Origin of the sequence: Acinetobacter sp. YH16053 (genome assembly GCF_013417035.1) — a bacterium.
GTDB classification, from domain to species: Bacteria; Pseudomonadota; Gammaproteobacteria; order Pseudomonadales; family Moraxellaceae; genus Acinetobacter; species Acinetobacter towneri.
The window spans coordinates 1-57671 of the sequence record NZ_VPEP01000002.1; the positions used below are offsets into that span (position 1 = coordinate 1).

Genomic DNA, 57671 nt, shown 5'->3' on the forward strand with positions numbered 1-57671 from the left:
GACTGGCAGTACTTTTATAATCATGAACGACCTCATATGTCAGTAAATGGTTGTCCACCTATTTTTAAACAATAACAAGGCTTTAGATTTTCTACCCATTAATTCAATTAAAAATGGGGGTATTACCCCTCAACTTTATTTGAAGCATTTCCCATTGATACCATGAAACATAAGTTTCTAGAAATTTGTGCTGAAAGCTGTGAAAATTTTAGCCAAACAAATCAAACATCATGTGCAGAAAACACGAATCAACTTCAAGCAAAAACATTAGCACCCAAAACCCCTGCATTGGATCAATACACCATCGACCTGACCCAAAAGGCACAAAATGGTGAGATTGATCCTGTCATTGGGCGTGAGTTTGAAATCCGTTTGCTGCTTGACATCTTAATGCGACGTCGTCAAAACAACCCAATTTTGACAGGTGAGCCAGGTGTTGGAAAAACAGCTGTTGTAGAAGGTTTGGCATTAAAAATTGCCCAAGGTTTGGTACCTGATGCCTTAAAAAATGTGCATCTGCATGCCTTAGATTTAGGTCTGTTACAGGCTGGTGCCAGTGTCAAAGGTGAGTTTGAAAGTCGCCTAAAGCAAGTGATTCAAGAAGTTCAATCTTCCTCTCATCCGATTATTTTATTTATTGACGAAGCACATACTTTAATTGGGGCAGGTGGTCAAGCAGGACAAAATGATGCCGCAAATTTACTGAAACCTGCCTTAGCACGCGGAGAATTAAGAACGATTGCCGCAACAACTTGGAGCGAATATAAGCAATATTTTGAAAAAGATGCTGCGCTTAGCCGTCGGTTTCAAGTTCTCAAAGTTGCTGAACCTACAGAAGCTGTCGCAATTGACATGCTACGTGCCATGATTCCAGTCATGCAAACACATTTTAATTTACAAATTGATGATCAAGCCATTATCAGCGCAGTACAAGCATCTAATCGCTACATCAGTGGTCGTCAACTTCCAGACAAAGCCATTAGTGTTTTAGATACTGCTGCGGCACGAGTGGCTTTAACCCAAAATGCACAACCTGTTGTTTTGGATCACCTCAAAGCACAGTTACACAATCTACAATTAGAACAGCAGCTTATCACGCAAGAACATCAACAACTCCCGATTTATCAGGAACGATTATCACAACTCAAACAACAGCTCGTTCAGCTAGAACAAGAAATTGCCGATACTGAAAAACGGTGGCAACAAGAGTTGAATTTGGTTCAGCAGATTCAGCAGCTCAATACGCAAAACGCCTCAGATGTTCTGGATAAAGTTACGCAATTAAGAATCCATTTAGCTGAATTACAAGGTCAAAATCCTCTAGTTTTTGAACGTGTTAATGCACAGATCATCCATGAAATTATTTCTGATTGGACGGGTATTCCTGTTGGCGAAATGCTCAATGATGAAATCCAGAAAATTCTAAAGTTAAAGGTCAAACTGAGCCAACGTGTGATGGGACAGGAGTATGCCTTAACTCAATTGGTGCATGGGATTCAAACTGCCAAAGCAAAATTAGAAGACCCACAAAAGCCTCAAGGTGTTTTCTTATTAATTGGTCCAAGCGGTGTCGGTAAAACTGAAACAGCGCTCGCCCTCGCCCATGAACTCTATGGCGGTGAGCAACATCTCATCACTATTAATATGTCTGAATATCAGGAAGCACATACCGTTTCTACCTTAAAAGGCGCGCCACCGGGTTATGTCAGTTATGGGCAAGGCGGTGTCTTAACCGAAGCCGTGCGCCGCAACCCTTATAGTGTCGTGTTATTGGATGAAATTGAAAAAGCGCATCCCGATGTTCAAGAATTATTTTATCAAGTCTTTGATAAAGGCATGCTGGAAGATGGTGAAGGTCGCAGCATTGACTTTAAAAACACCACGATTTTACTGACCTCAAATACAGGTTCGAGTGCAATTATGCAAGCCTGTTTAAATCAACCTGTAGAAAATTGGCCTACTGCAGAAAAGTTAATTGAGCATTTAAAAACAAGTCTATCTCAACAATTTAAACCTGCATTTATTGGGCGAATGCGCATCGTACCTTATTTTCCGCTGCACGATGATCTTTTGGTTCGTATTATTCAGCACAAACTCGAAAAAATTATTACGCGTATCGAACAACAGTATGCAATACAGGTTCAATATTCTGATGATGTGATTGAATTAATTTTGCAGCGTTGTACTGAAGTAGATAGTGGCGCACGCAATGTCGACCACATCTTGAACGCTACCATTCTACCTACTTTAGCCACGCATATTTTAGTTGCTTTGGCAGAACAGCGCCTACCGAAGTTGATTTTGATGCATGTCGTCAATGATGAAATTCACTATCAACTAGATCCAGCAGAACCAACAACCAAACAAGCCTCCAATCCAGAACCTCAAGCTGCGGTTTAAAACTTTAAAATTGAGTTAATTTAGCTATATGGATATTTTATCTTTACTTGCACCTATTCAAGCACAATTGCCTTGTGGCGAAGATTATTGTTTTTCAAATGAATTTCATGCAATCAAACTCGCTAGAACTCAAGATGATACTTTACTGGAACAAGGGGATTGGGTCATTGCCCCCAAACAGGCAGATTGGGACTTTGTTGCAAATACAGTAATACATTTACTGCAAACGAAGACTAAAGATATTCGTTTGCTGACTTGGCTTGCTGAAGCATGGGCGAACTTATCTGGTTTTGAAGGGATCAGTAAAAGTCTGGAACTCAGCCATCGCCTCATCGCGCAATATTGGATAACGCTCCATCCTGAAATTGAAGATGAAGATTTAGACCAACGAATTGGACTATTACAAGGACAGATCAATCAATTGCCCGTCTTGATTAAAAAAGTTCCCTTGGTCAATCAGGCGCCTTTTTATTGCCTACTCGACTATGACAATTTTCTTTATCAGGAAAACATGCTTCGTAAGCAAGGTGATGATAGCAGCGTGGATCATTCCGCGGAATTGGCTCATTTAGAACAAGCCGTATTGGAGCTAAATCCAGACATTCAGCGCCAAAACTATCAATATTTTACAGAGATTTTACAGCACTGGACGACCTTAAAGCAGGTGCTAGATCATGTGCTGGGTTTAGATGCGCCAAGTTTTGCTGCAATTGATTCAAGCTTCAATAGCATTCATCTTAGTCTGAAGAAAATTTATAAAGTAGCATCACTTGAACAAAGCCCAGTCACTGCACTTACAGAAGTGACAGCTTTATCGCCCTCTATTTCACCTCCAGTCAGCATTCAATCGTCTACTGCACAACAGCTGTCATTTCAACCACAGCAACAGTCACACCTAGAAAATCGTGAACACGCCATGCAAGTTCTGCAGGAAATTTCAGCATATTTTCAAAAAAATGAACCGCATAGTCCTGTCAGCTATTTACTGGAAAAAACCATTAAGTGGAGCCAAATGCCCTTGCATGAATGGCTAGCGCAGGTGATTAAGGATGAACATCCATTGAACATGCTACAAGACACGCTTGGCGTTCAATCCAACAATCAATACCAATCAGAATAAGTGAATCACCATGTTTAAAGCAGAAAAAATCCTTTGGGGTGAAGGCTTATTTTTACGTCCTCAGCATTTTCAAGTTCAAGATCGCTACCATGAACAGCGTTTGAATCACACCATCCGTGCCATGATTCCTCATGCCTATGGCATACAAAAATTAAAATTTGATGAAGCACAACTTGCAACGCATATTCTTGCACTGCAAGAGGTACAAATGATTTGGCAAGATGGTGAAATTTACCATGCACCTGCACAAGACTTGCTACCTGCACCGTTGTTATTGGATGACCTGAATTTAAACACAGAGATGATGCTGTATCTAACTCTTCCGATTTTGCAGGCCAAGCAAAAAAATATAGCAAATGAAACACAGGCAATACCGAGTCGCTATCATAATTTTTTGCAGGAAACCCATGATTTATTTACCGATGCCAGCCCTGCTGAACTCAATTTTTTACATCGCCGCGCAGCATTTAAGTTATTAGAGTTGCATGTTCAGCCCAGTCAAAATCTGGATGGTTTTCTATACCTACCGATTGCGAAACTCAAACGCCATAGTTCAGGCAGTTTTGAGCTAGATTACCAATTTATTCCACCACTTTTGCATATTTCAGCTTCAGAAGTCTTAATCAATCACTTAAAACGTAGCCTAAACATCATTAAGGCGAAGATAAAAACCATTCAGGGCAATAATCGTGAAAATGAACAAAAACTGATTGAGTTCCGTTCAGGAGATATTGTTTCCTTTTGGCTAATCAATGTCTTAAATACAGCCTATGCCGAATTAAACCACCTATTACACTATCCACAGATTCATCCAGAACGCTTATTTTCAGAATTATTACGTCTAACTGGCTCATTACTGACGTTTTCAACTGCTTATAGTGTGGAGCATCTTCCACAATACCGACATTGCCAATTACAAGAGAGTTTTCAGCAGCTTGATCTCATCTTAAGAGATTTACTCGACACAATTATTTCCAATCGTTACTTCAGCATTGCACTGAAAGAAACCCGCCCATCATATTGGGTCGGTAGCCTTGAATCTGACAAGATTGACCGTGATACGCGACTGTATCTTGCAGTTTCTAGCAGCTCAATGCAAACCCATGAATTAATTCAAGTCGTGCCTTTACGTTTTAAAGTGGGCAGTACCTTTGATGTAGAGCAACGTGTCATTGCCGCACTACCCGCAGTTCCATTGCAGCATTTAGTCCAAGTGCCAAGTGCAATTCCAGTACGTTCTGGGGTCAGTTATTTTGAAATTGAATCACATCATGAGCTTTATCAACCAATGCTGGAATCCACAACAATTTGTGTGTATATGCCCGCAGGCTTCCAAGATATCAGCATCGAACTGATTGCAGTACTTAATCATTAAGAGAAAAATTATGACTCAACCCATCGGCATGCCCTCTTTATTTGATGATGAAGAAATTGGTTCAGACTTATCTCACCTGTCCTTACCAACAGCTCAAACCACCAGTTTAATTGACCTCTTACATGATGGCTTTTATTTAGTTTTTCTGCTGCGTAATCATTATATCCCTACCCATCCGAGTGAGTTTCGTGAAAAGATTCTGGATGTACTCAGTCATTTTGAGCAACAGGCAAAACGCTTACAATTTTCTGCCGATGATATTCACAACGCCAAATATGCCTTTTGCGCTCTGATGGATGAAACCATTGCCACACAACAAGATAATGCCTATTTTGACTTGCAAAATACATGGCTCATCATTCCTTTACAATTGAGTCTGTTTGGTTCGCAATTGGCAGGCTATCGTTTTTTTGAAATTTTGGAACAGTTGCGTAGTCGCGGTAAAGAACATTTAGCAGCATTAGAAGTATTGCATTACTGCCTGTTACTGGGTTTTCAAGGGAAATATCGACTGGAATCGGTGGAAAATTTAAATCATCTTGTTGCCCGTGTTGGCGATGAAATTGATTATCTCAAAGGGAAAAAAGCGGCATTTTCTCCATTTGCTGCCATTCCAGATCAAATTATGCATCTGATTCATCATGAATTACCTTTTTTCTGGATTTTAATTTGCCTCTGCATGTTTACGGTACTGACTTTCGCTGGCTTAACATTCATGCTTTCTCAACAGAGCCAGAATGCCTTAAGTCCCTATCAAAATGTGATTTCGATACCTGTAGAAGAAGCACATATCACAATTCATTTACCCTAGTGGATGATGTATGGCACAGGAAAAAAAGACTTCTTTACGCATCTTACAACATAAGAAAAAGACCTTAGCTTCTCGCTTTTATGTACTGATCGGTTTTATTGCAGGTTTGATTGTTTCTACCCTGATTTTCTTATTATGGGTGAACAACTTTAATGGCTCTAATCTACAGACCTCGCCAATATTAGATGAATCAGAAAAGAAACAAATGCATCCATCAATCACGGTTCATGCTCCATGGGTTGATGAGGTTGTAACAGATGATCATGAAACTTCTTTATTAAGTGAAGATCATCATTTCATTCAGCCGAAGGACAAGGATTTAAATAAATTCTTTGAGCGCCCGACATCCAACAACACACCATCAAACGGCGCTCCAACGCCGCCTGCACAGCAAGTTGCTCCCTTTGAAAATACCGCACAGCATCCAGTAAAGCGCATCACGAAAGTTGAGAAAATTAATCCAGCAACAACGAAATCCACAACATCGACACAATCAGAAGCTGAAACAGCAACGCCTGAAGCAACACTAAAAATTACGGTGACACAAAGACCATTGGCTATAGATGAAGATCAATAACCTATGATTTTTGTGATTTTTTTTTGCTTTGTTGCTATTGCACTCGGATTAATGCTGCTCATGTCTTATGAGATACAGCATACATGCAGGCAGCGTTTACGGTCTTTATTGCCACAAAGTAAAACTAAAATAATCAATTTTTTGCACGTTATTCATCATTTATATCAGGCTGCTTCACCCAACAAACTACAATCACATTGGTATGTGCAGCAATGGTGGATTTTAATTGCGGGGCTAATTTTATTGACCAGTGTTCTGACTTTTGCTTTTACCCAACCCATTCATTCCACACGAATTGAAGCTGAATATTTAAAAGAAACTGACCCACAAATTTATGCCTTACTTCAGGGAGAAATGCTCAGTCCTCCCCCAGAAGAAGATGCTATTTTGATTCAAGATGCAATCATAGAAACGACTCAGCTTGAACAAAGCTATCAAGCACAACATTCCGCCGAGGGCAGCGTGGATGCTGCTCGTATTGAAACGCCCGTTTTTCATAGCCATGCACATTTAGATTCTGCTTTACTGGATCGTAAATGGGACAAAATCAACCCACGCTATAAGCAACGTCTGCTGATGGTATTTAAAATTATGCGAGAACAACACGGTTATGAACTGGTCTTACTTGAAGGTTATCGTAGTCCAAGTCGTCAGAATATGTTGTCGACTAATCCAAATACTACACGCGCCAAAGGCTATCAGAGTTATCATCAGTTTGGTTTAGCTGCCGATATTGCTTTTAAACGTAATGGTAAAATTGTTATTTCGGAACGTGATCCTTGGGCAATGCGTGGCTATCAACTGTATGGTGAGGTGGCTGAATCGGTAGGTTTGACTTGGGGTGGGAGCTGGAAATCAATCCAAGATTATGGTCATACTGAATACCGTATGCCTGGTTTAAAAAAGACCAAAGAAATGGCTGAACAGTTAATTGCAGAGGGTCAATTGCGATAGTTGAGGGGTTGTAAAAACAAAAGCAACTCAATTTTCAGCCTCTATACCAAGTTAATCATATTTAACTTTTTCAGATATAGGTCATAAGTGAAATAACAAGACATAAAAAAGACCCTTGAAAATCAAGGGTCTTTTAAAAATTTGGCGGAAGCGGTGACAGTCAAATTAAGAAAACAATTAATTGATATTAAATAATAAAATATTTAAAATTTAATTTTTTACTGCTATTTTTACTACAAAAAATTCAACCAACTATTTGTTTAAATTTTCTTCAACCAATCGTATTTCTATTAAACACCCTGTCTATTCACTCATATAAAAATCTCATATTTCACTCATCTTTATTGAGGTAATTGTTCAATTATAAACTGTACAAAACTATCGATATCTTCTAACTCATTTTCTGGTTTTCCACTTCCAGATAAATCTCTAACAATTTTTCCAAGGCTTCCACTTTTTCCTAAAGAAATTTTTTCAGCTGATACATAATTTGCTAACTCTTTATTGTCATACGTCATCGTAGATGTATATTGCAAAGTGCTATGTGCATACTTTCCAACAGCTTTGGAACCTAAAAATTTTAAATCTTCTCCAGCAAAAACTCTTTTCTGTTTTATTTCAAATGACAAGGAGATAGGCTGTGTTGTTAGTTCATCGGCCAATAAGCCTTTTGACTTTAATTCATTTTTCAGATTCTGCAAATACCGCTCTTCTATTTGATCTTGGGTTAAAAATGATGGAGCGTTAACCTTGTTAGATAAATTTACACTTACAGATTCTATAAGATATTTTTTAGGCTGTATATTCTCAACAGTATTCGTATTCTTATAAGGTTTATAAAATTGTGTAGGTTTTGCATTTGCCGTAAAGGTGATTACAGCCATTACAGTTAGAATTAAGTATTGATTGAACTTCATAGAGGTAGACTCAACATGTTTATATAATAAAATACCCAAAATTTAAGGTAAATAAAAAAAATAATCAGAAATAAAAACTAAAATACATTTCACTAATTCATTGGGAATAAAATTGAGTGCAATAGGTTTCAAAGTTAGGTTAATGAAATTCAAGCACGTGCATAAAAATTCAATTAATTAAGCAAACCTCATACCCTAGTTGCGCCTTGAATTATGAAGGAAAGAGTTGATCAGTTTTTCTTACATAGTAATCAATCCAATTCTGCAAATAAGAATACGGATACGAGAGTTTGTATGGCTTCATAAAGTCGACAATATCTTGATATTCTTCTTGAGGAAGCGGCTCGTACTGAATTAATTCTTTAGGGGCAATTTCATGATTTATGCCTAAATCAAAACCATGCATCGAAGCTAATTTTGCGTATATGACAATTTGTGGCTGTAAATAAAAATCATAATAGGCAAGTGTATTTTTCGCTGCATCTTGAGCTATTTTCTTAATAAAAAATGGCTCTAATGCTTTTTTCATTCCTTCTACATCCTGTTCTGTAAATGCAATGTAAAATTGAAAATCATATTTTCTCAGTTCAAGTTCTTTAGCAAATTGCTTAATTTTAGGCGTTGGGGCATCAAGCACTTTCTGACTGCGTTGTTTTAAGCGTTCTAATTGTTTGCCTTCCAACATCAGTAAAGTGTTGTAAATCATTTGACGGTTTAAGTCGTACTCATCTTCTAAATCTTCTGTATCATTCGCAACTTCTTCAATGTTTCGAATTAAAAAATTTCTGATTTCAGTACTATCACTCATCAGCATATGAAACATCGGTTCTTTGACATTCGTATAACCCGAACGAAAAAAGAACGGCATAGGATCATCACGAGTCACACTATTCAATACGCTTAACTTAGAATAAACATAAGCTAATTTTTTAAATTTTTTAATATCTTGATCAAATAACCACGCACCTGCCATATGCGCATCAATCTCTCTTGAAAAATAATACATTACTGCAAATGGATTAGCTTTTCGTTCATTTAAATAACTTAAGTCCTCCGCAGATAAAGATAACTGCTCTTTATTTTTGTAATGACTTCCGATCACCATTGTCATATGATCAAAACGTTCTTGTGCATTTTTAAATTCACGCCGTGCACACATCATATTCATTTTCATAAATCCCCCCTTATTTTTTAACAGTTGATTTAGATTTAGCAGGTACATTAACAGGAATAATTACAGCTTGCCCTGTAGCTCGATCTACTCCTGTCACTGCTGTTTTAAGCTTTCCTGCTTTATCCGCATTAATTAAAATTTGCCTAGTTGGATCATTTGGAGCTAGATTATCTATAACAGCATCAATCCATGCTTTAGATAATTGTGTATTTCCACCTGCGGCCTTTGGATCTAACTTTACAGTGCCATTGGTAATTTGTTTACTATCTGAAAGTATCGTCACGCTACCATCTTTCGCAACCCAAACATGGTCAAATCCATTATTTGAACCATATTTTCCGCCTTTAATGACAGTAAATCCGTTTTGTTTTGCTAATGAATTACCTAAGGTTTGAAGTTGTTGCTGTTTCTTGTCAAACTCAGCTTGACTTAGTGTTCCTGCTTCCTTATCTTTTTTACATCGTCTAAATTTTTATTAATTTAGCTCTAACTGCCAATAGATTTACGTTCAAATGAGTCACACTAAGCACAAATCATAAAGATCATTCCGTAATTTGGAAAATTTGTCATTTTCATAAATTGGATATTCTCCATTTTTTTCTAAAACAATGTCGTTAAATGAGCCCATTCCAGCATAATTCCTTAAAATATCGTGCTTTACTTGAGAAAAATTTGAATCAATTTCCGTCAAAAAACGTTTAAATGCTGTTGACCAATATGTTAAGTCAAATTCTTCAAGCAAATTGATCATTTCACTTATGATTAATTTTATAGATTGAACTTCATTCATTTTAGAGGCTTCTCACTGATTACTTTTACTCCAGGAATTTTCCAAGGTTCAACTACAACTATCTGCTGAGTTCCACCAAGATAAAAACCATTTTGTGAACCTACTTCCCCTGAATAAACTTTCGTTCCTTTGGGAATTAATATACCGTATGTTGTATCTAATGGTGATTTAGCACCTCCCGGCCAAACAGGTAAAACAGCTTTATCAATACGAGTTTGAATTACACTTTCAGGTATTTCTCTAGTGAAAAATTGACCTAAACTGGTACCCTTAACACCAGCTCTATACAAAATAGTGTCTTGCTGCAACTCAAATTCAGTGTACTTACCACCTGCGAATGTTCCAGCTAAATTGTTGGATAACGGGCCTGTATTTACTGCATTATAGGTACCTAAATTTTCCCCTAAGGGACTTTTTATTTCAACGGAATTATAAGCAGGTTTATTAACTTTCGTTGACAGTTTTCCTCCAACTTTAGCTAATAACACAGATTCTGCAACTGTTACTGCTCCGTTTAAAGCATCTTGAGTTAATGGACTTAGTTGATCTTTACGATTCGGACTAAATGAGTTAAGTACATTTTGCCCTACTTTAGATTCATATGATCCAAATAAAGCATCCTTACCCTCATTTGCAGCGCTAACTCCACCGTATATACTTAATCCAGCTAAAGGTGCTCCGATAGCACAACCAACACCCGTTGTACACAAACCCACTCCTGCAGCTCCACCACCAATTGCAGTTAAGCCCCCTCCTACTATTTTTCCAGCTCCACCCGCTCTTGTGAAAATTTCATCATTTCTTGTTCTAAGATCATTTGCATTATCCCAGTTAGTGTAGGTATATAACCCTGTCGCTTCAAGTGCTTCGATTTCTTTTTCATTCTTCGCTCCTAAATCTTGTAATTTTAATAATATAGAATAATTTGGATCATCTTCTGGCACACCTTCTGCACACTTTACAAGATAACAAGCAGCCTGATAAAGTTTATTCTTTTCAGTTTGAGTCTTGTTTTTAATTAATGCTTGTAGAACTTGTGCTTCGCGTACATTAAGCATCCGATTATTTTCCACCGCATTCTGAGCACTTTGCCCACTTTGCACTGTAGAACCTATATCACCATTACTTGTACCTACACCAGATGCAACTAAACCAGTGATTGAACTAATAGTAGATTTTTCATCTGCAGTTAAATCTTTTGTCTCTTTGCCATACAAATAGCTTGATAGTAACGGTGCCGATGCTTCCGCTCCACCTGCTGCTAAACCTGCCGTTAAAGCATCATTTCCACCTGCTGCTGCAACCGCTGCACCCAATAGCGTATGTGCTAAAATATGCGCTGTACTTCCTTCTGCATCATTAGATTTAAAGTATTGACCAATCTCGTAACTTGCTGCAGGGCTTAATGTAGCTGCTACTATGCCTAGACCTGAACTCGTTGGTGCTGACAATCCTGTTGAAATTGTATCGAGCAGGACACCAAGCTTTTGATAGTTATCAACCTTTTCATTGTATGTGTTAAGTTGATCTTTCTCTTGTGTACTATTTCAGCACACATCATGTCACCGTCGTTCTTGACTATATTTTGTCCAAATCAAATTTGGTGTGCCATCGTATAAACAAAAACATAAATCTGGCCACTTATGATTATTAGTGACCATTACCCCCCACCCTTTTAAATTTGGAAAATCTGCATAATAAGTTGAATGTATATACCAACCTTCAGCATCAGGAGTCCAAAAACCTTCTTCAGGTAATAATAATTGATGTTTTAAAGTTCCATCAGAATTATAAATCGCAGCATTGTTTGGACACAAAAATTTCTTGTTATTCTTATCAAATATAAGAATTAAATTTTTATGGTTAGGTAACACTGAGACAGTACCCGATTCGTCTATGATTTTTTTCCCCGTATCAGTAACGATGCAAGTACCCACATTAATTAATGGTTTTTTTAAAGAATCAATTTTTTTCCAATCCCCGATTGAGTCAAATTTTTCCTGACTAAAAACTAAAACTTCTACTTGTTGCGCATTAATTGAAGACTTAAAAACGTAATATATTTCTTTTATATTTTCTTTACTCATTACTTTATTTCCTTAACATTATTCAAATCTAATTTGAATAACTCTGGATTACTCCTAGCTGTATTGGACATAAAATTTACTTGATGTGCGTTACCAGATAAAACTTTACTAGTTTTATAATCATACATTTTACTAGCTTGTGCTAGCTGTTCATAAGCTATCTTTTCTGCTTGTTTTAACCATTCCTCTCTTTCTTTTTTACACTTGTAGAATGAATTACGGTTGACATTAATACCATCAAAATCACTAATTAAATTATATGAAAAGGTCTAAGCACTTTATATTTATGATAAGCACTTGGTACATTAGTACATAGTGGTAATTATCGTTTATCAAACGAATAATCTAGGCTGACCAAATATATACCTACCTCTGGTCCATATTGATCTAAAAACTCAACGTCGTATTTGTTGTCCAGTTTTCAACAATACTCCTGTATTAATATCAACAGCATATAAGTCATAAAAACTACTATCATGTGGATTATCCTCATGATCTAAAATAACACTTGGTAGATTAGGATATTTCATTGATGATTGTGCAAATGAGAAGATATATCCATCCTTCCAAGGACTTTTTATTTGTCGACGTAAGCTACCGTCAGCATTATAAATCGCACCATTACTAGGCTGATCAAAAAACCAAGGATATTTTTTCTCTTTGCTTAATCCACTCGGCTCTTTCCCATAAATCACCATAAATCCTGTCTGATCTGGTAATACTTCAACACTTTCTGAAATAGGTAATACAAATTCACTACCATCTTCATAAATTATTTTTTTTTCACTTTTGATTACTTTTGCATATCGAGAATGAATCAACTTTGCCTTTGATGTTTCGAAATCAAGCTCAGGATATTCAATATATTCAAATGTTTTATTATCATCATACTGTGTGGTTTGTACAACATGTTTTATCATCATTACTTAATTTCCTTGATGGAAAGTTCATCAATTTCAAACAATTGAGGATTACTACCTGGATGTGTTTTAAATTCAACCTGATGTCCACCACCTGGTAATCGTTCCTTAGTATTTGTACTCCACATATCACCAACAATCCCTTCCCTAACTTGTACACCTGGCTTTGCAGTAAACTCAATAGTATACAATTTACCCGATTTCCATTCTTGAGGAACAGCCAGTAGATTACGCATATCAGAAAATGGTCAGGCTATCATCGTCGAAGTTTGGTTGAAACTAAGATGCATTGCATAAAGTTATTATGGGGATAAACTCAGTTCGAGAAACTTTCAAAGCCAAGTCAATGAGATTCATGCACGTGTAGTAGTCTTCAACAGATTTACAAAATTAGGTCGTCCTCATACTCAAGCGATCACTTGAGTTCTGTTCAAATGAGCAGAGTGCTGTCTTTTAAATCTTTGTGCAACAAAGCCGTTTATGAGTGATCTCTCGTTGTACTTTTGTACTCAAAATCAAACTCCTGTGGCATTGGATAAAATTTACCAAAATGTCAGCAGAAGTTTTATTTTTCACAATTTATATTACTTATAAATCTTCAAAGTAAAGGCTAATTCTATCGACTGTCCATTTAACTGTTTTATTATCTAAATATCCAAAATCACTTTTCAAAATTTCATCTTCAAAAATTATTTCATTCACATAAATCTTCCCATTACGTAATACTCCTATTATTTCATACCCCAAACTATTATCAATTTTCCGAAGCGTGGATATTTCATCTGATTGCTCTAGAATATATTCATCTAAAACTGTTGCTTCTAATTCAACCAAATACTCATTTTTGTAATTAATATCTTCTGGAACATATGAAGCAAAAACATCTAATACTTCATCACAAGTCCGGATTGTTAAAATATTATCAAGTTCAATATCAGGTTCAATAATTTTTACTAAGTATTTCATTTTACTACCCTTATAACCTTATCTTGTGCATTACCATTGATTGTTCTCCAAAAATCCTTACCAGTCTGAGTATGAATTGTTGTAATATGTCCTTTAGAATTAGTACCAACAAGTGCAAACTTTGCTTCCCCGCGAGAGTTATTTCCTAAAAAGTCAACATAACCTGTTCGTTTTTCTCCCTTATAAATATACTCAACCTTCTTCCCATCACGAATTATCTTCTGTCCAAAGTTTAAGTAATCATCGACGTTCTTAACACCATATTGTTTAAACTCTTTACCATGTTTATCAAAATGTGACTGTAATAACTTATTATCTCCAAATCTAGTAGTAAATGCTTTCTCATTTGAAACATAAGAGTTAAAATTTGAAGAATTTCTAGCCTTTTGACTTGCTGTAATATTATCTAAAACTTTTTGAACTTGCTTAGAATCTTTAACAGTTGCAATAATCTTTTTAGAACCTTTTGCAATAATTCCATATCCTTTTCCAACAGGAATAACCTCATAAACTTCTGTTGGGACAATAATCATAGCTAATTCTTTAGCATTTCCTAAAATCCTTTGCCCTGTCCATTCACTACAATGCCCAGCAGCTATACCACTTTGTGCACACAGATCATTGTACTGTTCTGTTTTTTTCTTAGCATATGCACCTGCAATGGAAGCATTTTCATCCACCGCATTCTGAGCAACACCGCCGCTCTGAACGGTACTTGCAACATCTTCTGTTGTAGCACCTAATGCACTGCCCGCTAAACCTACAATCGAACTAATAGTAGATTTTTCATCTGCAGTTAAATCTTTTGTCTCTTTGCCATACAAATAGCTTGATAGTAACGGTGCCGATGCTTCCGCTCCACCTGCTGCTAAACCTGCCGTTAAAGCATCATTTCCACCTGCTGCTGCAACCGCTGCACCCAATAGCGTATGTGCTAAAATATGCGCTGTACTTCCTTCTGCATCATTAGATTTAAAGTATTGACCAATCTCGTAACTTGCTACAGGGCTTAATGTAGCTGCCGCTATGCCTAAACCTGAACTCGTTGGTGCTGACAATCCTGTTGAAATTGTATCGAGCAGGACACCAAGCTTTTGATAGTTATCAACCTTTTCATTGTATGTGTTAAGTTGATCTTTCTCTTGTGATGTTAAGAATTGTCCATTTTTTTCTTTATCTAAAATAGATTGATTTTCTTTCTTCGCTTCATCAATTTTTTTATTAATCTCAGCCTTAGCTTCCTGACGATTGGCATCAAACTTTTTCGTCACATCCATCTGCAAATTAATTTCACTTTGAACTTTTTCTTTATCAAAGTTGTTCTTCAGCGCACCACTATTTTCTCGTGCTGTATCAGTTGTTACATCCGTTAAAATTTCAGATTTGATTTGCTCTGCTGTTTTACCTGTCAGCTCTTCCTGACGAATTGTTTCTCGTATCGTAATATTTGAAGTATTGACTCCACTTCGAGTCACACTACTGTCTTTATCACTGTCTAGGCCAAAACCAATCGACTTACTTACACCTGTAATACTTGATGCATGTTGATCGATTTCACTTGCCGATGAAGGCACTGTATTCGGCTGTTTTTGCCCTGTTGAATCAGTTCTTCCTGCGTTAAATCCTGCACTTAAACTGATACCTTTCGCATCATATTCACTTTCATTTTGAATATTTGAATAAGTCAAAGTTCCAGTATCGAGACTATTTTTCTTCAGATTTTCAGCAGTTTGTGTCGATGTAATAATGGCTCCTTTTAAATCCGTGTTGTTTTTAACATTGATTTGGTAGCCATCATCACCAGCAAAAATGCCAGACTGCTCGTTAACTGATGCATAATTGGCATCAACATTCGATTTACTAAAGCTTCCTGATACATTACCGCCATTTGTCCCTACACTGATTTGGCCTGAAATATCTTGCTGTTTGCTCTTATAGGTCGCTTTATCTTGTAAGCTTTCAATATTCAGTTCATTGGCATCTATCTGGATGCCCTTACCTTGGACTTGCCCACCAATAATATTGGCAGCATTGCCACTACTGATTGTCGTTAGACTGTCTTTTGAACCAACATGACTATTTACATAGCTTGTATCAGCTCCATTGCCTTTGCCTTTTCCAAGATTGCCGCCTGCTGTAACCCCCAGTCCTGTTTGGTTGCTGATGGTGACACCTGCATTCCAACCTGAACTCTTATTGTTTGACTCTTCAATCACTTTTTGTTCTGCAGCTTTAATATTGACATCGTTGTCTGCTGCTAAATGGGTACCTTGTAGACCCACAACATCAGAACCAATAATATTGATGTTGGAATCTTTGCCTGCACCAGTCGCTACAATATTGGTTTTGCCAGCTGCGTAAATTTGGCTTTGACTCGCAGTATTACTTTCTGTATGGCGCGTTTCCTTGCTCTTCTGTTCGCCATATGTGAGGCTCACCCCAACCTCTACCGATTGGTTCAATGTGGCAGCACCAGTTAAAGCATCTTTTAATTTCCCTATCGACTGTCCTGCTTTGTAGGTATCAAAGCCTGCATTGGCTGCTGCCATTGCATTGACTCGGTCATTTTTACTTTGACCAACTTGCTTCGTCGATTCAACCACAGACTGTACTGCTGTAATCACTGGAACATTGACTGCTAAAGTGAGTCCCTTTTGTTCCATCTCATGTTTATAGTCACTGGTGCTTTGTTCTTTGGCTGCTTCTATATTGACTTGTTGTGCCAATATATTCACATCACCATTTTGAGAAGAAATTGTACTGCCTGTTTGTTGATAGTTATTACCAGCAATGATATTGGTATTACCATTTAAGCTTCCCACCATTGACCCTGTATTTGTTTTTTGAGTGTTTTGTTGCTCTGTTAATTCACTCTTTTTACCTATACTAAATCCAATACCGCCGCTCGACATCAAGCCTGACTTTTTAACACTCGATTCCGAATAGTTTAGATATTGATTTTGTGCACCTGTTATCGTCACATTTTCTTTGGCTTGGATTTGCGTCAATTCATCTGACACCACATTACTGCCTCGGATATCAATATCTTGGGCATCTAAAATGACATTTTTACCATCAATAGTACTGGCGATCGCCTCATCACTCATGTTGCGTACATGACCTTGGCGTACCGTCGTACTTAATGTGCTTTTTTCTTTAACTTTAAATGCTTGCTCTGTATCTGATAACGCTCTACCTTCTGAAATATCAATATTTTGCTGGGCTGATAGTATGGCCGATCCTTGTTCACTGGAAATTTGTGAACCTTTCACCGTGATGTTTTCAGCTTGTAGGCGTGTATCTCCAACACTCTGAATCACTGAACCAATATCTTCCTGCTTTTTCTCGTAATTGAAATTATCTTTATTTGCGTAGCCACGATTGTTAACCGAGGTGTTTACACCACCAATATTTAAGTTACCCTCGGTTTTAATAGTACTCGAACCATTGCTGTTTACAATTTCTGAACCTTTCAGAGTCGTATCACCACCTACCCGGATAGTCAGTGTAGTACTTAAATTTTCTGTGTTATTACTCATCTGAGTGAGTGGTACACCTGTAATGTAAATACCTGCTTTACGATCAAATCCTTCGCGAGTAAATTCACTTTCTCCAACTTGGTTTGCTGTCTTTTGTGTTGTGCTGCGCTGGTTTAAATTACCAGCAATATTTAAACTCGCAGAATTAACAGCAGTGATCGTTCCACCAATATTGTTTAAATCTTTTGTCGTCTTTAAATCAATCTGGTTTGCCTGCATACGACCACTCAACTGAGTGATGTTATCCGCTGAGATTTGTATCACTTCACGCCCAGCAATAGTTGCATTATTAAGAACATCACCTTCTACTTGGATTTTGACTTGATCTGCACTGATCAGTGTACCATCACCATTTAAATCCCCTGCTCTTGCCTTCACATAGACTTGAGGAACAAGAGCTGTCGTCGTTGTACCATCAGCAAGCTTGACGGTTTTTTCTTCTAACCAAACTATATCTGTCGTCAATTGTGCAATCTGTGCTGCAGTCAATGTAACCCCAGGTCTTAAGTTATAAAGTTTGGCAAAGCTTAAGGCATTGTTCATCAATGCCTTATATTGTTCTTCATCATTACCATAGCCTTGTAAGAAACGGTGCCCTGTCAGTTGAGCAATTTGATCTTGAACCAAGCGTTGTTCATAGTAACCATCACCCAGACGTTTTTGCTTCATCGCTGGATCAATATTCATGGCATCCAACATATAGTCCGAAGATAACCATTTTTTATAGTTGCTAAATGCTGGGTCTGTTTCGACTAAATATTGTGCCTGACTGTCTTGGGTTGTACTAAATAATGCATTGCTTGGTAAATCAATGAAATCCATCGACACAGAACGAATTTTGATTTCATCCTGGCCTTTGGTCGCTGAAGTATTTGCATCTCCTGCTTGTAGATTTTTTGCCGCATCAACAGATTGAGCCTGTTGTTGCTCAGCTTCTATTTCTTGATCATTTTTAGACTTCACATCTAATTGATTCAGCGAATTCGGTACATTCGCCATTTGACCATTTACCGAAGTGCTTTGACCACCATCAACGGTCACTTGATTAGATTGACCTTGTTGCTGACGATCCACTTGCTGCTCTGGTCCCACCACTGCAATTGTATCGGTCGTCACTGTCCCAGCTGTGACATTTGAAATATTCTGATTAGACGTATGATTTTTGACATTTCCCAGCCACTGATTCACAGGTAAATCAATTTCTGTTACTTCATCAGCTGGATTGTAAGCAATTTTATCTCCCCATTTACGCTGATGATATCGTTTAAATCCACCACGCCATTTGGAATAGGTATATTGGCTCGTCCCCGCTTGCTGAGTGATTTCAACACCCTTGCCATCAATTTGCTCTACCCCTTGATTAAGCTGTACATTCAATGTACCACCAGCTAGTACAACGCTCTTATCGTTTTTAAAGACATCACCATAGAGATGAATATCCCCACCAGCAACGATTTCTGCCGGTGCCGAATGGCTAACCTCACTTTTTAGGTGGGTTTCCTTAACTTCGTATTGCGTCCATTTCTTTACTTGTGTATTACTAAATTGTTCATTATAAGCATCAATGGCATCACTTAGGGCTTGATAAGCCGATTCGTCTACCTCACCCCATGCGTCTAAATCCTTTTTATATTGTGCTAAGCCAAGGACATACGCTTCTTTATCTTTTTCATATTGTGTATAGGCCGTTTGATAGGCTGCACATGCAGCGGCATCATATCCAGCACCTACCTCACAACTTGCTTGCCCAGTTGGCGCCACAGGCTCAACCATCGTTGGTGCTTCAGGTGCATCTTTCGGTGGTGCTGTAATATTAAAATATGCCCAGACAGCATCATCTTTCTTGTAATTTACATTACAGCTTTCATCTTCCCCCTCTCCAACACAATTGATTGACTCCACCTCAGGTATTGGTGTCTCACCCAACACTACATCTTCAGGTAAAATATTCGGTGTTGTATCGTATTTATATAAGCCAGCCCTACTCCAACTTTTCCAAATTAAGTTTTCTTTAGGAATCTTTGTCGTTTTACCTTCAGGTTGAATATAAACTTTATTTTCAACATCACCGATCTGTACAATTTCAGTCTGGAAATTCTGATTAATATTATTGATCGTATTTGCGGTCAACGTCATATCAGCGAGGGACTCAATACGTGCACTTAAGTTATTCAACGTATTAGCACTGCCTTGCGCTTTTAAATTCCCGTCCAGACTCCCGCCAATATTTAAATCACCAGAACTAAAAATCCAGGCATTATCACGCGCGCTTTCCTTAACTACACCACCTGATTGGTTATTGAGCGTTCCAATGCCTAGATCTATATCCCCACGAGATGCAATCACTGCACCTGTACCTGCTGTATTGGATTTATTGTCTAAGGTGTTGGCCTGAATTGAAACTTGTGTACCATAAATACGTGCACCATCATTCCATACTCTATCCGCTTGAATATGCGTCAACTCACCATTGATTAAACCTTGGTTATGTACGGTATCTTGCGCTGTCAAATGTGTTTCAATGGATGAAATGCTTGCTCCTGCTTCATTCTTAATATTTTTGGCACTTAATTCTATTTTTTGACCCGCGGTTAATTCTGACTGATTCACTAAATCATTGTCAGTATTCAGCTTCAATGTACCGTTAGCAGAGATTTGATCATCTTTGGTATGGGTATAGCTTTGTTTTAGGTCAATATCAATATTGCCTTCACTAATAATTTTCCCCTTATTGATCAATTCATTGGCTTTAACATTCAATTGTTTTTGAGCCAATAGTTCACCACCAGTATTATTTATGTTCAGTGTTTTATTCGGCGTACCAATGCTTAGAGTATCTAAACTGCTGATCGAACCTGCTTGGTTATTCAGTTGATTTTGAATATTCAGTGTTGCATTTTCACTAGCACGAATTGCACCTGATTGGTTATCGAGTACAGTTGCATTGACCTCAATATTTTTTGCATCTAATCCACCCAGCACAGTTGCGTCTTTATTTTGTGAGTTGATGACGTTGTTCGCTGTTGCAGTCAGTTTTTCACCTGCAATAATATGGCTACCCACCCCAGTATTATTAATCGTGTCTGCATTCAAGTTCACATTTTGCTGTGCCTGAATTTGCCCAGCCACGTTATCAATACGACCACCTGAACTTTGCTGTTGAATGTTTAAATCTGTTTGACTGTTGATTTGGCCTTTATTGTTATTCAGATTTTGTGTAGCGATATTGGCTGAGCCGACTGCTGCGATATAGCCGCTGATATTATCCAGCTGTGAAACATTTGCAATCTCAAGGCTTCCTTGGCTGAGAATACCTGCCTGATCGCCTGAGTTACTATTCAGCAAGGCATGATTTTGGGTATCAACTTTAACGGATTGTTCACCTTGGACTAAACCTGTTTGGTTGTCCAATGTTCCTGTTTTCAAATCTACAGTTTTGGCAATGATTTTACCGCTTTGATTACTGAGTTGTTGTTGATTGGTGTCAACATTCAATTGATTTTGTGAAGCAATTTGTCCAGCAGTATTCACTAAGCCATTGCTATTTATGCCGAGATTCTGCGCAGCATAAATATCACCTTGTTGGTTGATCAATTGCCCTTGTGCATTGACGGTTAAATCTGCTTGTTCAGAACGTAAAGTACCTTCGGTATTGTCCAAGGTACTACTTTGCACATTCAGGCTTTGCCCTGCAACCAATACGCCTTTTTGGTTTTGAATATCACCTTGTACCATGACATTTGCAGCACCTGCTGCATAGACTTGTCCTTGTTGGTTATTCAGTTGCCCTGCTGTTAAATCAAGCTGATTTTTAGCGTAAATGCGCCCTTGTTGGTTGTTCAGTGTTGTCGCATTCAGTTTGGCATTGCTGCCTGCAAAGATTTCACCAGACTGATTATCTAGGGTTTGCTGTACTGTTAAATCCAGTTGATTTTGTTCTGAACGGATTTTGCCAACATTATTATTTAAATTCTTCGCTTGAATCTGTACTTGTTGATTGGCAGCTAGAGTACCTGACTGGTTATTCAGACGATCTGCAACATTCAGATTGAGTTGGCCTTGGGCGTAAATTGTCCCTGACGTATTGTCAATCTGCTGAGCTGTTGTATTGAGCGATGTCCCCGCAATCACTTTACCTGATTGGTTGTTGATCGTATTGGCAGTGATTTCAATATTTTTAGCAGCAGATATTTCTCCCGCCAAATTACTTAATTCATTTTCAACATTCAGCTTTAATTGATCTTGTTGTGAACGGATTTGTCCTGCGTCGTTAATCACTGAACCCGTGTTTAAATCAACCAGCTGTTCTGCAGCCACTACACCTTTGCTATTGTTCAACTGACCAGTAGCATTCAGTTGTAATTGTTCCGCTGCGTAAACGACACCTCCAGTATTGTCTAAATGATTCACTTGGACGATAGCATTGGCGCCTGCTTGCAGCTGACCTTTTTGTGAATCAACGTCTTGAGCTGTCAGATTCAAATCTTTTGCCGCTGCAATCAAACCTGTATTGTTGGCAATGCCTTGCGCTACATTCAGCGTGGTATTGGCATTTTCTGAACGGATTTGTCCTGCATTATTCAATAATTGTTGTGCATTTAGATTGAGGTTTTGCTCAGCAGCAAACGTGCCTGCACGATTATCCGCTGTTCCTGAGACTGTTACATCTAATTGTTTTTTAGAATAAATCGTACCTGCTTGGTTATTTAGTTCTGCCACGTTAAGTTGGCTATCTGCACCCGAAATCAATTGCCCAGACTGGTTGTCTAAATGTGGACTTTGTATATTCAAGACTTGTGCAGATTGAATACTGCCTGACTGATTATTAATACTTTGAGTGAGCTTTAAAGTAACATCGCTTTGTTCGGATTGGATTTGCCCCTTTTGGTTATTGAGATTTTGTCCAGTTAAGGTCAATGCTTGTTGTGATGCAATTAAGCCTTGTTGGTTTGCGATGTTTTGTGTTGCAACAATATCCAATTTGCCATCGGCATAAACTGTCCCCGTATCGTTGTTCAGTTCACTCACTTGTAAATTGGCATCACGTCCTGCAATGATCTTACCTGACTGGTTGTCGAGTTTTTGACTGCTGATCTTTAGGTCTTTGCCCGTCAGTGTTTGAATCACACCTTGTTGGTTGTTTAAATCAGCCGTGTTGAGGGTAGCGTTCCCTGCTGCACTGATTACACCTGCAGTGTTATTAAGGTTCTGTGCAACATTGAGATTCAACTGTCCATTGGCATCACTTTGAATCAATTGTCCTTGTTGATGGCTCAGTGTTGTTGCATTAAGGTTAATATTCTGAGCAGCAGTCGTGGCATTGTCTAAATTAGCAATGCCCAATTCGAGTTGTAAATTGCTGTTACTTTGGATTTTACCTTGTTGCCCTTGTAGGTTTTGTGCAGTGATTTTAAGTTGTTGATCACCTGCATGGAGGATTTCACCCGCAACAGAATTTAAATTTGTAGTTTTGATCTCAGTTGTATGGGCATTACTGATGATCTTGCCCGCATTGTTATCAATCCGATCTGCAACATTCAAAATAAAATCATTCTGCCCTGTATGCTGAATCAAACCTTGATCATTGTTCAGTTGTGCAGTAGCAATATTGATTTGCGAAGCACTGTATTGACCTTGTTGATTATTGATACTTTGTTGCGCTGTTAAATCAAGTTCTTGATCAGCAATGATTTTTGCATTCGATGTATTCAGTATTTGGGTATTGGCCTGAATATTTTTGGCTTGTGTGGCACTTTGGCTCAAATCAGCACTTTTTGTTGCATTGATTGTAAGCGATTCACCCGACAAAATCGTGCCCGCGATTTGTACTTGTTGTGCATCGATATTCAGGGTTGCAGTACTATTGCTCAGTTGACCGTCTTGCTCCAGTCCCGATGCCCAAATTGCATCTTTGTTGCTCGTAATATTGTCAGACTGTACCTTGATTTTATTCAGTGCTGCCAATTGTCCATCTTGTTGCAATTGTTGAACTGTTAAATCTACGGTATCCCCTGCGTAGATTTGTCCAGTACTGTTCAGCAGTTGTGCTGTGATATTCACGTTTTTAGCTGCAATTAAGTTACCAGCCGTATCTTGCACAAGACCATTGTTAATTTGGCCTACTTTTAGGGTCAAATCACCCGCTTTGGCTTGAAGTGAACCTTGTTGGTTATTTAATGTTTGCCCAGTAAGCTGCACATTTTGCGCTGAAATTTCGCCATTATTGTTATTTAAACTGGTGAGGTTTAATGTTGCATCGCCATTGACTGAAGCAATGACACCTTCAGTATTATTGGTATTGTCAGAATTCAAGATCAAAGCATCAGTTGCAAGTATTTGACCTTGGCTATTGTCAATTTGCTTCGATGTTAAATTCAGTGCTTTGGCACTTTGTATTCGCCCTTGATTGTTATTGAGTTGTTGTGCAGTTAAATCAAAGCTTTCTGTAGCATTGATTTCACCTTTTTGGTTGTTGGCATTTTGCGCAGTGATATTGATCACTTTAGCTGTAAATTTACCCGCTTGGTTTTCAAAGTTTTGACCATTGAATTGCAATTCAGGCAGTTGGATTTCACCGCCAATATTCTTAATACTGTCCTGAACTTTTAGTGTGATATCTGCATTATTTAAAATTTGTCCTGACACATTGTGAATGTCTTGGGCAATTTGAATTTGACCTGCATCAAATGTTTTTGGCGTTACATCAGTCGGTTCAGCCACTGTAATCGAACTACTATCTTGTGCAGATGAATTTTGTTCAGGGTTTGTCACAGGCGGTGTCGTTGTGCCTGTTTGTGTTCCAGTCGTATTGTCTTGCGTGGCTTGTCCAATCACCCCTTGGCTATTATCTAATGTTTTTGCCGTGATGTTGAGTTGTTGTAGACCCGTTTGCTGTATTTGACCTTTGTCATTGCTCAGGTTTTGTGCACTCAAATCAATACGTCCCGCATTGATCACACCGTCATTATTGTTGATGTTTGCTTGTACATTAAGTTTCAATTCATCACTGGTCGCAATCAACCCACTATTCTGAATATCTGTCGCATCCACTTGAATTTTGCTTTTTGTGCTGCTGATGTTGCCGCTATTCGCCACATTATGCGCTTGGATGGCGATTTGGTCTTTATTCGCAATGATGTTGCCTGTATTGACTAAATCACCATTGGCATTCAAAGTCAGCTGATTTTCAGTGGCATTGATCGAGCCTGCATTACGCACACCCAAACCGTGCTCTGTGCCCACCAAGAAAATCTTGCCTGCATACATGCCGCCCAGCTGTGCAACATCCAGCGCGAAATCAGGCTTTGCACTCTGTGCAGAAGACTGACCATTGACTGCGTTAACTTTAGGCGCAGTTTGGTCTTTGACATCAATATCATTTTGACCCAGTACCGTAGTCAGCTCATTGGCATACAGGCCAGCATTGACATTCAGGGCACGTGCGTAAATATCGGTGTACGGCGTTAAGCTACCATTGAGGCCTTTGCCTTCAATGGTCACTTGTCCATCACGTACACGGAATGATTCCAAATAGCCTTGATTCACCACGGCTTGGCCCGCTGCCAAGCTGAAGCGGTCAGCATTAATCACGCCGCAGCCATCACAGACCAAACCCGATGGATTGGCTATCACAACTTGTGCAGACTTACCCGCCACTTCCAAATAACCTTTCAGTTGACTCGGATTGCTGCTGTTCACTTCATTGAGAATAACTTTGGCTTCGCCTTTTCCAAGCCAAGGGTTGCCCTGCACCCATCCGCCTAGCTGAGTCTGCACATTATTGCGCGAGTTGTTTAATATCGCACCTTCTTGCCCGACATCAAACTGTGTATAGGTGTTGCGGGAAACCCCGCCAGCGCTTGGTGTTTGAATATTGACTTGAGTGAGACCATTACTGCTGTTCAGAATGGTCGCCTGCTGTAAGCTAGGCGCGGACTTGTCGGCAATAATTTGCGTATTGGCAATACTATTGAGTGGTACGGTATACACCACTGCACCCAATAAACTAACCACGGCAAAACTCAGCGGATTAAGTTTTTTTAAAGTTTGAGGGGTAAATTGCGGCGTATCTGCAGCGTTGATAGCTTCGCTTTGCCCAGCAGTCTTGCTGCGGCTTTTTACAATTTCTGCAACAGCAATAAACATGCCGCGCGCTTGGCTAAAAATAATACGATAGCAATTCTTATTCACAGCAATTTACCCTTCAATCTTTATATTTTTTTCAATGTTTAAAAAAACAGCTTGGACTAAAAAATCAGTACATCCAGTTCAGGCTAAAGCCCGTAGTGTAATCATCCGTTTTAAAGCCATCCGGTTTTTTCAGCGGCGCGCCAGCAAAAACGTCATAGCTGACTGATTTCAGTACTTGACCGCGCAAGCCCACGACAGCGCCCATCAGACTGGTACCCACTAAAGGATTCGGTTCATAAGCGGTTTGCCCGCCCACTTCGCCATAATCAATACTCGCATACCATTGCATTGGCAGCTTAGGAATAGAGCCGCTCAATTCATTGCGCACCAAAAAGCCGTTATCGGCCATCAGCGTTTGTTCACCGTCAAAACCGCGCACGGTATAGCGGTTGCCAATCGAGAAACGGTCTTGCGTGGTCAACGGTTTTTGGCTGTGCTGCATGCGCCATTCCGCTAAATACTGCAGGTTTTGATTGCCCGCTTTGAACGGCACTTGCAGGCTGGCATTGGCTTGCCAAATGCCGACATGCGTATAGGCTTCACCAAATTCTTCTTCTGGCGCCGCCATGGCTGAAAATGCACCCGTACCGCGCTTATAGGTCACTGCGCCATTCAATGTTGCATTGGAGAGATATTCGGTATGCGCCAAGCTGGCCTGCCAACCCGCTGTTTGACGGCGCTGTACCTCCACTTCGACATCTTCAATAAAGTTTTTAGATTCACGCGCCCAGCCGCCAAAGGAAGCGGTCGTTTTACGGTGTGCATCACGGTAAATCACACGCGATAAGTCTGCGCTGATCAGCCTGCTTTCGCCGCTGTATTCGTAGCTTTGATTGGCACCTGCCACAGTCTGATGATAATCCGACTGGCTTAAGCTGGTACTGAGCAGCCAATAATTCAGCGGTATGCTGTAGCTGAGGTAATAACCGTCTGTACCGCGCTTGCCCGAATCCCCGCCGCCTAAATCATGGTTATAGCTGGCAAAAAATAGGTCATGTGCCGTTAAAAGATGGTCTAAAGATAGTGTTGCTGTGCCCTGATATTTACCTGTCGATTCTGAACCTGCATCATCAATACCTAAGTGAATGCGGTAAGGTTTGGACTGCTGCCATGCCAGCTCCAAGTCGCTATAGCCTGGTTCACTGCGCTGTGCAGCAGGCTGAATTTTAAAATCAGCTTCAACAGTTGGCACACGTTTAAAGTTTTCTAAGCCCTGTTCAATATCACGTACATTTAAAATATCGCCAGATTTGAGCGGCAGTGCATTGAATTTATGCGCACGTTTTGAGGTACCTTCGGCAAATTGAATTTGATCAACTTTACCTGCAATGACCTGCAGCTGAATTTCACCTGAAGCAATATTTTGCTGCGGCAGCAGTACGCGTGTGGTGACATAGCCGCGGCTGATGATTTTGTTTTGAATCAAATCCAGCGCTTGATTCAAGCCTGTCACGCCAATGCAGCGGCCAATTAAATTATATTCACCCTGAATGACTGGACGCATGGCAAAGGTAAATTCACGGGCATCTTCCCCGATTAATACGAATTTTTTAATTTCAAAACAGATATCTTCGCTATGAGATTTTAAGTATTGCAATTGAGGTTGCGTTTGCAGCTGTTTTTCAAGCCCAGTCTGTACTTCACGAATCGGTTGTAGTTGTTTTTCTAAAGCATCATCTCGTTGTTGTTGTCTATGTTGGTGATCTGCATTTATATCTTTTAATTCTGCAGCATGTGTGATGCCACCTAAGATTGCTATAAAACAAGTTAGAGTAAATTTGTATCGCTTTGAATTTTGCATAATAATTTAACGTGACATATGTCACGTTAAATTATTTCAAATCTATGAAATTTTGTAAATAGCATAAAATATAAATGATATTCTATACTTAGATTATCTTTTATGATTGATTGCATTTTAAAAATAGTCAGTAAACCCCCAAATAAATATGATTTCGATACTGAATTAAATTTTTATTCGATGATGCCTGTAATTCAATGGCTTAATGGTGTGCTCTACGGTATAAGTCACTCTTCGCATGTTGATGTATTTATCTATACTGACACCATCACAAGCATGAGCACCAAATACACAAAAAAAAATAAAGCATGGAAAGATGATCTTTGTAATGGATCATATTGATCAAAAGTTTGCTGAACAGTTGGCTTAGCAGGCGTTAAAATTAAACCGATACTAAAGGTAAAGTGATTTTATCAAAATTAAGCTTAGCGACTTATATTGTCGCAGATCAAAGAACAACCTATTTATTATTCTACATCTATCCACCATAGTTTATTTCCAAAAAATTATTTGTAAGGAATGAACTTTGATGAACCCTCCAAACACTACAAAACCAAATCTTCAACTTGATGATTTTTCCAAGTATTTATCGCTATTGTTTAAACTCGGTACCTTTCTAGGCGCACTTTGCTTCGTCCTCTATTGTCACAACCTGAATTACTTTCCAACAGGAGTGAGCATTAGTGATAGCCTACTTTTCATCATTTTTGCTGGAAGCTTTTGTTTAATTTATGGTTTCATGATCGTATGCTTATTATCACTTGGCGTATGCATTACTTACTTTTTAAAACCATTGTTTGAATTTATCCACAAATACTATAAACAGTATAAATTAAACAAAGGAGTACTAGAAGTTCCTGATCCTATTGAATTTGTTAAACCTGAAATGATTCATGCCCTTTTAGCTCTGTTAGGTGTTCTGTTCATTTACATCATGTACAAATATGATTCTGATCCGACTGTTCTCTTAAGCTTACTCGCAACCACATTTTTTCTTTCGGTCATTTGGGCGGGTTATCATGATCATCGTCTGAAGCCTATCAATTTTACTCAAGAAAATAATGAGCTGTCCCTTGCTCAACAACATGAAAATATAAAAAAAACAAAATTGACTTTATTAGCAACTATGATCATTATCCCCCTTCTCGTTGGAGGTGTATCCGGTCGAGTTTTAGAGGCAGGAATGCGGTTTTCTAATCTAAATATTGGAGTATCGTCTGTACTGGTTAAGCCACCTTATGACAAAGCCATACCTGAGACATATAAAGATCTGAACCCTATATATGCTGAAAATGGATTCATCGCATTTAAAAATATTGATGTTAAATTATCTGGTATTGGTCAAAAAACTGTTGTTCAATTTATGCCTTTAACAGGAACAAAACCACAAACATTGCCTATTCCAAATGATAGGATTATTGTCCTTCCATCCGCCGTTAAATAATTTATAGGCTATCAATGGAGACATTTTGTCTCCATTGAAATGTTTAATTTAAAGCTTGAACTGACTGCTGCAAACCCTGCTGTATATCCTGCATAAAACCCTCACCTTGATTCGGCTTAGACCTTTCCTTAGTTCTTGCTGTGGTTACAGGCTGAGCCAGTCCTTCTCCTTCACTTACAGTTTCATCCGTATCACTATTAAACTCCTCCACCCAGTCCAACCTCTCCTCGTTGTCCATTTCAAACTGCGCATTAGCAAAGCCTTGTCTTGCAACTTGATCTAAAGCTTCCTGATTAAAACTACTCGATTTACTCTCTTGATCAATTTCTTTAGCAGTCTGTATAGCTTGCTTTAAATCAACGCCTTCACGTAAAGTTAAATCCACGTAATACACAGGTTGGCGATAGCTTTGGGTCGTGGATTTACCCCGAAGAGTGAGTTGTAGCGGTAAACATGAAAGTAAACCATTCGATGCTGCATGGTAGTAGCTTAGTCGTGCGGCCAAGGTCCTTATACTGTTAAAGCCAGTGGTTCTAAAGATGAATGTGCCAAGCTCATCTGATTCATCTAAATTGACATGTAGCCGTCCATAAGGCTTGCAATTACCGCCTTGGGCCATTGAACATAAATCAGGTGATGGGCATGGATGCTGTGCCACGCCTTGACTAGTTAAGCGCTGGCAGGTTTCACCATTACCCACACAAACGGGTCGTCCAGTTTGACGATCAAATAAACTGTACTCTGCACGCAGATTCAGCTCAGGATCGTTGAAGATCATCCGTACAGGAATTGAGCGGAGTTTTTGATTGGATGCTTTGGTACGAAGTTGTTCATCTAAAGGGTGCTTGACCCATCCATCTTTACCTTGAATTTGGCTGGTAATGGTAAACTGATCATCCCTTTCAGGCAGATGTTTGCCGTTCTTTTCCACAACTTTACCAATGCTGATTCGCCCTAGAATAGGCGGTGTGATGGCTAAACCTTTAATCATGATGATTTCCTCTATACTTTAAATGTGTTGTGTGGTTAAAAATGAAATGGACATAAAAAAATCCCATGCGCTGAGGCATGGGATGTTTAGGTGGGACTTGTATTTTTGCTTGTGAATTTTACTTAGGCTAAATTCATTTCAATCATCATTGCTGAAGATATTGAAGCGCCGTGAACCTGTTTTACTTTGTGGAAATTGCTTCAGATATTCAGGGTGCTGTTTCAATAAAGTCTTGCTGTCCAAACTGATTGAGTCTTTAGACTTTTTCCACGTCACCGAACCTGTTAAGAATGTTGCTCGTTCTACGTTTTGCATCTTGGCTTGCAGTTGGTGTTTGAGTAGATCGAATTGCTCCTGATGCTTTTCAATTTGGTTACGCTGTTAGCGGCAATGTAAAAATGACCCCCCAACAGCATTTAAAAACTGCCCCCTTGGTTAATTTAGCGGTCATCTTGGACTGCTCAACATATCAAAGATCACTCTTGCAAATATGCTAGCCTTCGCCGGATCAGACAGCAATTGCATCATCTGTTCCTGATGTGCGGCACTGCTACCAAGAATGGCATCATCCATCGCTTTCGGGAAATCACCCAGCATGGCTTGTTCACGGGTATTGTTGGCGATCTGCTTCATCACAATCTCATTTTCCGCCAGCTTGTCACGTACCGTATAGGCATAGTTCAGCATGTCTTTATCGGTTAGGTTATCAGTGATAAAGACATCATTCAGACGCTCAATGATCTGTGACAGGAACTCTTCTTTCTTATCGCGTGGCTTGGCTGCACCGAGGTCATTGCCGGGTTCTAGCTTAAAATCTTCGGCATCTTCTTTCAGCTTGATGTCTTGCTGACGGATCTTGGACAAGCGGTAATGGCTCATACTGACATTACTTAGATCTACCTCATCGTCTTTCGTTGCGGTTTCACGCAGCAATGGACGCAGGTTACGCGCATACAGACTAAGTTTTTCCAGTTCTTTGTCGTCGTAGTCCACGATCTGCGACATAAACTCGTAAAAACGAGTAAAACTGCCCAAGTCTTTTTTAAAGATTTCCAGCTTGTCTTTTTCAAGCTTGGCCTCTTTAAAGGCATTGTCGGCATTGGCAATCAGCACCACATCATGGGTTTTCTTGCAGCGTTCCAGCATGTCTCGGGTGGTGTTATAGGCTTCGATGGCCTGACTATAACGTTTCTGCCAGCGTTCAACCGCGGGTTTGCAGATATTACTGATCGCAGCATTGGATTTGTTCTTGGTAAAGAAGGCTTCGACAAACTGCTCGACTTCCGTCCACAGAAAAATCTTGGTAGCTTTCAGCTTTTCAAACAGGTCAAAGATCTGATCTGGATTGGAAACATCAGCTAATTCTGCGGTTTGATAGTAAGGCTGGAAGGCCCCAAGAATGTCTTCAGGATCGTTAAAGAAGTCCAAGACAAAGGTGCCAGATTCCGCTTTGCCCGGATAGGTACGGTTCAAGCGTGACAAAGTTTGTACGCACTCAACACCGCCAAGTTTCTTGTCTACGTACATGGCACACAGTTTTGGCTGGTCAAAGCCAGTCTGGAACTTGTTGGCCACCAGCATCACCTGATAGTCATCACTATCAAAGGCCTTACGCATTTCCCGCCCTTTCAGCCCCGGGTTCATGTTGCGTTCATTAAAGGTCTGCCCGACTAAACCACTGCTGTCGGTATCCTTGTCATTAAACTCAACCTCACCCGAGAATGCGACCATAGCCTGAATGGACTTATAGCCCTGATCCGTCACGTATTTGTCAAAGGCCAACTTGTAGCGCACCGCTTCTTTACGTGAACTGGTCACCACCATGGCTTTAGCCTGTCCACCCAATAAGCCCATCACGTTATTTTTAAAATGTTCGACAATGACTTTCACTTTCTGGGAAATGTTGTGGTCATGCAGGCGTACCCATTGATTCAGCCTGATCTTGGCTTTTTTGGCATCGACCTGTTTGTCGGCTTGTTCAATTTTTTGTTTGAGCTTATACACCACTTTATAGTTGGTATAGTTTTTCAGCACATCCAGAATAAAGCCTTCTTCAATGGCTTGGCGCATGGAGTAGACATGAAAAGCTTCCGGCTTGTTCTGCTTGGAGGGCGGTAGCTCAGGATTGGGTACACGGCCAAACAGTTGCAGGGTTTTGTCTTTCGGGGTGGCGGTAAAGGCATAGTAACTGAGGTTATTACTGCCCTTACGTGCAGCCACCACCGCATCCAGAATATCTTCCGAAGACAGTTCAGCATCCTCTTCGCGCTCTTCCAGCATCAACACTTCTTTGAGTTGTCGTGCTGTCGAGCCGCTTTGTGAAGAATGCGCTTCATCGGCAATCACCGCATAACGTCGCTGTTTCAGATTGGTACTGTTTTCAATCGCACGCAGCACAAAGGGGAAAGTCTGGATGGTCACAATGATAATCGGCTGTGAGGTTTCCAGTGCCTTGGCCAGTTTTTCCGATTTGGAGCCATCGCCTTCTTTGTTATTGATGCGTCCGACCACGCCATCGGCATGTTCAAACTGGTAGATGGTGTCCTGTAGCTGGGCATCCAGAATGGTACGGTCAGTGACTACAATCACCGAATCAAACAGTTTCTGATTGTGTTGATCGTACAGGGTCGACAACTGATGTGCTGTCCAGGCAATCGAGTTAGACTTACCTGAACCTGCACTGTGCTGAATCAGATATTTCTGTCCAGTGCCCTCCTCTAATGCGGCATTGATCAGTTTGGTGACCACATTCCACTGGTGGTAACGTGGGAAGATCAGCAGTTCTTTTTTGTACTTGCGGCCTTCCCAGTCTTCTTTTTCTTCAATTTGCAGATGGACAAAACGTCCAATGATATTCAGCAAATTGTCCGGTGTGAGGACTTCGTTCCACAGATAGGCCGTAGCGTACTGATTCTGGTCTTCTGGCACATCATTGCCTGCGCCACCGTCATGCGTGCCTTTATTGAATGGCAGGAAGAAGGTATCTTCTCCGGCCAATTGGGTCGCCATATAGACTTCGTATTGACTGACGGCAAAGTGTACCAATGCGCCACGCTTAAACATCAGCAAGGGTTCAGGCTTGTTGGTTTCTGGATCTTTCGGCAAGCGGGTGCGTTTGTACTGCAACATGGCATTCTGCACCGCCTGTTTAAACTCGGACTTGAGTTCCAGAGTAGCAACAGGAAAGCCGTTAATGAACAATACCAAGTCAATACGCCATTTCTTGGCCTGTTTGCCCATGTCCTGTAACTCGGCAGCCGTAGCATACGGGCTATAGACCAATTCCGGTACAATGCGGCAGATGTTCTTATTGTAGTTGGCTAAGGTATCGGGATTTAGCGCATGTTCAGGTTTAAACTGACAGAGGAAAAATCGTGCGCTGCGGGTTTTCACTCCGTGACGCAGCACACCTAAAGTGCCATAGCTACGTGACTGTTCATCGGTGGCATTGATGTCGGCTTTCTTCAGCTGGGCAACCACGGCTTCTAGAAAATGCCGTTCAGTATCCTGCGGAAAGATGCGCTGAAACTTCTGCCAGTCTTGTGCTTGGGTTTGTTGCACAAAATCTAGTACGTCCTGCTCATACAAGGCGGTTTCACGGTTGTAGCCTTGTGGCGTACCGAGTTGCCAGCCTTTGGCCAGCATCTGTTGAATGATGTCGTTCTGGAAAATGCTTTCGCGGGTGGCGTCTAGACTCATGCGCTTAACTCCGTCAGTGTCTCAGCAACCGTTGGCGATTGCCAGTGGCGCACGTCGATTTTTCCAGTCACTGCGGCTGAGATGAGAGCTGTTCGTCGTTCTTGCATTAATGCAATTTGTTGACTTACTTTAATTATTAATGAATCATACTTTTGAGTTTGTCTTTCAAGAAAATTAGCAATATCAATGGAACTTTGCTCATCAGGAACAGGTATAGGTAAGTCTCCAATAAATTCCCAATTTGCACGAGGCATTTTAGAACCATATGTAGAAGAATTTACTTGATCAATAAATTGATCTGTAAGTAAAAATAAGTTCAAAAAAATCGGTGAAAGCTTATTTTTTGACCTTAGTACTAGGAATTCTGAAGAACATATACCGGAAAAATCAGCCAACCAACATTTAGCAAGATATGGTCTAAGTTTACCAAACAGAATATCTCCTTTATTAAAAGTATTTGATATCCCCTCAGGTAAAATACCCTCGGTCTGTAAAAACACACCCGATTTACTAGATATATTTTCCATACCAACATACTGTTTATTTGATGATTCAACTTTTTCCCCAACTAAATCAACAATATATTTAAGTTTTTTAACACTCCAATGCTCCGGTACTTCCCCTAACCACTCCACACCCGAATCTTTCATCGGGACATTTGGATTTAAGCCTTTGGTCACGGCATGGCTAATCACCGCCTGACGTTTTTCTTTCAGCAGTTCGATCAGTTGTTGTTGTTTTTCAATCAAGTGATCGATTTTGGCAGTTTCATGGTCGAGGAAATGTACTATTTGTCTTGCCTCATTTTGACTACTAAGTAAAGGTAACCATAAAGAACCTAAACGTTCAGAATTCAGAATCTTAACCACATTGCCTGTAGCTAAGTGCTCTAGTTGATTCCGACTAGCAGTTAATAAATAGTAATAATATTTAGAAAAGCCCCTAACATCAGGAACAAGTGCTGTGATCTGTTGATTCGTAACTGCTCTCTTTCCTAAAAAATCCTAATTTTCCAATAGTTCCTATACAACAAATTAGCGTTGATTGAGCAGGAATAGTACGCTGTGTTTCCCATCCAAGCTTTGTTAAAAACTTCGTAGGTTCCACTTTTTCAGACTCTTCCAAAATATCTTCAGGTCTTATCCATCCATATTCTGTTATTTCATCAGAATAATAAGCTTCCACCGCAGTTGATGGAGTCATTCCAGTAATAAATTTCCCTAGCCGCTTTAATTGAGTAACTCCCCAATGACCAGGAATCGCCCCCAACCACTCAACTCCTGAGTCCTTATACTCCGCGTATTTCTGATACTTTGCCATTATGAATGCACCTCTTGTAGAAGTGCCATAATTTCACGGCTCACCGCATCTAAATCCGCATCAATCTCAGCTAAATCACGTGGCGGCTGGTACACGTAGAAATGACGGTTAAACGGAATTTCATAACCGACAATGCCAATCTCACCATCCTTTTCATCGCGCTTGTCAGCATTGATCCAGGCATCGGGCACGTGTGGCTGTACTTCACGTTTGAAGTAATCTTCAATCAGTTCCGTGGTACTGACTTTTGGATTCAGTGCAATGTTCTCCGCATCACGTAAATCCCCATCCTGCACAAACTCCACCACTTTGCCTTGATAGCTGAACTGGCCATATAGTGGGTTTTCCGCCTGTTTCACAATTTTATTAATCACCGGTTCAGCTTCAGGATTTTTCCAGGTGATGGCATCTAACAGCTGTTTCTTCTCTTTGGCATCCAGCTTGATGTCGGCCTGCTTCAGGGCTTTTTTCAGCATTTCATCAAACTGGTTAAAATCATCAAACTGCTCAGTGCCAATCACATTCTGTAAGGCTTGGGCTTTTTCCATCAAGGCTTTCTGGAATAGCCAGATTTTGCTGTCCAGTACCTCTTTAATGTCTTTTTCTTTTAGCTCAGGGAATTCCGCTTTAATCAGGGCACGCACCTCAAGGGCAACGTCCTGCAACTGACCGTAAGTTTCAGCTGTCCATTCTTTACCAAATGCTGTGCCTAATTGCGTATAGATGCTTTGCATCACGGCATTAAACGGTTTTGGCGCAAAACGTAATGCAGCAATCGCGCTATCCGTGATCTGTGCCGATAAACGTAATGGACGTTCAATGGTCACGCGACGGTAGCCAAATTCATGACTATCAAAAATCTTGCTGGCGAATGGTTTTTGCTGTTCGGTTTCGCCATCCTGCGCCAAGGTGTCTACCGCGACAAAGTCACCGTAATTTTGGGTAATGGTGGCAATTTCAGCTTCAGTCAGATAGTTACGTTTTGAACCCAGCGACTTACGCATTTTAGTACTGAGGTTTGAGGCATTGATCAGCTGTACCTTGCCTTTACGTTCAGCGGCTTTTTTATTGCTGAGTACCCAGATATAGGTGGCAATCCCGGTGTTGTAGAACATGTCGTTCGGTAAAGCAATAATGGCTTCCAGCAAATCGGCTTCTAAAATATAGCGACGGATCTCGCTTTCGCCACTGCCTGCACTACCGGTAAATAACGGTGAACCATTCAGGATAATCCCGATGCGGCTACCGCTCTCGCTACTACTGGCATCACGCATCTTGCTGATCAGGTGCATCAGGAATAATAGTGAACCATCCGATACCCGTGGCAAGCCCGCACCGAAACGGCCATCAAAGCCTTTTTGTTCATGCTCGTCCTTGATGTCCTGTTCGATCTTTTTCCAGTCCACGCCAAAGGGTGGATTCGACAGCATGTAGTCAAACTGATCCACAGCAAGCTGGTCATTCGACAGCGTGTTACCCAGTTTAATCCGGCTCACGTCCTGCCCTTTAATCAGCATGTCGGCTTTACAGATGGCATAGGATTCCGGATTGAGTTCCTGACCAAAGGCACGCATCACGGCATTCGGGTTCAGCTCATGCAGATATTCCATGCCTGAAGACAGGAAGCCGCCTGTTCCCGCAGTCGGGTCGTAAATGGTGCGGATAATGCCGTCTTTGGTCAGCACGTCATCATCTTCCATAAACACCAGTGCCGTGGTCAAACGTACGATGTCACGCGGGGTAAAGTGTTCCCCAGCCGTTTCATTAGAACTTTCGGCAAAACGACGGATCAGTTCTTCAAACACCAAGCCCATGTCATGGTTGGATACGTTCTTTGGACTCAGATCCGTGGTGGCAAACTTTTGCACGACTTTATACAAAAGGTTGGCATCATCGAGTAAGCCTGCAAATTCGATGAAGTTAAAGTATTCAAATATCTCACGGGCATCTTTAGAGAAACTTTGCACATAGGTACTTAAGTTGGCCTTGATATCACTCTGCCCCATTTTGCTGAGATCCATTGGGGAGGTGTTAAAGAAGGCTAGACCGTTGGTGGCACGCAGCAATAACTTTTCTTGAGCTTCTTCTGGCAGTTTCAGCTTGGAGACTTTTTCATGTTCCGCCAATACCGCAGCCTTGCTTTCTTCCAGTACACATTCCAGACGACGTAACAAGGTAAATGGCAGAATGATGCGACCATATTGCGATTGTTTGAAGTCACCACGCAGTAGGTCGGCAACCGACCAGATGAAAGAAGCGATTTGAGAAAAGTTATTGTTGGTCATAGTGGTGAATCAATTCCTGAATTCTTATCTGTGATCAGTATCTGGCGACACTTCGGTTGCTAGAGATAATACTGATAATTTTTTAACTGTTGGATAATATTATATTATTTAAAAGCAGATTGTTGATTATTCATTTATTGCATGACAGTTAGGCGACAAATTTTGTCGTCTGGTTTCAGATTTTTCTCATAGAAGGTTCATCCACCATAACGCTACAACCCTGCTTTTGAAAGCCGTGCCTATTTATAAGCCCATCTGCTAGACTAGGCTTACATTACCTTTGTTCAAGGAAATTCCGAAATGCTAAACACTCTCGAACAGAAAAAAAAATATATCCAAGCTACGCGCTTGCAGAATTATCAAGCCAGTTTAAAGCTGGAAGGCATTAACCCGTCCTCAACCGCACCGGCATTAAGTAAAGCTCAGATTCTACAGAAATATAAGAAATTCTCACAGACCTCGGAATCGTGATCAGGTTTCCTTATGGATAAATATGGTGAAATGGGTGACAGCATTTACTGTTACCCGGACTCGGACGTCCTCAAAAACAAACTGAACATTCAGGATGCTGAAATTCTGCAACAGGCAGAACTGGAGTTGACTGAGTATGCCAGCACACGCATTGAGTATGCGGAGCCACCTTACGATCTCAAATACCTGCAATCCATTCACTTTCAGCTCTTTTCAGACCTGTATGTCTGGGCAGGTGAACTAAGACAAGTGGATATTGCCAAAGGCGATACCCGCTTTTGTACCTTCCCGCGTATTGAAATTGAAGCCAATAAGCTCTTCAAGCAACTTGAGCAGCAGCACTATTTTCAAGGTTTAGCAAAACCAGCACTTATCCAAAAAATCGCTGATTTTTATTGTGAACTTAATGTCATTCACCCATTTCGTGAAGGCAATGGACGCACCCAGCGTATTTTCTTTGAGCATTTACTCGCCCACTGCGGCTATGGCGTACAATGGGATAAAATTGACAATAAAGAAGTTTGGATTCAGGCCAATATTGATGGATTCAACTGCTGGCTAGATGGACTGATCGCTATTTTTGAAGCCTGCATTATCACTCCTGAATAACAAAAAAATTAAGGGAGCCGAAGCTCCCTTCAATTAGTGACTAGCCAACTTGTTCAGAGTCCATTAATTGACTTACCAAGCTGACTAGATAATTCAACTGTGCTCAATTCACAGCTCTAACACTCTGCTGCAACCCCTGCTGAATCTCCTGCACATAGCTCAATTGCACTGAATGCTCCGTATCTACAGCACTGTCACTGTGTGGATAAAATTCCTCCAGCAATTCCATCCCCTCCTCTGCATGCACCTCAAATTTGGCATTGGCAAAACCCTGCCGCGCAATCTGATCTAATGCCGCCTGATCAAACCCCGCCTGCTTCCCCTGTTGGTCAATCTCCTTGGCTGTCTGAATCGCGGTTTGCAAATCCACACCTTCCCGTAACGTTAAATCCACGTAATACACAGGCTGACGATAGCTTTGGGTGGTGCTTTTCCCACGCAAGGTGAGCTGCAATGGTAAACACGACAATAAACCACCTGATGCTGCATGGTAGTAATTCAAACGTGCCGCCAAAGTGCGAATACTGTTAAAGCCTGTGGTTCTAAAAATAAAAGTCCCAAACTCATCGGCTTCACCTAAATTGACATGCAGGCGTGCATAAGGCTTACAGTGCCCGCCTTGTCCAAGTGGGCATAAGTCGGGTGATGGACAAGGATGCTGCTCTACGCCTTGTGATGTCATGCGTTGGCAGGTTTGACCATTCCCAACACAAATCGGACGACCTGTCTGTCTGTCAAACAAGCTGTACTCGGCACGTAAGTTCAATTCAGGATCGTTGAAGATCATACGTACAGGGATGCTACGTAACTTTTGATTCGGTGCTTGACTACGCAATTGCTCATCCAGTGGATGTTTCACCCAACCTTCTTTGCTTTGGATCTGGGAAGTAATGGTAAACTGATCATCTTTTTCAGGTAGGCGTTTGCCATTCTTTTCTACTACCCGACCAATACTGATACGTCCCAGAGCCGGTGGTGTAATCGCTAAACCTTTAATCATTTTATTTTCCTCAATTTGATTTTGTACAGATCATCCAGCTTTTTGCAGATCACCTGATTCAAGAAATATGTATATAGCTCGCTACAAAAGCCGCGACCGTTTGCCCTCTATTCCTAGCGAATGGAGGGCGAGGAACAGTTTTTGCACCTCGCTAATTAAATGGACTGCAACAGGCTAGTCGGTATAGATGTTGAATCGACGACTGCCCTGCTTTTGAAGTGGATAAAGCTCGATGAGTTCAGGCTGGTGCTGAAGCAATGCTTTGGTATTCAGACTGATGGAATCCTTGGCTTTCTTCCAGACCACCGAGCCATTGGCAAAGGTGGCGCGTTCAGCATCTTTCATCAGCATTTGGATGTGATGCTTCAGCTGGTCAAAGCGTTCCTGCTTGTGCTGAATCTCTTCTTTCATTTTGATGAGCTGATCAAACAGTTCATTGGCAAGTTGGACCTCCGTTAGATCAACACAGCTCAGTGGAGTATGTTCAGGATAGAGTTGTTGTAAAGCTTTGGCTGCCGATTCACTGGCATCCACTGCTGGTGGAACATCATTTTCTACACATTCCCAAAACAGCCGTTCCGCCTGAATGATTTGTTCAATCAGGGCTTCGTTACGACTGACTTTGTAGATTTTGGTTTCCTGTCCACACAGCAACACACAAATATGTGCCGCGTGCTTACCTGTCACCGCCAGTTGATGTTGTACCTGACATAGCACATACAGAGGAACGCCCTCCTTCCATAGTTTGGCGCCATATTCTCCTGCAGTTTTACATTCTAGGATTTGCACGTCTTCATTGCCCACTACGGCATAATCCAAGTTCGCCAACATAAAGGCTTTGTCAGGATCAGGGTGCTGTAACACCGCATTAACCCGACGGACTTTATTATTGGTGTGCATGCTGTAGTATTCTGCGACCAAGGGTTCTAACTGCTTGCCCCAATATAAAGGTGCATGTCCTGAGCTTTCATCTTCAATATTTTGCTGTACCCGTCCTGTTTTAATCATCCACAGTTCTAGCATCGACATATAAGGATTCAAGCCACAGGCGGCTGCGGCGTCACTGCTGCCTATTCCCTGTTTACGCACTTCCAGCCATGCTTGATAGTCCAGTTGTTTGGTGTTGATCAGACGTTTGGCATTTAAACTACGTTTTGAAGGGCTTGGTGGTGGATGTAGCCGTCCTGAATCAACGACAGCAGTTGAATTGGTTGTAGTTAAAGTGCTGTGATGCACTGTTGGTGTTGTGGTCATGTTTGGGTTCATGTGATGTTCCTCATCTCAATACGTTCTAAAAAACGGCATAAAAAAAGCCACATCCGAAGATGTGGCAAAGAGGGATACAAGATAAAATTTAGGCTGCAAGATATAATGCTTGCTCTAATCCACGTTGTTTCAATGCTGCGCCTGCACCAAACCATGCAGAATCAAGGCGGTGATCGGTACTCATCGCTCGACGTTCATGGTCGACAAACTCGGTGATCGCACAAAGCAGTCCATAGGCGGTGTCTTTGGCTGAAGATAAGTCTGCCCCACGTCCCTGACCGTTAAACATATTCATGACTTTGGTCATGGCACGTCCATTCGGTTCAGTTTTATTGGGCTGTGGATTGGCTTGGGACGCGACATTACGGTAGTACTGAATGATGTTATCCTCCTGTTCCATCGCACTTAGGCTATTGTTGTTAAATACCGCATCAAAATAAGCTGCTGCTTCTTTCTGAGTGACTTTACGTTGGGTAAGTTGTTTCATTTCATACATGTGGTCGTACCATGTTTTCACTGAAATACCGAGTTGATCTTTAACCTTGTCGGCATCAAACTTGGTACTGTGCGGTACTTTGACCACGCCTGCATTGGAACTCTGTCCACGCAAGACAATGGCTAAAGTGTTGTTACACACCACACGGATATTGGTGAATTGTGCAGTGGTGGCTAAAGTGCCATCACATGCGGTTGCCAATAGAATATAGCCATTGCTGACATCTCCACCTTTCAATTCTGCTGTTTGGCCTGTGCGTGCCAAAGCCCAAAACTTTTTCCCACCTTTTAAGACACCCGCAGTTTCCAACTCAAAGCCTGATTGCTCGGTCAGGTCACGGTAGAACTCCAGAATTTCCATTGGCTGGACTTCTTGATAACGCTGACTGACCACCGATAAAGGGGCATGGGTATCTGAACGATACAGTACCCGTTGTTCTTCATACGGCATGATGATGCTTTGTCCACGTGAGTTTTGAGCCATGTAGCTGACATTGGATGATTCAATGCGCCAATCCATGCCTGCCTGCTTGGCCCAGACTTCAATCGGTTGGTTTTGCGTGAGTTGATTACCTAAACCATGCCACGGGGTTTCACCGACATAAGCCATTTGTTCAATTTGATGTGCCATTTTGATTATTCCTCAAATAAAAGTGAAAGATGTAAAGATGCAGAAATGTGCTGTAAGGGTTTAAACAATCCATCTATTCAAAGATGTAACCGTGTAAAGTCAGAGATGCGATTACGGCACCCATGCAAACGCTTGTTGGCAATCCAAACAGAGATACTGCTCGGCATTGCTGTAAAATTTTTCATAGCAGTACTGACTGACAATAACCAATACACCACCCACCACAACACCGATGGCTGCGCCTGTAAAAGGCGGGAATCCTGCCTTTTTGGCAAGCTGCATGCCGAACAGCGCCATCTGTGTCGGTGAAATACAGCGTTGCAGTTGTTCGAAATAGTTGGCGTTTGCATGACTTGAATCAGTCTGTCTGACATGGGTGGACTGACAATAGGGGCATTGAATTAAGGACATTGAATATTCCTTGTTAAATGAATTGGGTACGAAAAGCTGAATTGAGGGCATAAAAAAACCGTGCCCATTGAGGACACGGTTTGATTTGGTGTTTCATCTAAATTTAAATGCTGTGTTTTAACATTTAGAATGCAAGACGGTTATTGAAAGCTATAGCTTGCAGTGCCTTTATCTGTTTCGACATCAACCTGCACCACATTACTGTAGCTACAGTCTGTTAATTTTAGTCTTAAACGTTGCCCCATCTTAAAGTGCTGCGGATATTCCAACGATCGACGATAGCCTTCATAACGACATTGTCCATGATTGACAGAAACATGGCTGACATCGATAGGCTCTGCAATATTGGAACGGATGGTCAATACCGTAGCGGATTGATTTTGGGCATACCAGTTACTGGTATCAATTACATCGAGTTCGACCGTAAACGTGTTTGGATCAAGGCCAGCATTACAGCCACTCAACATGATGCCTGTCGTTGTAGTCACTGCGAAGAGCAAGGGTTTTAAAAGTTGCTTCATCAAGTTCATCCTTAGCAGTAGTTATAGCTCACGCCATAATCGCCTGTATTTAAGTCAATGCTGGCCAGATGGATTTCACAGTCTGTGCCGTTATCAAATTTATAAACGTAGTAGCGATTACCCGCTTGCTCCGATTCCAGTGCGCCATGTTCTTGCAAGCTAAAGTCTTGCACTGATTTGCCTGTATCTTTTGCGGCTTTTGCGAAGATATAGCGTTGATACTTGTCTATATTGTCCTGCTCAAATTCAGGCAGTTCATCATAAGGCAGCATCGACAGTAAGGTATCCACAGCCTTAAGGTTTTGATCAAACTCAAAACTCAGCAGCTCAGGCTCATGATCTGATGGACTCAGACTTTTGCTTCCCGTGGTCAATTCTTTGACATCAATCCCATCCACTTCTGCTGCTGCAATCTCAGTGGATACTGCTTCTGAATTGGCAGATTCTAAAGGTTGTGCAGAGCTGACCTCAGAAGTGTTGGCTGGAACCGTTTTTTCAGTTGGGTGTTTAGGGCTAAAGAAGTAGAAGCCTGCGATGCTGATCAAGGTCAGGGCTAAGATTGCCGCCAAGCCCAATATGGTTTTTTGGTTCATTTGAATGTTCCCCTCATTTAGTTGGGCACAGTGACTTGACCATTCTGCGCATTAAAGTGAACAAAGCGTGGACAACCACCTTGAAAGTTCACCGTAAAATTACGCCAACCACGGTTGCCAGGATTGGTTTTATAAAGACATTGATAAACCCCACCGCCTGTATGAAGTGCTTGAACAAGGTAGGATTCACTGGCTTGTGCAAACCAGCCTGCCTGCGCCAATGATGCGCCTGCAAGTAGTGATGAAATCAGGGTCGTTTTTAGGAAAGTTTTAAACATCATCATTTTCTCTTTTTTATAGGCATCACTGGTCTTGGTCTTAATCAGACGCAGTGTTCCCCATGTCATAAATGTTGAAATGAATATCTATGTTTTTTGAAGTGTTATAGACGATAAAGCACACAAACCTATGCCCCTCAAAAACAGCATGAGAGATTCATCTTCATATCGGTAATATGTACTTGAAAAAGTTTTATTCTTAGAAAGTGATCGACACAGCAATGCATGAAATACACAGCATCAGGTCACATTACCCCTGTGGTGTAGATCGGGCACACATAAAAAAGAGAAATATAAAAGACAGTATTGATGTAAGCGCATGGCGTACTCCTTTGTTTTAAAAGAATCCTGCCAAATCACTGTCAATTGATGGTGGCAGAACGAAAGAGGGTTGACAGACTGGTAACAAAGAAACCAGCACGCGCAAGCGCGTCCCCCCTCCGCCCTACCGCAAAGAAGGGGGACGAACGGGTCCACAACATGCAAAATCAGATTTCACATATTGTCTTTGTTAATGGGTCTGTCAAAACCCGCTGACGATGTAGGTCAGCAGACTAAGGATAATCTGCACGCTGTAGAGCGTCAAGCAAGCTAAATAAATGGGGAGTGAAAATATTTATAATTAAAAAATGTTTGAATAAGAATTTAGTTAGATTTAAATACAGCTTATTAAACTATATTCCTTAATCTTCCAAATACTACCAAAAGAAATCAATCCAATCCAAAATTTGATGAGGGGTAGGTTGAGGGGTAAAACTACAGACAAAAAATAAGCCCTTGCAAATACAAGGGCTTATCTTAAAATTTGGCGGAAGCGGTGAGATTCGAACTCACGGAGGACTCGCGCCCTCGTCGGTTTTCAAGACCGGTGCATTAAACCGCTCTGCCACGCTTCCATGTGGGCCATGATACGAAGCTTTTGATTTGATGACAAGTAAAAAATACCACTCAAGCACTCAAGTGAATATTGTTTCACCAAATCAGCGCTAAAGTTCATCAAAACAACAGCATAGCCACCTCACTTTTTAAAGTTTAGCAGCCAATTCAGCCCCTTCACGAATCGCACGTTTTGCATCTAACTCTGCAGCAAGCTTCGCCCCACCAATAATATGATAGTTAGCCAAAGTATTTTCATCTGCCGCAGGCATTAAATCTTTAACCGATTCCTGCCCTGCACAGACTACAATGCTATCTACACGTAACAATTGGTCTTGACCTGCCATTTCAATCCACAAGCCTTCATTGCTGATGGCTTTATATTGCACACCACGTAGCATACGCACCGCATGTTTTTTCAACTGTGCACGATGTACCCATCCTGAAGTTTTACCCAAACCTGCACCTAAAGCTGTCGTCTTACGTTGCAATAAATAAATTTCACGGACTGGGGGATGAACTTCTGGAGCAAGCATACCACCTTCAGTCACATAGTTAGGATTCGGATCGACTCCCCACTCACGCTGCCAATCTGCCAAAGGCTGCGGTTGTGGCTGATGTTCAGGTTTCAGTAAAAACTCCGACACATCAAAACCGATACCGCCTGCACCAATCACAGCGACTTTTTGTCCAACAGGTGCACCACGTAATACTTCTGCATAAGACAATACTTGCGGTGCATCGCTGCCTTCAATTTTTAAAGCACGTGGTACTACACCTGTTGCAATGACCACTTCATCAAAACCTTCACGTTCGAGTTGCTCGCGGTTGACTTTGGTATTTAAACGCAAATCGACCCCAGTTTTTTCAATTTGCACTTTAAAGTAGCGAATGGTTTCGTGAAATTCTTCTTTGCCCGGCACGACTTTTGCCAAGTTGAATTGACCGCCCACTTCGTTGCTGGCTTCAAATAAAGTCACATGGTGCCCACGACTAGCAGCAACTGTAGCAGCAGACATTCCCGCAACACCACCACCGACAACTGCAATACGCTTCGGTTGCTTGGTTTTTTCATAGACCAATTCAGTTTCATAGGCTGCACGCGGATTGACCAAACAAGTCGCACGCTGATTTTTAAAGGTATGATCTAAACACGCTTGGTTACAGGCAATACAGGTGTTAATTTCATTGACACGATTGGTCGCAGTTTTATTGACCCAAAACGCATCTGCCAACAATGGTCGTGCCATTTGAATCATATCAGCTTTACCCGCTGCCAATATTTCTTCTGCAGTATCAGGCATATTAATACGGTTGGATGCAATTACAGGAATCTCAACGTGTTTTTTCACTTCTGCGGTGTAATCAACAAAAGCTGCGCGTGGCACAGAAGTCACGATGGTTGGAATGCGCGCTTCATGCCAGCCAATCCCTGTATTGAGCAAGTTCACACCCGCATGCTCTAAGGCTTTGGCAACGGTAATCACTTCGTGCATGGTATTGCCATCGTGGACTAAATCCAGCATCGACAAGCGGAAGCAGATAATAAATTTTTCACCCACTTCGGCGCGAATGGCTTTGACTACTTCTAAAGCAAAACGCATACGGTTTTCAATCGTACCGCCCCATTGGTCTTCACGCTGATTCACATGACGGCTTAAAAACTGATTCAGTAAATAGCCTTCCGAACCCATAATTTCGACACCATCGTAGCCTGCCATTTTGGCTAAACTAGCTGTTTTCGCATAATCTTCAATGGTATTTAAAATTTGTCTTTCACTCATTTTACGTGGTTTAAATGGTGAAATTGGAGATTTAATCGGACTTGCAGACACCACAAATGGTTGATAACCATAGCGTCCTGAATGCAGAATTTGCATTAAAATTTTCGCACCATGCTTATGTACGGCATGTGTCACCAATCGATGTGGTGCAACATCGCCCAATGTATTCATAGTACCGCCCGCAGGCAATAACCAGCCTTGACGGTTAGGTGAAATACCACCTGTAATAATTAAACCCACGCCACCTTTGGCACGTTCGCCAAAATAAGCAGCCAGTTTTGGATAATTATAAAAACGATCTTCCAAACCCGTGTGCATTGAACCCATCACGACACGGTTTTTAATGGTGGTAAATCCTAAATGTAATGGTTTTAGAATATTTGCATAGCGAGTTGTCATGATGAGTCCTTATATAATGAGCTTTGCAACTTGTTGCATGAATACTTTAACCGATTTTTATAAACTGTTTATGACTCTAAAGTTCGACTGTGTGGCGCAAACGTCAATTTATAGGGTCTGTTGACACTTCTTCTATGTTTGCGACGTGAGAGATATATCTCGCAAGGTTTTTTAGCTGATATAAGGCATGAGGCAGGAAATTTAGTCATTCTAAATGACTGACTCATAACGCAATAGCAGAAAAAAATATGCTTGTCCCCTTGCGCAGCAAACAAAGCAGTGCTTTGTTCTTGCTCATGTGGCTAAAACTTTCTCAGATTGCGTTATGAAACTTGGCAATAGACCCTAACTATTCTTGATATAAACTTGATATAAAACCGCCCAAAAGTAAAAGTGATTTTATTCTGCACCATCCCAATTGCAGGTTTTGATCTTCAACATCTATACCAAGTTTGCCATTTCTAAATGAAAATTTAAGCCTGAACCTGATTTTTTTATCAAATGCGCTTTTTTAACGAAAACAAGCATTTTAAAGAGTGCTATAATTTGCAGTTTAGAATTCTCCTTGGCCACCAAATGTGGTGCCTATTTTAAAAAAGTTAGGACTAGCAATGACTGATAATGCAACTATCTTGCAGAATGTACCAGTAGGCAAAAAAGTCGGTATCGCCTTTTCTGGTGGTCTAGATACTTCAGCTGCTTTATTGTGGATGAAGCAAAAAGGCGCTGAACCATATGCGTATACCGCAAACTTGGGTCAGCCAGATGAAGATGACTATGATGCCATTCCAAAGAAAGCTGAAGAATACGGTGCGGTAAAAGCAGTCTTGGTTGACTGCCGTATGCAGTTGGCTTTGGAAGGTATTGCTGCCATTCAATGTGGTGCATTCCATATCAGCACAGGCGGTATGCCTTACTTTAACACCACCCCGCTTGGTCGTGCAGTAACAGGTACAATGCTAGTGACTGCCATGAAAGAAGATGACGTAAACATCTGGGGTGATGGTTCAACCTATAAAGGTAACGATATTGAGCGTTTCTATCGTTATGGTTTATTGACTAATCCTGCGCTTAAAATTTATAAGCCGTGGTTAGACCAAACCTTTATTGATGAATTAGGCGGTCGTGCGGAAATGTCACAATTCCTTATCGACAATGGTTTTGACTATAAAATGTCAAAAGAAAAAGCTTATTCAACTGACTCAAACATGCTAGGTGCAACACACGAAGCGAAAGACCTTGAGTACCTAGATGCTGGCATCAAAATCGTTGATCCAATCATGGGCGTGGCGTTCTGGAAAGATGACGTTGAAGTTAAAGCCGAAGAAGTGTCGGTTACCTTTGAAGAAGGTATGCCAGTTGCATTAAACGGTCAGCGTTTTGAAAACCCTGTTGAGTTGATTCTTGAAGCGAACCGTATTGGTGGTCGTCATGGTTTGGGGATGTCTGACCAAATCGAAAACCGTATTATTGAAGCAAAATCTCGCGGTATTTATGAAGCACCAGGCATGGCGTTATTGCACATTGCTTATGAGCGTTTGGTTACGGGTATTCACAACGAAGATACGATTGAACAATACCGCATTAACGGTTTACGTTTAGGTCGTTTATTGTATCAAGGTCGTTGGTTCGATTCTCAAGCGTTAATGTTACGTGAAACTGCGCAGCGTTGGGTGGCTAAAGCAATTACTGGTACAGTGACTTTAGAATTACGTCGTGGTAATGACTATACCATTATGAACACTGAATCTCCGAACCTCACTTATGAAGCTGAGCGTTTAACTATGGAGAAAGGTGATTCAATGTTTACGCCAATGGATCGTATTGGTCAGTTAACTATGCGTAACCTAGACATTACCGATACACGCGCTAAATTGGGTCTTTATACCAATTCTGGCTTATTGTCGATTGGTTCAGGTTCTGCAGTGCCACAATTGAAAGACAAAAACAAATAATCACTTGGTGATGATTTTGTGAAATCGAAAGCCGCTCAAATTGAGCGGCTTTTTTATGTTTGTTTAAACATGAGGACTAAACAATTCATACTAAATGAAAGCTGCAATAGAAAAATTTACAGCACTTCTTCCACCTGCAAAGTGTGGTAATAAATTTGATTACGTCCCAACTGTTTCGCACGGTACAAGGCTTGGTCTGCACGTTGTAAGAAATCGCTTTTAAAAATGTCCGCCTCACCTTTATAGACGGTAAAGCCCAAACTGATGGTGACATTACTGTCAACCAAAGATTGACTATGTGGAATCGCTAAACGCTCAACCGCTTTAAAAATATTGGAAGCCACAGCATACGCACCATGCGCATCGGTTTCTGGCAATAACACCACAAATTCTTCACCACCATAACGCGCAACAAAATCCATGTGACGAATTGAGTCTTTAATGGATTTGGCAATCGCTGAAATGACTTCATCTCCCTTTTGATGCCCATAATGATCATTATATTTTTTAAAAAAATCGACATCGATAAAGAGTAAAGACAATGGCGCTTCATCATGCCGAGCCTGTTCAAAATAGCTGTCCAACATTTCATCAAAAGTACGTCGATTGGATACTTTGGTCAGCGCATCATGCTGACTTAAATGTAACAATTCTTCGGCATGAATACGGTTAATTTTTTCACTAAGTCGGGCTTGGTGCATGACCAAAAAAATCATCCGCTCACGGGTACACAGCATTTTACTGATTAAAAAACCCACTACCGTACTGCCAACCAACACCCGCCCCATCACCATCACATCAATTGGAATATACAAAGTTAATAGCATAATCATGGCAACCACGGCTGCCATTAACCCTGTCAGCAGCATGTGAAACGGCTTCACCCCTGTCAGTACAAAACCCATAATATAAATCATGCTAATGATCATTATGGCTTGGTGTCTAAATACTTCGGTATGCACCGTCATGGTCAGCCAGGTCATCGACACGATAGCCCAAAAAATCATAGCCATGGCGGCATAGGCATAATACGGGCGCAAAATTTTATAATGAGCAAAAAAGAACAGGGTCAGTAAGCAAAACGCGCCATTGACCAAGCCTAGTAAAGAGTGGATAAAATCGTGTTTAAAAAAATTACGATCAATAATCCAATAATCCCCAGTAATCATCAGCACAGTGATAATAAAGTAGATGAGTACGCCCGACCAAAAATATTGGTTAATGTTGTGCCGAGCTTGTTCAAGATGCTGTTGCCAAAACTCAACTTCCAGTTGTTTCGGAAAAACCTGCCCCGCACGTTTACGTTGACGTTTAATCAACTCTTCATTTTTTTCTTTGTCGTACTGTAGCTTGGCTAACTTATATTTGTATTCCATGGATGCTTTAAATTCCATTTAATCACGATTGTTGCACAGCAAAACTGTAACAACCTGAATATAATTTTTTTAGTGGTTTAAAAATAACACAATGTCGAAACAATTAATTCAGGCATTTCTATTTTTTATGGCTTTCGACGTTACCATTTTAACATTTATAGATTATCATCTGTTTTATTTTTCAGACTGGCAGCGCCTTGAATACGATTACTCTTATCCAGCCAGATGACTGGCATGCTCATTTACGTGATGGTTTAGCACTACAACGTACTGTTCCCGATCTTGCCAAGCAATTTTCACGCGCAATTTGTATGCCTAACCTTGTTCCACCAGTAAAAACGGTAGAAGAAGCGGAAGCGTATCGTGAACGCATCATGGCACACGTCCCTGAAGGTGTAAATTTTGATCCGCGTATGGTGTTGTATTTTACCGATCAAACCTCTCCCGAAGAAATCAAGAAAATTAAAGCCTCTGCGCATGTGAATGCCATTAAACTTTACCCTGCTGGCGCGACCACCAATTCAGACAATGGGGTGAGCGACATTCGTAAAGTATATGCGGTGATTGAGCAACTTGAAGAACAACAAGTGCCATTATTACTGCACGGCGAAGTCACGCACAATCATGTCGATATTTTTGACCGTGAAAAACGTTTCTTAGATGAAGTGCTTTCACCATTATTACAACAATTTCCAAACTTAAAATTGGTGCTTGAACACATTACGACCTCTGAAGCAGCGCAATTTGTTTTAGAACAAGGCCGTAATGTCGCAGCAACCATTACCCCACAACATTTATTATTTAACCGTAATGATATGTTAGTAGGTGGCGTAAAACCGCATTTCTATTGTTTGCCTATTTTAAAGCGTCAAACCCATCAACAAACCTTATTAGAAGTCGCAACTAGCGGAAATCCTAAATTTTTCTTAGGGACAGATAGCGCACCGCACTCAAAAAATGCCAAAGAAAATGCATGTGGCTGTGCAGGCTGCTATAGTGCGCCTACGGCAATTGAGCTTTATGCACAAGCTTTTGATCAAGTTGGACGTATTGACCGCTTAGAAGGCTTTGCAAGCTTCTTTGGTGCAGATTTTTATGGTTTGCCGCGTAATACCAACACCATTACTTTGGTGAAAGAAGAGCAAATCATTCCAACCAGTTTAGACTACTTGGATGGTGAACAAATTATTCCGTTATATGCGGGTAAAACCATTCAATGGAGAAAAGTGTGACAGATACAACTTTGCCCGTGATGGGGCAACGTTTTCGTGGTTTTTTGCCTGTGGTGGTTGATGTGGAAACCGCAGGCTTTAATGCCCAAACCGATGCTTTGTTGGAAATTGCTGCCATTCCAATTATTTATGATGCGGATGGCAAATTTGTACCAGGTGAAGCGTATCATGCGCATATCAACCCGTTTGAAGGGGCAAATTTAGACCGTCGTTCGTTGGACTTTATTGGGATTGATCCTTTCAACCCTATGCGTATGGCTATGGCTGAAGATGAAAAAACCGCATTAAAACGGATTTTCAAATCAGTCAATGAAGTGCGTCGCCAACAGAATTGTACCCATGCCATTTTGGTCGGTCACAATGCGCATTTCGATTTAGGCTTTGTACAAGCAGCCATTGCCCGCACAGGCACGAAAAACCAAAACCCATTCCACAGCTTTTCAGTGTTTGATACAGTGACTTTAAGTGCGGTGATGTTTGGTCAAACGGTGCTGGCAAAATCATGCATTCAGGCAGGTATTGAGTTTGATGGCAAAGAAGCTCATTCAGCTTTATACGATACGCAAAAAACTGCAGAGCTGTTTTGTTTTATTCTAAATAAACTTGCGCCGCACATGGTAGAGAACTTACTCAACACAGATCAATAATACGATTTGTACTCGAACATTGAGATGTTTACAGGATGACAGACTGCGTTTGTCGTCCTGTTTTCTTTTTAGTGTTGTGGTTTTGATTCGTGCTTTTCAACCACAAGACTGAGCATCAAAATGATTTTTACTGCGAATCAGCTTTTATGCATGCAGTCTTTTGAGCTGGCTTTGGTTATAATGGCAATATTCCAATTTGTGTTATTGATTCTGCCATGTTGAAAAAAATTGTCTTGGTTTTGGTCATTCTCGCGCCTTCTGCGTTGTATCTTTATATTGTGAATCGTGAGCCTGCTCAACCTAAACCAAGCACTCAACCCGCAGCCACACAAACAACAACCACTGAAAAGCAATATCAAACCCCTGATCATTAAAATGATGCACCGTATTCAAATTTACATGCACTGATTTATTTTTAAAGATGTATTATTTTTTAAGCAAATAACAAATAGTGCGGCAGTTTTTTTAGATTCAGGTTTGACACTGTCGCTAAAAATTCATAATATACGCATCACCTCGCAACGTCCCTATCGTCTAGAGGCCTAGGACATCGCCCTTTCACGGCGGTAACCGGGGTTCGAATCCCCGTAGGGACGCCATTTATCGTGCTATACGATCATTTCTAATCCAAATTTATTATTTCAAGATTGCAGATTTGTAGTTTTTCTCTACAATACTTCGCTTCATTTCATTTTTTCTCCTATCACTTATGCCGTCATCGAATCATCAAAATGATGCTGTGCATCAAGGCAATACTATGCCTTTAAAACGTGCGATGAGCACTCGACATTTGGTTATGATTTCACTGGGCGGTGCTATTGGCACAGGTCTATTTTTAGGCTCAGGTGAAGTCATTGCACAAACAGGCCCCGTTGGCGCCATCATCGCTTATATTTTTGGTGGTTTAATTGCCTATATGGTGATGCTGTGTTTGGGCGAGCTTGCCGTACACATGCCTGTTTCAGGTTCATTTGGGGCATACGCCAAACAATATATTGGACCTGGCACGGGCTATACCATCACTTGGTTATATTGGCTCACGTGGTCGGTCACTTTAGGCACAGAATTTACCGCCGCTGCGTTGCTAATGCAGGAATGGTTCCCGCATATTTCCATGTGGATTTGGACACTGATTTTTGGTGGCGTTGTATTTGGTTTGAATATGATTTCCACGCGCTTGTTTGCAGAATCTGAGTTTTGGCTATCTTTGGTCAAAGTCGTGACTGTCATTGCCTTTATCGTTTTGGGTTTAATGGCAATTTTAGGTGCTGTGTCTTATCAAGGTTATACCTCTGCACCTTTATTTAGCAATTTAACCGCACAAGGTTGGTTTCCTGAAGGGCTATTCCCTATTTTTGCCACCATGTTAATTGTTAATTTCGCCTTTTCAGGTACAGAGTTGATTGGTGTTGCCGCAGGTGAAACCAAAGACCCTGCCAAAAACGTGCCTAAAGCAATCAATACCGCAATTTTCCGTCTGTTGATTTTCTTTGTAGGTACCATTGTGGTGATTAGTGCCTTGCTACCACATCAGGCTGCAGGTTTGGCTGCAGAAGGTGTAAGCAGCAGTCCTTTTGTAACGGTGTTTAATCAGATTGGTATTCCTTATGCGGAAGATATTATTCGTTTTGTGATTATCACAGCGTTACTCTCTGCAGCGAACTCAGGTTTATTTGCAGCTTCACGAATGATGTGGTCGCTCTCACACCAAAAGCAATTACCACAGATTTTTTCTAAGGTGAATGCGCGTGGTATTCCTTATATTGCAGTCATGGTCACCATGCTCGGTGCAATGCCAGGTTTATTGTCTGAACAATTTGCGCCTGAAACCATCTTTAAAAACCTCTTGGGTGTGGCTGCATTTACCATGGTCGTGGTCTGGATGAGCATTTGTTTAAGCCAGTTTAACTTCCGTCGCCAATGGTATAAACAAGGTAAAACCGTGCAGGACTTAGGTTTTGCTGCACCGCTATTTCCAATAGTGCCTATTTTAGGTTTTGTGTTCTGTTTTATTACTTGCTTAAGTATGGTGTTTGACCCTGAAATGCTGGCAGGTTTTATTGGCTGTATGATTTTTATTGTGTTGTGCTATCTCAGTTATTACATGATTTATCACAAAAAATCATAATGCTTTTTTAGCGATGATGTAAAACAATAGGGGCGATCTTCGGATTGCCTTGTTTTTTGAGTTGTGTTGATTAGCAATGAATACTGCAAAATACAAAGAAAATCATGCTGCTCTAATAAATGTGTCCATTTAAAAATAACTTGAAAAGCATGATTTTTACCGCTTCAAACGTATCACGACAGCAGAATAGTTTTAATTTTATTCAGTTGAACATTTTTTTCAGAATTATTGCAGAAAAGCGTTTGACACCCCCCCTTATACGCCCTATTATACGCCCACCTCTGAAACGTCCCTATCGTCTAGAGGCCTAGGACATCGCCCTTTCACGGCGGTAACCGGGGTTCGAATCCCCGTAGGGACGCCAATTTCAGAAGTAGATATTTTTTTAAGTCCCTATCGTCTAGAGGCCTAGGACATCGCCCTTTCACGGCGGTAACCGGGGTTCGAATCCCCGTAGGGACGCCATATTCTCAACAACTGCATTGGTTGTTACATGGTTTAAAAATATAAACTTCTATTTGTCCCTATCGTCTAGAGGCCTAGGACATCGCCCTTTCACGGCGGTAACCGGGGTTCGAATCCCCGTAGGGACGCCATATTCGAGATGTTTACATCTCAACAAAAAGCCCAATCAATATGACTTGGGCTTTTTGCTATCTAACGCATTAGTTTTATATTTCAATCTGTGCGGACTGATTCAAAAACCATAGTTTAAGCTTTGAATCCGTCCACTGAGGTTTGAAAAATACGAATCAAGCTGATTTACGTGAGTTGACCTGTCCTTTAATCACCGCAGTTAAATTGCCTTTTAAATATTTGAAAAAGACTTTTAAAGGCGAGAGTTTTGGGTTTGGACGCTTGCCTTGTGCAATTGCTTTGAACTGCGCGGCATACCAAATAATTTCCATAATTGCCATTTTATCAATCATCGGGATACCAGTTTTAATTTTATCGATCCCGTAACGTACATCTTGACCCGCCAACAAACGGTTGGCTAAATCGGTTTCTACCGCAAATGGTCGGGCGATCCCAATAAAGTCACATGCACCACTGTCCAAAGCAGCATTCATGGCAACTACCGTTCTAAAACCACCTGTCACCATTAAGTGGCATTTCACCTGACTGCGAATCAATTCCGCAAAAGATAAAAAATAGGCTTCACGGGCAATGGTACTTGGTTTACGTTTATCAGCTTTAGAGCCTGCCATCGCGGGTGCTTCATAAGTACCACCTGAAATTTCAATCATATCTATACCTGCTTCATCCATGGCTTTAAACACGCTAATCACTTCTTCTTCAGTGATGCCGCCACGTTGAAAATCTGCAGAGTTTAGTTTGACTGATACAATAAAATTGTCTGAGGTCGCTGCACGTACCGCTTGATAAATTTGCATCAAAAAGCGCATACGGTTTTCAATATTGCCGCCCCATTGGTCTTGGCGTTTATTGGTCAGTGGCGATAAAAACTGGCTGATCAAATAGCCATGCGCACCATGCAGTTGAATCCCTTCAAAGCCCGCTTGCTCACAAATCTGTGCAGCTTTGGCAAAACGCTGAATAATATCGAGGATTTCATCTTCATGTAGTTCACGTGGTGTACCAAAACTCAAAGCTAAACTTGGACTAAAAGGCACAGCCGAAGGTGCAACCGTTTCTTTATTCAAACCTTTCGGACATTGCCGCCCAGGATGTGACAACTGTACCAATTGCACCATGCCATAACGTTTACCAACTTCTGCCCACTGTTTGAGCTTTTCTATATCTCGGTCTGATTCAATTCCCACAACACCCGGTTCATTTTTGGCACGTAAATCGACCATTACGTTGCCAGTGATGGCACAGCCCAAACCACCTTTTGCCCATGCTTCATATAGACCTAAATGCAGGCTATTCGGCTGCCCTGCCGTGTTGGCAAGCGCCTCACTCATCGCGCCTTTAATGATGCGATTTTTAAACATGGTATTACGAATCTGAATTGTTTCGGCAAGATGGCTCATACACTGTTCCGTATTGTGTTTTATTGGTCTTTTTTACTCTAAAGATTTTTCGGAACAGGTCAATGCCATTTTGACAAATCTTATTGTCAAAATGGTAAAACAAGTCAGCCAGCCGAAATAGCTGTTTAAAAATATTGAAGGTTTAATACTCACTGGCAGCAATCAATTGACGGGTATATTCTGTTTGCGGATGGCTAAATAACTGTACAGTATCTTGAAATTCCATGACTTTCGCTTGATGCAGCACCAACACTTTTTGACACAGTGCTTTCACCACTTGCAAATCGTGGCTAATAAACAAATAGCTCATCTGTTCTTGCTGCTGCAAACGGCGTAACAGCTGCACGACAGCACGTTGCGTGGTACGGTCTAAGGCAGAAGTCGGCTCATCCATAATTAACAGTTTAGGACGCAGCACCAACGCGCGTGCTAATGCAATCCGTTGACGTTGCCCACCCGACAATTCATGCGGATAGCGTTGTTTAAAACTCACAGGCAATTCCACTTTGCTTAGAGCTTCATCAATGCGCTGGATGATTTCAGGCTTGGACAATTGTTGCAATGCCAAACCCTCACCAATGGTTTGCTCCACATTTAAACGTGGATTTAAGCTGCTAAACGGGTCTTGAAATACAATTTGAAACTGCTGACGTAAGGGACGCAATTGGCGTTCATTCAGTTGATTCAGATCTTGCCCAAGTAGTTCAATTTTTCCCTCACTTTCAATCAATCGTGCAATTGCAAGTGCCAATGAACTTTTACCCGAACCACTTTCACCAACAATACCAATCGATTGACCTTGCGGAAGTTCGAAGCTTAACGGCTCAACCGCAACCACATAATCTTTAACCCGATTCAGCAAGCCTTGTTTAATCGGGAATTTCACAGCAACCTGCTCCAACTCCAAAATGGTCGGCAACTCATCAACCTGCAAAGCTTCACCAAAATCATGATTCAACAAGTTTTGGGTATAGGCTTGCTGCGGTCTATTAAAAATATCTGCCACACTGCCCTGTTCTTCGACCCGTCCATGATTCATGACAATGACCTGATCTGCATATTGTTTGACCAAGTTCAAATCGTGGCTGATCAAAATCATGGCCATATTACGACGCACTTGCAGGCTTTTTAATAAATCCAAAATCTGCGCCTGCAAAGTCACATCTAAAGCCGTAGTTGGTTCATCAGCAATTAAAATATCGGGATCGAGTGCCAACGCCATTGCGATCATCACTCGCTGACGTTGCCCCCCAGATAATTCATGTGGATAACGCTTTAGTTTTTCTTCAGGCTGTGGAATGCCGACATCTGCAAGTAATTGCAGCACCCGGGCACGCGTTTTTTCTTTGCTCCAACCTTGGAGTAATAAACTTTCACCAATAATTTTTTCCACTCGATGCAACGGATTTAAAGCCGTCATTGGTTCCTGAAAAATCATGGCAATTTTTTGACCACGAACTTGTCGCAATTGTTGCGGTTTAAGGCGAAGTAAATCTTGTTCTGCAAAGACTGCCTGACCTTGCACCTGTAAATGTTCGGGCAATAAACCCAGCAATGCCAAACTACTAATAGATTTTCCAGAACCACTTTCACCAACCAAAGCAATGGTTTCGCCTGCATGCAGCTCAAAGTTTAAATCGTG

The 57671-nt window shown here is 41.0% G+C and carries 40 protein-coding genes, 5 tRNA genes and 3 pseudogenes (1 of these 48 running past the window's edge); 19 read left to right on the forward strand and 29 right to left on the reverse strand.

Features of this window, described 5'->3' with window-relative positions; all coding sequences use genetic code 11:
• Positions 1–129 precede the first annotated feature (129 nt).
• The 6 genes and pseudogenes from tssH to FTV43_RS01815 all read left to right on the forward strand — a co-directional run.
• Positions 130–2400: pseudogene (tssH, locus tag FTV43_RS01790) on the forward strand (type VI secretion system ATPase TssH); the annotation flags it as partial.
• Positions 2401–2428: 28 nt separating this feature from the next.
• Complete coding sequence (tssA, locus tag FTV43_RS01795) at positions 2429–3520, forward strand: type VI secretion system protein TssA (protein WP_136144159.1); 1092 nt, start codon at positions 2429–2431, stop codon at positions 3518–3520.
• A 10-nt stretch (positions 3521–3530) separates the two neighbouring features.
• Entirely contained in the window at positions 3531–4895 is a 1365-nt protein-coding gene (tssK, locus tag FTV43_RS01800; RefSeq protein WP_179994741.1) for a type VI secretion system baseplate subunit TssK, read from the forward strand.
• A 10-nt stretch (positions 4896–4905) separates the two neighbouring features.
• Entirely contained in the window at positions 4906–5706 is an 801-nt protein-coding gene (gene icmH / locus FTV43_RS01805) for a type IVB secretion system protein IcmH/DotU (RefSeq protein ID WP_179994742.1), read from the forward strand.
• Positions 5707–5716: 10 nt separating this feature from the next.
• Positions 5717–6283: a hypothetical protein gene (locus tag FTV43_RS01810; protein WP_004972690.1), complete on the forward strand. Its 567-nt coding sequence runs from the start codon at positions 5717–5719 to the stop codon at positions 6281–6283.
• Positions 6284–6286: 3 nt separating this feature from the next.
• Positions 6287–7237, forward strand: coding sequence for a M15 family metallopeptidase (locus FTV43_RS01815; protein ID WP_179994743.1), 951 nt, complete (start codon positions 6287–6289; stop codon positions 7235–7237).
• A 341-nt stretch (positions 7238–7578) separates the two neighbouring features.
• Here the strand turns inward: FTV43_RS01815 and FTV43_RS01820 are convergent, their stop codons facing one another.
• The 8 genes from FTV43_RS01820 to FTV43_RS01855 all read right to left on the reverse strand — a co-directional run bounded on the left by FTV43_RS01820 (position 7579) and on the right by FTV43_RS01855 (position 13361).
• Positions 7579–8154 (reverse strand): hypothetical protein, encoded by a 576-nt coding sequence (locus FTV43_RS01820; protein WP_178319501.1) that lies wholly within the window; start codon positions 8152–8154, stop codon positions 7579–7581.
• 211 nt (positions 8155–8365) lie between these two features.
• A complete protein-coding gene (locus FTV43_RS01825; protein ID WP_178319500.1) occupies positions 8366–9328 on the reverse strand; it encodes an Imm49 family immunity protein in 963 nt (320 codons plus the stop codon).
• Positions 9329–9338: 10 nt separating this feature from the next.
• The gene (locus tag FTV43_RS01830) at positions 9339–9611 is read right to left on the reverse strand and encodes a hypothetical protein (protein ID WP_257224085.1); all 273 of its coding nucleotides are present in this window, start codon (positions 9609–9611) and stop codon (positions 9339–9341) included.
• A 234-nt stretch (positions 9612–9845) separates the two neighbouring features.
• Positions 9846–10118 (reverse strand): hypothetical protein, encoded by a 273-nt coding sequence (locus FTV43_RS01835; RefSeq protein WP_179994744.1) that lies wholly within the window; start codon positions 10116–10118, stop codon positions 9846–9848.
• Positions 10115–11569, reverse strand: a complete 1455-nt coding sequence (locus tag FTV43_RS15960; protein ID WP_257224086.1) for a VENN motif pre-toxin domain-containing protein — start codon at positions 11567–11569, stop codon at positions 10115–10117. Before FTV43_RS15960 ends, FTV43_RS01835 begins: the two co-directional genes overlap by 4 nt.
• Before the next feature lie 111 nt (positions 11570–11680).
• A complete protein-coding gene (locus FTV43_RS01845) occupies positions 11681–12205 on the reverse strand; it encodes a hypothetical protein (RefSeq protein WP_179994745.1) in 525 nt (174 codons plus the stop codon).
• 395 nt (positions 12206–12600) lie between these two features.
• Positions 12601–13128, reverse strand: coding sequence for a hypothetical protein (locus FTV43_RS01850; protein WP_179994746.1), 528 nt, complete (start codon positions 13126–13128; stop codon positions 12601–12603).
• Positions 13128–13361, reverse strand: a complete 234-nt coding sequence (locus tag FTV43_RS01855) for a hypothetical protein (RefSeq protein WP_179994747.1) — start codon at positions 13359–13361, stop codon at positions 13128–13130. Before FTV43_RS01855 ends, FTV43_RS01850 begins: the two co-directional genes overlap by 1 nt.
• A gap of 3 nt (positions 13362–13364) precedes the next feature.
• Between FTV43_RS01855 and FTV43_RS01860 the strand changes: the two are divergent.
• Positions 13365–13548 (forward strand): annotated as a pseudogene (locus tag FTV43_RS01860) (IS5/IS1182 family transposase); the annotation flags it as partial.
• 165 nt (positions 13549–13713) lie between these two features.
• Here the strand turns inward: FTV43_RS01860 and FTV43_RS01865 are convergent.
• From FTV43_RS01865 to FTV43_RS01875, 3 genes are all read right to left on the reverse strand, one after another.
• Entirely contained in the window at positions 13714–14091 is a 378-nt protein-coding gene (locus tag FTV43_RS01865) for a hypothetical protein (protein ID WP_179994748.1), read from the reverse strand.
• Positions 14088–25820, reverse strand: coding sequence for a hemagglutinin repeat-containing protein (locus FTV43_RS01870; protein WP_179994749.1), 11733 nt, complete (start codon positions 25818–25820; stop codon positions 14088–14090). The genes FTV43_RS01865 and FTV43_RS01870 overlap by 4 nt, the downstream gene beginning before the upstream one ends.
• Before the next feature lie 64 nt (positions 25821–25884).
• Complete coding sequence (locus FTV43_RS01875) at positions 25885–27621, reverse strand: ShlB/FhaC/HecB family hemolysin secretion/activation protein (RefSeq protein WP_179994750.1); 1737 nt, start codon at positions 27619–27621, stop codon at positions 25885–25887.
• Between the two features lie 529 nt (positions 27622–28150).
• Here FTV43_RS01875 and FTV43_RS01880 point away from each other — a divergent pair.
• On the forward strand, positions 28151–29065 hold the full coding sequence (locus FTV43_RS01880) for a hypothetical protein (RefSeq protein WP_179994751.1): 915 nt from the start codon (positions 28151–28153) through the stop codon (positions 29063–29065).
• A 43-nt stretch (positions 29066–29108) separates the two neighbouring features.
• Here FTV43_RS01880 and FTV43_RS01885 read toward each other — a convergent pair whose 3' ends face one another.
• The 6 genes and pseudogenes from FTV43_RS01885 to FTV43_RS01910 form a co-directional block, all read right to left on the reverse strand.
• Positions 29109–30056 (reverse strand): hydrolase or metal-binding protein, encoded by a 948-nt coding sequence (locus FTV43_RS01885; RefSeq protein ID WP_179994752.1) that lies wholly within the window; start codon positions 30054–30056, stop codon positions 29109–29111.
• Positions 30057–30194: 138 nt separating this feature from the next.
• Positions 30195–30434, reverse strand: a pseudogene (locus tag FTV43_RS01890) (YqaJ-like viral recombinase); the annotation flags it as partial.
• 69 nt (positions 30435–30503) lie between these two features.
• A complete protein-coding gene (locus FTV43_RS01895; RefSeq protein ID WP_179994753.1) occupies positions 30504–33755 on the reverse strand; it encodes a type I restriction endonuclease subunit R in 3252 nt (1083 codons plus the stop codon).
• Positions 33752–34624 (reverse strand): restriction endonuclease subunit S, encoded by an 873-nt coding sequence (locus FTV43_RS01900; protein ID WP_179994754.1) that lies wholly within the window; start codon positions 34622–34624, stop codon positions 33752–33754. Before FTV43_RS01900 ends, FTV43_RS01895 begins: the two co-directional genes overlap by 4 nt.
• Positions 34625–34703: 79 nt before the next feature.
• Positions 34704–35075 carry a hypothetical protein gene (locus FTV43_RS01905; protein WP_179994738.1) on the reverse strand — a complete coding sequence of 124 codons (372 nt, stop codon included), beginning with the start codon at positions 35073–35075 and terminating at the stop codon, positions 34704–34706.
• A complete protein-coding gene (locus FTV43_RS01910; protein WP_179994755.1) occupies positions 35075–37360 on the reverse strand; it encodes a class I SAM-dependent DNA methyltransferase in 2286 nt (761 codons plus the stop codon). Before FTV43_RS01910 ends, FTV43_RS01905 begins: the two co-directional genes overlap by 1 nt.
• A 300-nt stretch (positions 37361–37660) precedes the next feature.
• Between FTV43_RS01910 and FTV43_RS01915 the strand changes: the two genes are divergently transcribed.
• Together FTV43_RS01915 and FTV43_RS01920 are read left to right on the forward strand one after the other, a co-directional pair.
• Complete coding sequence (locus FTV43_RS01915; RefSeq protein WP_000935322.1) at positions 37661–37831, forward strand: YhfG family protein; 171 nt, start codon at positions 37661–37663, stop codon at positions 37829–37831.
• 12 nt (positions 37832–37843) lie between these two features.
• Positions 37844–38440: a putative adenosine monophosphate-protein transferase Fic gene (locus FTV43_RS01920; RefSeq protein ID WP_179994756.1), complete on the forward strand. Its 597-nt coding sequence runs from the start codon at positions 37844–37846 to the stop codon at positions 38438–38440.
• A 103-nt stretch (positions 38441–38543) separates the two neighbouring features.
• On the opposite strand, the gene FTV43_RS01925 is transcribed toward FTV43_RS01920, so the two are convergent.
• The 9 genes from FTV43_RS01925 to FTV43_RS01965 all read right to left on the reverse strand — a co-directional run bounded on the left by FTV43_RS01925 (position 38544) and on the right by FTV43_RS01965 (position 46694).
• Positions 38544–39440 carry a hydrolase or metal-binding protein gene (locus FTV43_RS01925; protein ID WP_179994757.1) on the reverse strand — a complete coding sequence of 299 codons (897 nt, stop codon included), beginning with the start codon at positions 39438–39440 and terminating at the stop codon, positions 38544–38546.
• A 174-nt stretch (positions 39441–39614) separates the two neighbouring features.
• Entirely contained in the window at positions 39615–40706 is a 1092-nt protein-coding gene (locus FTV43_RS01930; RefSeq protein ID WP_179994758.1) for a YqaJ viral recombinase family protein, read from the reverse strand.
• A gap of 88 nt (positions 40707–40794) precedes the next feature.
• The gene (locus tag FTV43_RS01935; RefSeq protein WP_179994759.1) at positions 40795–41832 is read right to left on the reverse strand and encodes a DUF932 domain-containing protein; all 1038 of its coding nucleotides are present in this window, start codon (positions 41830–41832) and stop codon (positions 40795–40797) included.
• A gap of 111 nt (positions 41833–41943) precedes the next feature.
• On the reverse strand, positions 41944–42243 hold the full coding sequence (locus tag FTV43_RS01940; RefSeq protein WP_004988544.1) for a hypothetical protein: 300 nt from the start codon (positions 42241–42243) through the stop codon (positions 41944–41946).
• A gap of 140 nt (positions 42244–42383) precedes the next feature.
• Entirely contained in the window at positions 42384–42764 is a 381-nt protein-coding gene (locus FTV43_RS01945) for a hypothetical protein (RefSeq protein ID WP_002058070.1), read from the reverse strand.
• A gap of 11 nt (positions 42765–42775) precedes the next feature.
• Positions 42776–43357: a hypothetical protein gene (locus FTV43_RS01950; protein ID WP_004988548.1), complete on the reverse strand. Its 582-nt coding sequence runs from the start codon at positions 43355–43357 to the stop codon at positions 42776–42778.
• 17 nt (positions 43358–43374) lie between these two features.
• Complete coding sequence (locus tag FTV43_RS01955; RefSeq protein WP_179994867.1) at positions 43375–43635, reverse strand: hypothetical protein; 261 nt, start codon at positions 43633–43635, stop codon at positions 43375–43377.
• An 806-nt stretch (positions 43636–44441) separates the two neighbouring features.
• Positions 44442–44531: transfer RNA gene (locus FTV43_RS01960), tRNA-Ser, on the reverse strand.
• Between the two features lie 129 nt (positions 44532–44660).
• Positions 44661–46694 (reverse strand): NADPH-dependent 2,4-dienoyl-CoA reductase, encoded by a 2034-nt coding sequence (locus FTV43_RS01965; protein WP_004972684.1) that lies wholly within the window; start codon positions 46692–46694, stop codon positions 44661–44663.
• Between the two features lie 611 nt (positions 46695–47305).
• Between FTV43_RS01965 and argG the strand changes: the two genes are divergently transcribed.
• Positions 47306–48649 carry an argininosuccinate synthase gene (gene argG / locus FTV43_RS01970; RefSeq protein ID WP_179994760.1) on the forward strand — a complete coding sequence of 448 codons (1344 nt, stop codon included), beginning with the start codon at positions 47306–47308 and terminating at the stop codon, positions 48647–48649.
• Positions 48650–48765: 116 nt separating this feature from the next.
• Here argG and FTV43_RS01975 read toward each other — a convergent pair whose 3' ends face one another.
• The gene (locus tag FTV43_RS01975) at positions 48766–50025 is read right to left on the reverse strand and encodes a GGDEF domain-containing protein (RefSeq protein ID WP_179994761.1); all 1260 of its coding nucleotides are present in this window, start codon (positions 50023–50025) and stop codon (positions 48766–48768) included.
• 197 nt (positions 50026–50222) lie between these two features.
• Between FTV43_RS01975 and pyrC the strand changes: the two genes are divergently transcribed.
• The 8 genes from pyrC to FTV43_RS02015 all read left to right on the forward strand — a co-directional run bounded on the left by pyrC (position 50223) and on the right by FTV43_RS02015 (position 54628).
• Entirely contained in the window at positions 50223–51257 is a 1035-nt protein-coding gene (gene pyrC / locus FTV43_RS01980; RefSeq protein WP_179994762.1) for a dihydroorotase, read from the forward strand.
• A complete protein-coding gene (gene rnt, locus FTV43_RS01985) occupies positions 51242–51904 on the forward strand; it encodes a ribonuclease T (RefSeq protein ID WP_096902181.1) in 663 nt (220 codons plus the stop codon). Before pyrC ends, rnt begins: the two co-directional genes overlap by 16 nt.
• 215 nt (positions 51905–52119) lie before the next feature.
• Positions 52120–52278: a hypothetical protein gene (locus FTV43_RS01990; protein ID WP_004972674.1), complete on the forward strand. Its 159-nt coding sequence runs from the start codon at positions 52120–52122 to the stop codon at positions 52276–52278.
• Positions 52279–52427: 149 nt separating this feature from the next.
• Positions 52428–52503: transfer RNA gene (locus tag FTV43_RS01995), tRNA-Glu, on the forward strand.
• Between the two features lie 110 nt (positions 52504–52613).
• A complete protein-coding gene (locus FTV43_RS02000) occupies positions 52614–54032 on the forward strand; it encodes an amino acid permease (RefSeq protein WP_026438458.1) in 1419 nt (472 codons plus the stop codon).
• Between the two features lie 288 nt (positions 54033–54320).
• Positions 54321–54396: transfer RNA gene (locus FTV43_RS02005), tRNA-Glu, on the forward strand.
• Between the two features lie 25 nt (positions 54397–54421).
• Positions 54422–54497, forward strand: a tRNA-Glu gene (locus tag FTV43_RS02010).
• Between the two features lie 55 nt (positions 54498–54552).
• Positions 54553–54628, forward strand: a tRNA-Glu gene (locus FTV43_RS02015).
• A 156-nt stretch (positions 54629–54784) separates the two neighbouring features.
• Here the strand turns inward: FTV43_RS02015 and FTV43_RS02020 are convergent.
• Together FTV43_RS02020 and FTV43_RS02025 are read right to left on the reverse strand one after the other, a co-directional pair.
• Positions 54785–56029 carry an NADH:flavin oxidoreductase/NADH oxidase family protein gene (locus FTV43_RS02020; protein ID WP_179994763.1) on the reverse strand — a complete coding sequence of 415 codons (1245 nt, stop codon included), beginning with the start codon at positions 56027–56029 and terminating at the stop codon, positions 54785–54787.
• A gap of 142 nt (positions 56030–56171) precedes the next feature.
• A protein-coding gene (locus FTV43_RS02025; RefSeq protein WP_178319236.1) for an ABC transporter ATP-binding protein crosses the window boundary here: on the reverse strand, positions 56172–57671 show its 3' portion. The gene runs 102 nt beyond the window's last position; 1500 of the gene's 1602 nt are visible here — the last part of the coding sequence; the start codon falls outside the window, past its right edge; it ends in the stop codon at positions 56172–56174.

Bases quoted from the DNA above. Each gene is read 5' to 3' on its own strand.
- tssA (WP_136144159.1), top strand. From the start codon at position 2,429: ATGGATATTTTATCTTTACTTGCACCTATTCAAGCACAATTGCCTTGT.
- tssK (WP_179994741.1), top strand. From the start codon at position 3,531: ATGTTTAAAGCAGAAAAAATCCTTTGGGGTGAAGGCTTATTTTTACGT.
- icmH (WP_179994742.1), top strand. From the start codon at position 4,906: ATGACTCAACCCATCGGCATGCCCTCTTTATTTGATGATGAAGAAATT.
- FTV43_RS01810 (WP_004972690.1), top strand. From the start codon at position 5,717: ATGGCACAGGAAAAAAAGACTTCTTTACGCATCTTACAACATAAGAAA.
- FTV43_RS01815 (WP_179994743.1), top strand. From the start codon at position 6,287: ATGATTTTTGTGATTTTTTTTTGCTTTGTTGCTATTGCACTCGGATTA.
- FTV43_RS01820 (WP_178319501.1), bottom strand. From the start codon at position 8,154: ATGAAGTTCAATCAATACTTAATTCTAACTGTAATGGCTGTAATCACC.
- FTV43_RS01825 (WP_178319500.1), bottom strand. From the start codon at position 9,328: ATGAAAATGAATATGATGTGTGCACGGCGTGAATTTAAAAATGCACAA.
- FTV43_RS01835 (WP_179994744.1), bottom strand. From the start codon at position 10,118: ATGAATGAAGTTCAATCTATAAAATTAATCATAAGTGAAATGATCAAT.
- FTV43_RS01845 (WP_179994745.1), bottom strand. From the start codon at position 12,205: ATGAGTAAAGAAAATATAAAAGAAATATATTACGTTTTTAAGTCTTCA.
- FTV43_RS01850 (WP_179994746.1), bottom strand. From the start codon at position 13,128: ATGATGATAAAACATGTTGTACAAACCACACAGTATGATGATAATAAA.
- FTV43_RS01855 (WP_179994747.1), bottom strand. From the start codon at position 13,361: ATGCGTAATCTACTGGCTGTTCCTCAAGAATGGAAATCGGGTAAATTG.
- FTV43_RS01865 (WP_179994748.1), bottom strand. From the start codon at position 14,091: ATGAAATACTTAGTAAAAATTATTGAACCTGATATTGAACTTGATAAT.
- FTV43_RS01875 (WP_179994750.1), bottom strand. From the start codon at position 27,621: ATGCAAAATTCAAAGCGATACAAATTTACTCTAACTTGTTTTATAGCA.
- FTV43_RS01880 (WP_179994751.1), top strand. From the start codon at position 28,151: ATGAACCCTCCAAACACTACAAAACCAAATCTTCAACTTGATGATTTT.
- FTV43_RS01885 (WP_179994752.1), bottom strand. From the start codon at position 30,056: ATGATTAAAGGTTTAGCCATCACACCGCCTATTCTAGGGCGAATCAGC.
- FTV43_RS01895 (WP_179994753.1), bottom strand. From the start codon at position 33,755: ATGAGTCTAGACGCCACCCGCGAAAGCATTTTCCAGAACGACATCATT.
- FTV43_RS01905 (WP_179994738.1), bottom strand. From the start codon at position 35,075: ATGGCAAAGTATCAGAAATACGCGGAGTATAAGGACTCAGGAGTTGAG.
- FTV43_RS01910 (WP_179994755.1), bottom strand. From the start codon at position 37,360: ATGACCAACAATAACTTTTCTCAAATCGCTTCTTTCATCTGGTCGGTT.
- FTV43_RS01915 (WP_000935322.1), top strand. From the start codon at position 37,661: ATGCTAAACACTCTCGAACAGAAAAAAAAATATATCCAAGCTACGCGC.
- FTV43_RS01920 (WP_179994756.1), top strand. From the start codon at position 37,844: ATGGATAAATATGGTGAAATGGGTGACAGCATTTACTGTTACCCGGAC.
- FTV43_RS01925 (WP_179994757.1), bottom strand. From the start codon at position 39,440: ATGATTAAAGGTTTAGCGATTACACCACCGGCTCTGGGACGTATCAGT.
- FTV43_RS01930 (WP_179994758.1), bottom strand. From the start codon at position 40,706: ATGAACCCAAACATGACCACAACACCAACAGTGCATCACAGCACTTTA.
- FTV43_RS01935 (WP_179994759.1), bottom strand. From the start codon at position 41,832: ATGGCACATCAAATTGAACAAATGGCTTATGTCGGTGAAACCCCGTGG.
- FTV43_RS01940 (WP_004988544.1), bottom strand. From the start codon at position 42,243: ATGTCCTTAATTCAATGCCCCTATTGTCAGTCCACCCATGTCAGACAG.
- FTV43_RS01945 (WP_002058070.1), bottom strand. From the start codon at position 42,764: ATGAAGCAACTTTTAAAACCCTTGCTCTTCGCAGTGACTACAACGACA.
- FTV43_RS01950 (WP_004988548.1), bottom strand. From the start codon at position 43,357: ATGAACCAAAAAACCATATTGGGCTTGGCGGCAATCTTAGCCCTGACC.
- FTV43_RS01955 (WP_179994867.1), bottom strand. From the start codon at position 43,635: ATGTTTAAAACTTTCCTAAAAACGACCCTGATTTCATCACTACTTGCA.
- FTV43_RS01965 (WP_004972684.1), bottom strand. From the start codon at position 46,694: ATGACAACTCGCTATGCAAATATTCTAAAACCATTACATTTAGGATTT.
- argG (WP_179994760.1), top strand. From the start codon at position 47,306: ATGACTGATAATGCAACTATCTTGCAGAATGTACCAGTAGGCAAAAAA.
- FTV43_RS01975 (WP_179994761.1), bottom strand. From the start codon at position 50,025: ATGGAATACAAATATAAGTTAGCCAAGCTACAGTACGACAAAGAAAAA.
- rnt (WP_096902181.1), top strand. From the start codon at position 51,242: ATGGAGAAAAGTGTGACAGATACAACTTTGCCCGTGATGGGGCAACGT.
- FTV43_RS01990 (WP_004972674.1), top strand. From the start codon at position 52,120: ATGTTGAAAAAAATTGTCTTGGTTTTGGTCATTCTCGCGCCTTCTGCG.
- FTV43_RS02000 (WP_026438458.1), top strand. From the start codon at position 52,614: ATGCCGTCATCGAATCATCAAAATGATGCTGTGCATCAAGGCAATACT.
- FTV43_RS02020 (WP_179994763.1), bottom strand. From the start codon at position 56,029: ATGAGCCATCTTGCCGAAACAATTCAGATTCGTAATACCATGTTTAAA.